The following is a 57243-nucleotide window of genomic DNA, read 5'->3' on the forward strand; positions in this document are numbered from 1 at the left end:
GTGGCGCCGCCGGAGATCAGCCTCAAGGACATCTTCGTGTCGCTGCTGCCGTTCATCGCCATCCAGTTGTGCGTGCTGTTTGCGCTGCTGTTCTGGCCCAACCTGGCCATGTGGCTCGTATAAAACCCATTCGAACCTACGGAGGTCGCCATGCGACTGATCCAATGTGAACACGAAGGCCGCCTACGGGTTGCCGTGGTCGAGAGTCCCGAGCAGGTACGCCTGGTCAACGCCGACGAAGGCGTGTATGGCCTGGCCAAGCGCGCCATCGCCGAGAAACGTTCGCTGTCCGATCTCGTCGAATCGGAACTGTCCGATACCCGTCTCGATTATGCCGAGCTGATCGAACAGCAGCGTCTGCGCGCACCGTTGACCCACCCCGACCCGGCGCACTGCCTGATCAGCGGCACCGGCCTGACCCACCTGGGCAGCGCCGATACTCGCTCGGCCATGCATGCCAAGGCCCAGGCCGCCGAGAGCGAGTTGACCGACTCCATGCGCATGTTCAAGATGGGTGTGGACGGCGGCAAGCCACAGGACGGCCAGCCCGGCGCCCAGCCGGAATGGTTCTACAAGGGTGACGGTAGTATCGTCGTCGATCCCGAGGCCGCCCTGCCCGTGCCTGGCTTTGCCGAAGATGCCGGCGAGGAACCCGAGCTGGCCGGACTTTATGTGGTGGGTGACGACGGCCAGCCCTGGCGTGTCGGCTACGCCGTCGGCAACGAGTTTTCCGACCACATTACCGAGCGCCATAACTACCTGTGGCTGGCGCACTCCAAGCTGCGCGCCTGCAGCTACGGGCCGGAACTGCTGGTCGGCGAACTGCCCGAGCATCTCGAAGGCACCAGTCGCATCGTGCGTGACGGCCAGGTGCTTTGGGAAAAGCCGTTTCTGACCGGTGAGGCCAACATGGCGCACAGCCTCGCCAACCTGGAATACCACCACTTCAAGTATCTGAATTTTCGTCGCCCAGGCGATGTGCACGTGCACTACTTCGGCACCGCCACCCTGAGTTTCGCCGACAACATCCGGACCCAGGATGGCGACCGTTTCGAGGTCGACCTGCCGGCCTTCGGTCGTCCTCTGCGTAACCCGCTACGCTTTAGCTCAACGGAAACGCCCGTCGCGATCAAGGCCCTGTAACTCATGCATTACGCACTCAGACACTGCTGGAACTTCAGACAGTGCTGAACCCAAGGAGGCATTCATGACCCTGGAAGGCAAATCACTCATCGGCCAGCAGGCCGTCGCCGGCAACAGCAGCGCCATCCACGCCGTCAACCCGGCCACCGGCGAGCAGCTCGACCCGGCCTACGCCGGCGGCAGCGCCGCCGAAGTCGACAAGGCCGCGCAGCTCGCCTGGGACGCTTTCGACGCCTACCGCGAGACCTCGCTCGAGGACCGTGCGGTGTTTCTAGAAACCGTGGCCAGCGAGATCGAGGCCATCGGCGATGACCTGATCCAGCGTGCCGTGGCCGAGACCGGCCTGCCCCAGGCGCGTATCGAGGGCGAGCGCGGGCGTACCTGCGGCCAGCTGCGCCTGTTCGCCAAGGTGGTGCGCGCCGGCGAATGGCTCGACGTGCGCGTCGACCCGGCGATGCCCGACCGCCAGCCAATGCCGCGCGCCGATCTGCGCCAGCGCCACATCGCGCTGGGTCCGGTGGCGGTGTTCGGCGCCAGCAACTTCCCGCTGGCCTTCTCCGTGGCCGGTGGCGATACCGCCTCGGCACTCGCCGCGGGCTGCCCGGTGATCGTCAAGGCGCACTCCGCCCACCCCGGCACCTCCGAACTGGTAGGCCGCGCGGTGCAGAAAGCAGTCGCCAAATGCGGCCTGCCGGAAGGCGTGTTCTCGGTGCTGTTCGGCTCCGGTCGTGAAGTCGGTGCCGGGCTGGTCGCCGACCAGCGCATCAAGGCGGTGGGCTTCACCGGCTCGCGCAGTGGCGGTACCGCGCTGATGAAGATCGCCCAGCAGCGCAAGGAGCCGATCCCGGTCTATGCCGAGATGAGCTCGATCAACCCGGTGTTCCCGCTGCCGGCCGCGCTCAAGGCACGTGGCGAGGCCATGGCCGAGGGCTTCGTGGCCTCGCTCAACATGGGCGCTGGCCAGTTCTGCACCAACCCGGGCCTGGTAATCGCCGAGAAGGGCGAGGCGCTGGACGCCTTCGTCGCCAAGGCCGGCGAGGTACTCAAGGGCAGCGCATCGCAGACCATGCTCACGCCGGGCATCTTTGATGCCTACCAGCAGGGCGTGGGCCGGCTTTCCAGCCACGACAAGGTCCGGGAAGTGGCACGTGGCCAGGTCGGCGAGACACCCAACCAGTGCCAGTCCGGCCTGTTCGTGACCGCTGCGGCCGACTTCCTGGCCGACGAGGCGCTGCAGGAAGAAGTCTTCGGCTCCACCTCGCTGGTCATCGAGTGTGCCGACGCCGCGGAAGTGAAGCAGGTCGCCGAGCACCTCGAAGGCCAGCTCACCGTCACGCTGCAGATGGACGACGCCGATCTCGACGCGGCGCGGGCACTGCTGCCGACGCTGGAGCGCAAGGCGGGTCGCGTGCTGGTCAACGGCTGGCCGACCGGGGTCGAGGTATGCCATGCCATGGTCCACGGCGGGCCGTACCCAGCGACGTCCGACAGCCGCACCACCTCGGTGGGCAGCGCAGCGATCTTCCGCTTCCTGCGCCCGGTATGCTACCAGGCGATGCCGGAGGGGCTGCTGCCCGAGGCGCTCAAGGAGAGCAACCCGCTGGGCCTCAAGCGGCTGGACGACGGTCAGCGCGAGAGCTGATCGACCGCACCGCCAAGTAAAGACCGAGCCGACATGGGGCAACCCATGTCGGCTTTTTCGTCAGGAGACACCCATGGACGAATACACCCCTTTTCTGGATGCCCTGACCGCCCTGCTCGGCTGCGAAGGCGTGCTGAATGATCCAGCCGATCATGAGCGCTACGTTCAGGACTGGGCCGGCGACCGGCTGGGCATGCCGCTGGCTGTGGCCCGTCCCAGTTCCACCGCACAGGTCGCGGACACCGTCAAGCTGTGCCGTGAGCACGGCGTGCGCATGGTGCCCCAAGGCGGCCATACCGGGCTGGTGCGCGGCGCCATGCCCGACCCTGAACATGCCGAACTGGTCATCAGTCTGGAGCGGATGGATCGCATCCGCCGTATCGACCCGCTCAATTTCAGCATTACCGTCGATGCCGGCTGCATACTGGAAAACGTCAAGCGCGCCGCCGAGGCCGAGGATTGCTATTTCCCGCTCTCGTTGGGCGCGCAGGGCAGTTGCCAGATCGGTGGCAATATCGCCACCAACGCCGGGGGGCTCAATGTGCTGCGCTACGGCATGATGCGCCAACTGGTGATGGGCCTGGAAGTCGTGTTGCCCGATGGGCGTATCTGGGATGGCATGCGCGCCCTGCACAAGGACAACCGCGGTTACAGCCTGGCGCAGTTGTTCATCGGCAGCGAGGGCACGCTGGGCATCGTGACCGGTGCAGTGCTCAAGCTGTCGCCCCGTCCCGAGAAATCGCAGACCGCCCTGCTCGCCGTCCCCTCGGTCAAGGCCGCGATGCAGCTCTATGCGCTGGCCCGGCGCCAATGCAGCGACCTGCTCTCGGCGTTCGAACTGATTCCCCGCGAATGCATCGAGCTGGCCCTGAAGGCAGCCCCCCAGCTCAGCGACCCGCTGGATGCCGCCTACCCTCACTATGTGCTGCTCGATCTGGCCGCCACCGGCCCAGTGGATCTCGGCGAAATGATCGAAGCACTGCTGACCCAGGGCATGGAGGATGGCCTGGTGCTCGATGGTGTGCTGGCGGCCAGCATGAGCCAGTCCCAGAGACTCTGGCAATTTCGCGAAAGCATGCTGGAAGGCCAGCAACAGCGCGGCGAACACCTGCGCACCGATATATCGGTCCCCATCTCGGCGCTGGCCGACTTCGCCGAGGCGGCCACCCAGGCCGTCGGCACGCATTCACCCGACGCAACGATCATTGCCTACGGCCATGTCGGCGACGGCAACCTGCACTTCAATGTCCTGCCCCCGGCGACGCTGGCCAAGGAAGAAACGACGAACTTGCTGCATGACATCGAGTTGCTGTTGTTCGATGTGGTCGACCGCTTCGACGGCAGCATCAGCGCCGAGCACGGCATCGGCCGCGTCAAGCAGGCCGCCTACCTTGCCCGTACCAGCGACGTGGAACGGGAGCTACTGACAGGACTCAAGCAGCTCTTCGATCCCGATCAGTTGATGGGCATGGGTCGTATCCTTGCCGACCCTTCCGCCTCTTAGCCAATGGTGGTACTGGCAATGCGCCTGCTCATCACTACACTGGAGCTAGCATCCTGTCATACAATCAACCATCAATAACAACTGTGAGCTCTGCTCACTGAACCAGAAGGAATTCGCTGACATGAAACTGCTGCGCGTCGGCCCACCGGGTCAGGAAAAGCCCGCCCTGCTGGACCGGGAAGGCAAGTATCGCGACCTGTCGGGCCATATCGACGACCTGGTGGGGAACCACCTCAATGCAAGCCAGTTGAAGTCCCTGGCAGCCATCGCGACCGACGAGCTTCCCGAGATCGATGGCGATACACGCATCGGGCCCTGTGTCGGCCATGTCGGCAAGTTCATCTGTATCGGGCTCAACTATTCCGACCATGCCGCGGAAACTGGCGCCGAGGTGCCCAGCGAACCAGTGATCTTCAACAAGTGGACCAGCGCCATCTGCGGTCCCAACGATGACGTGAAGATTCCTCGCGATTCGCAAAAGACCGACTGGGAGGTCGAACTCGGTGTGGTGATCGGCAAGGCCGGGCGCTATATCGACGAAGCCGATGCCATGGATCATGTCGCCGGATTTTGTGTGGTCAACGATGTGTCGGAGCGTGAATTCCAGCTCGAACGCTGCGGCAGCTGGGACAAGGGCAAGGGCTGCGATACCTTCGGCCCACTGGGCCCGTGGCTGGTGACGCCCGACGAGGTTGCCGACCCCCACGACCTGGGCATGTGGCTCGAGGTGGACGGCAAGCGCTACCAGGATGGCACCACGCGCACGATGGTCTATCAGGTACCGTTCCTGATCAGCTACCTGAGCCGCTTCATGAGCCTGCAGCCCGGCGACGTGATCTCCACCGGCACGCCCCCGGGCGTGGGCATGGGCCAGCAACCGCCGGTCTACCTCAAGCCGGGGCAGCAGATGCGCCTGGGCATCGACGGCCTCGGCGAGCAGCGTCAACGCGTCGTCGCCGACGAGTGAACCATGAGCCGGCCTGCCCGTCATACCGGGCAAGCCGGCAGGGAGCCAGCATGAGCCAGACCATCGCCAGCGATACCTTCCAGCGCCCCAGCCTGCGCGTGCATGCCGCCGATAACGTTCACGTCGCGCTCAAGGACCTTCCCGCCGGGAGCGAGATCGAGGACAACGGCCGTACCGTGCGCCTGACCGAGGCCATTCGTCACAAGCACAAGTTCGCCCTGCAGCCGTTGGCCGAGGGCGACCTGGTGATCATGTACGGTGTCACCGTCGGCCGGGTCACTCATCCCATCGCCGAGGGCGGGGCCATCACTACCGGCAATGTCGAGCATTCCACCGATAGCGATCAGGCCCAGGCCCGTCGCGAACACTGGAACGCGCCGGATGTCAGCCGCTTTCAGGGCATCACTTTCGAGGGCTATCACCGTCCCGATGGCCGGGTCGGCACCGCCAATGTCTGGGTCGTGGTGCCGCTGGTGTTCTGCGAGAACCGCAATATCGAGGTGCTGCGCCAGTGCGTCGCCGATGCGCTCGGCGAGGACCCCTATCGCGATTACAAGCGCATGGCGCGTGAGATGCTGCATGGCCAGGCAAGCGATTCGCCTGCAGAGCAGCCAAACGATGAACGTCTGTTTCCCAACGTCGACGGTGTGCGCTTTTTGACCCACACGCTGGGTTGCGGCGGCACCGACGACGATGCCCTGGCATTGTGCCGGCTGCTAGCCGGCTATATATGCCACCCTAACGTGGCCGGCGCGACCGTGCTCAGCCTGGGCTGCCAGAAAGCCCAGATCGACATGCTCAAGCAGGCCATGGCCGAGCGCGATCCCGAGGGGCTGCGCCCAGTGCATTACTTCGAGCAGCAGGCGTCACGCAGCGAGGACACCCTGATCCGCGAAGCGCTGACGACCATCTTCGATGGCCTAAAGGAAGCCAACCGGGTCACGCGCCAGCCGGCACCCTTGGCGGAACTGACGATCGGGGTGGAGTGCGGGGGCTCCGACGGCTTTTCGGGCCTGTCCGCCAATCCGACGGTCGGTGCTGCCATCGACCGCCTGGTGACACTAGGCGGCAGCGGCATCCTCAGCGAGTTTCCCGAACTGTGCGGCGTCGAGCACGAGCTGGTCTCACGCTGCCGTGACGAGCAGGTCGCCGAGCGCTTCCGCTCGTTGATGGACGCCTACCAGGCGCATGCCGCCGCCGTCGGCGCCCATTTCTCCATGAATCCCTCGCCGGGCAACATTCGCGATGGCCTGATCACCGACGCCATGAAATCCGCCGGTGCCGCCAAGAAAGGTGGCGACAGTCCGGTCGTCGACGTGCTCGACTACACCGAGCCCACCGTGCGCAAGGGTCTCAACCTGCTGTGCACACCGGGCAACGACGTGGAATCCACGACCGCCCTGGTCGGCTCCGGCGCCAATCTGGTGATCTTCACTACCGGGCTCGGCACGCCCACCGGCAATCCCGTCGCTCCCGTGCTGAAAGTCTCCAGCAACAGCGAGATGGCCCAGCGCCTGCCGGACATCATCGACTTCGATGCCGGTCCAATCATCCGTGGCGAGGCACAGATCGCCGAGTTGGCCGATGAGTTGCTGCAGCTATGCATCGATACCGCCTCGGGGCGCTATCGGCCCAAGGCGGTACAACTGGCCCAGTACGATTTCATTCCGTGGAAGCGCGGCGTGTCGCTGTAATTCGCTTTAAGCAAGCGATATACCGCGCAAAAGCAGAGAGAGCGTCCAGAAGACGCCCTCTCTTTTCTTTTGATCAAGGTAGCACCGTTTAACTCGGCGATTCGTCGGACAAGCGCTCCTTGAGTTGGCGATAGGTCCCGTAGTGCCGGTCGAGATGGCGACGCATCGCCGCTTCGGCGGCATCCGGATCGCCCGAGGCAATGGCATCGACGATCTCGATATGCGCCTGCATGGCAGCATGGTCCTCGCCGTCGCGCTGGAGCACCTGGGCCCGGCGATCATCGAGCCACTCCGAGAGCGCCTCGTGCACGGCATTGAAGATCGGGTTGCGGGCAATCGACGCCAGCACCCCATGGAAGTCATTGTCGCTGCGCTTGAAACGCGCCTCGTCACCCAGCGACTGGCGATTCTCCTCGAGCGCCTGATGCAGGTTGTCGATATCCTCGGGAGAGGCATTGGTGGCAGCATAGCGGGCCAACGAGATCTCGAACATGGCCCGGGCTTCCTGGAAATACTGCTGCCCTTCCGACTTGGCGAGCAGTTGTCGGGTCACGCCCGACAGACGCGCCATTACCGCCTCGGCGGTGGGCCGGATGACACGTGCGCGGGTACCGCTGTTGATGGCGATCAGCCCGAGGCGCTGCAGGTAGAACAACGCTTCGCGAACCGCCGGACGCCCCACGCCGAACTGCTCCATCAGTTCACGTTCGGCGGGCAACTGGTCGTCTTCCTTGAGACGCCCTTCGAGAATGTCCTTCTCGAGTTGCTCGGCTACCTGTTCGGAGAGCGTCTTGCGCTCCACCTTGTATCTCGTCATTCGCTGCGACTCCTCGCCAAACCCAAACTGCCGCCTATGGTACTGCATGCGACCTATACCAGCATCGGCGGTGCCAACTCGAGCGTTTCCGCCAATTGCCGGTACGCGGCCAGATTGGCCGTGTCCAGCGGAATCCCCTCGGCATCGCGCCGGGCCTGGCAGCGCCACTCCCGGTCTCCCGGGGCCAGCACCTGCCTGCCTTCCAGTGCGGGCTGGGCACGCAGGTCCTCGAGGTAGACCTGCATGGAACGCTCGTACGTTTCACGGTCACTGAACGCGCCCGGGTGCATGACCAGGAAGAAATGCCCTACCCCGCGTGGCGTCGACATGTCCTCGCCGGTCATCGGCAGCATGCGAAACCCGTGAATCATCCCCGTAAGCGTGGCACTGAGCACTTCGACCATGCCCGCCAGCCCGGCACCCTTGAAGCCGAAATCGGCCCCGCCCAACGGTAGCAGCGACGCCGCCTGTTGCGGATCGGTGGTCAGTTCGCCATGGGCATCGACCACCACGTTGGGAGGCAATGTCCTGTCGATGGCGCGATACTGCTTGACCCGGTTCCAGGGGATCGAGCTGGTGGCCATGTCGAGCAGGTAGGGCGGACTGTCCGGCACTGGCGCCGCAAAGGCGATGGGGTTGGTGCCATGAAACGGCGTCTGCCCCTGATGCAGGCTGACCAGCGCATCGGCGTTGCACAGCGACAGGCCGATATAACCCCGCCGCGCCGCGGCCAGCGCATAGCAGCCGGCCGCGCCGAAGTGCGAGGAATTGCCTACGGCCACCGCACCGATACCCGCCGTCTCGGCCATGTCGATGGCATGCTCGATGGCCCGATAACCGGCCAGGTGGCCGAAGCCGTCATCCGCATCCAGGTAGCCCGTAGCCGCCAGACGTTGGGTGAAGGCGAGTGTCGGCCGCCCGTTGATCCGCCCCCCTTTCAATGCCTGTACGTAATGCGGCAATAGCCGCAGTCCGTGGCTGTCCGTTCCCATGCGCGACGCCGTTACCAAGGCCCGGGTGACGGCGTCCGCCGAGGCTTCGTCGGTACCGCAGCGCAACAGCACACGGTGAATGAAATCTTCCAGTTCGCCAACGGCAATACACGCCGCAATATGTTCCGACATGGAATCCAGGTCTCCTCAGCGATAGATCAGTTCGGGCAGCCACATGGACAGGGCGGGGATGAAGGTCACCATCAGCAGGGCCAGCACCAACGGAACCAGGAACGGCAGCGTCCCGCGCATGCAACGCTCGAACGGGATATTCGAGACCCGCGACAGTACATAGATCACCATGCCCACCGGTGGGGTCAGCAGGCCGATCATCAGGTTGAGGACCATGATCACGCCGAAGTGGACCGGATCGACGCCCGCATTCACCGCCACCGGCAGAAGCACCGGCACCAGGATGGTGATCGCGGCGATGGTCTCCATGAAGCAGCCCACCAGGATCAGCACCAGGTTGATTAGCAGCAGCACCATCCATGGGTTATCGGCGAAGGGTCCGAACAGCGTCATGACGTGCTGCGTGACCTGGTTGCTGGTCAGTATCCAGGCGAAGATCGAGGCCCCGGCAACGATCAGCAGGATGATCGCGGTGGTCTCGATGGTCTCCATGCTGACCTGCATCAGACGGCGCCAGGTCAGCGTGCGATAGACCACGGTGCCCAGGAACAGCGCATAGACGACGGCGGCGATGGCCGCTTCCGTGGGGGTAAACATACCGGTAATGATGCCACCCACGATGATGATCGGCGTCATCAGCGACAGGAACGCCCGTGCAAAAGTCACGCGTAGCGTCTTGAGGGAAAACTCGGCGTCACGCTTGTAGCCGCGCCGGCGGGCCAGGATGGCGATCATGATCATCAGCACGACACCCATCAGCAGTCCCGGCACCAGTCCGGCCACGAACAGCTGACCGACCGAGGCTCCGGCCATGACGCCGTAGATGACCATGGGCAGGCTGGGTGGAATGATCGGTCCGATGGTCGACGAGGCAGCGGTAATGCCGACGGCGAATTCCTGGTCGTAGCCGGCATCGCGCATGGCCTTGATCTCGATGGTGCCCAGACCGCCGGCATCGGCCACCGCCGCGCCGGACATGCCGGAGAAGACGATGCTGGCCCCGACGTTGACGTGGCCGAGGCCACCCCGCATCCAGCCCATCAGCGCCAGCGCGAAGTCGAAGATACGCGTGGTGATGCCGCCGTTGTTCATCAGGTTGCCGGCCAGGATGAAGAACGGGATCGCCAGCAACGGGAAGCTGTCGACACCATTGATCATGCGATGCGCGACGACGATATCCGGCACCTGACCGCTGAGATAGACATAGATCAGGCAGGAGCCCGCCAGGCAGATGGCAATGGGGACTCCCATCACCAGCATGGTGAACAGCGAAGCGAACAGAAACGACATGTAGTGTCCCTGGAAGGCCAGGAACACGCAGAACAGGACAGCCAGGGCGGCGACGACCGGCGGTACGATCATGCGCCCGGGACTGAGGGTCATGGTATTGGGCATGGCACACTCTCGCTTGGGTTATTGGTCGTCGTCATCGGTCGCCAGCAGTTCGCTGGTCCCCTCGCGCCAATGCCGGATCGCGACCTGTACGGCGCGCAGCAGCATCAGCAGGAATCCCGCCATGACCGCGTAGTAGAGATAGCTCTTGGGAATATCCACCGAGACCATCATCGAATGCGTGCGTCCGGCGAGCCCGTAGGTGATCCAGGCAGCGGCGGCAAAGAACACGACCCGGGCAATATCGACCAGGGTCGACAGCAACCTGCCCATGACCGGCGGCATGTAGCGGTAGAAGAACTCGACCATGATGTGCGAGTTCTTGCGCACGGCCATCGCGCCACCAATGAAACACACCAGGATCAGCAGGTAACGTGCCATTTCCTCCGTCCAGGCGATCGAATCGCCCAACACGTAACGGCTGAAGAATTGCAGGAAGACATCGAGGGCCAGCAGCCAGAAGATGACCAGCGTGACATAGTCCTCGAAACGATAATTGCGAGGATCGAACTCCTCGTTGCCGATCTCGGCCAGCGCCTCGAGCGCCTCACTGTCGTGAGCCAGGCGTTCTTTCGTCATGATCGTCTCTCCTCGCTACCCACCCGAAGCGGGTGGGTAGCGGAGTGGTTGGCGTGGAATCGACAGGCTGACGATTACTGGCCGAGCGCCTGCAGGCGATCGTAGGTTTCCTTGTCCCAGGTGGCGGCGTCGCCGTTGTGATAGGGAATGACCGCTTCGCGGAACGGCTCGGTGTCCACCTTGTTGACGGTCACGCCCTGGTCCTCGAACCAGGCCACCAGGTCTTCCTCGGACTGGACGATATCGTTGGTGATCTTCTCGCCGGCCTCGGTGTAGACGTTACGGAAGACCTCCTTGTCCTCGTCGGACAGGCGGTTCCACAGCGGCCCACCAGCGATGGTGATCAGCGAGTCGGTGATGTGCCCGGTGAGGTTGATGTAATCCTGCACCTCGTAGAACTTCTTGGCCTGGATGGTCGGCAGCGGGTTCTCCTGGGCATCCACCACCCCCTGCTGCAGGGCCAGGTAGACCTCGGAGAAGGCAATGGGCGTCGGGTTGGCGCCGACCGCCTCGGGGAACATCATGTACATGGGCGCGTTGGGCACGCGAATCTTCAGGCCCTGCATGTCCTCCGGCGTACTGATCTCCTTGTTGGACGTGGTATGGCGCTTGCCGTAGTAGTTCATGGCCAGCGGCACGTTACCGGTGGCGTCCTGGTACCCCTGGGCGATCTCCTTGAACAAGTCGCTCTCGGCATAGGTCTTCCAGTGGTCGAAGTCGCGGAACATGTAGGGCGCCCCGGCAATGCCGATCGGCCCGTAGGAACGTCCGGCGAACTGGTTACCGGTATAGATCAGGTCGACGGTCCCCAGGGAGAGGCCCTCGTTGATGTCGGCTTCCTTGCCCAGCGACGAAGCGGGATGCACCTCGACGGTATAACGGCCGTCGGTGCGCTTCTCGATTTCGTCGGCCGCCCACAGGGCCCACTTGTGGTAGGGCTCGGACGTTTCGTAGACGTGAGCAAAGCGAAGCGTCTCTGCACTGGCCATGGTGGCGACACTGACGCCGGCCAATAACAGCGAGGTCGATATCCAGCGATTGAGCTTGGTAGAGCTGGCGCGCTTGTGACCCATTTGTTGTTCTCCTTCCGGATTCGGGGACAGGTATCGTTCCTGCCTCGGTGGGTGTCGGATGGCCAAATGTATACGTGTCATACCATCATAAGGAAACCTAGCCACTGCCGGGCCGGCATGCAATGCCTTGCCTATTATCCTCTGGTCGTAGATGCCTGCCCAAGGCGCGCCAGAAGCGCATCGTCACCAAAGCCGCCTGCCTTGGTCATCACCGGCCGGTCACGCTCGCCATCGAGCCAGCCCCAGGCCACGCCGGGCGCCCATTCGCCGGCCAACACGATCTGTCGGACGCCCACGCGCTCCAGGACGGCCATGGCCGTATCGCCGCCGGTCAGGAACAGCAACGGCGCGTGTCCCGACATCAACAGCAATTCGCCTATGCAACGCGCCATGCCCTGGGCGACCTGCTCGGCAGTAAAGCGTGCCGATGGCTGGCGCTCAGGCACGATCAACCGCAGTCGCGCCGGGTCTGGTCGCGCCATGTCGTCGTCCATGGCATGGATGACCGGTAAGCCCGGCACCGCGTCGCACAGGTGATCTACCTGGCGGCGCGCCTGATCACAGCGCGATCCGACGGCGAACAGCAGGCTATCCATGGGAGGCGTCAAGGGTACCGACTCGGCAGGTGTTGGAAACAAGCTGTCGGACAAGGCCTCGGTCAGCCCCGCCGCTCCGACAACCAGCCAGCGCCATGGTTCTTCGAGCAGACGCTGGGCCAGCGCCTTAAGATCGGTTTCACTCACGGCATCCACGATCGCGTCTGACTCATCCGGCACGGTGCCTGCCGGTATGACCGGGAAGGCCAACCCCTCGTGCCCGAACAGGGTCGGCAGCGGTTCGGCGGGCGGCGCCGAACGTGCGTCCCGGCCGTAATCCGATGACGCCAATGGCTCGCCATGCACGTAGACCTGACCGCCACGCAGCGTGCGCCCCTGCGCGGGGACGGCGGGACACACCAGCAACCCGCGACCGCTACTGCGCCGCGCTGCCAGACACTCTGCAACGACATTGCCGCGCAGCGTCGAATCGACTTTCTTGAAGAGGATCTGAGGCGCTAGCGGCAGCAGCCTTTCGATGGCTTCGGCGACCCGCCTCGCGGCTTGATCGGCAGGCAGGTGACGCGATTCGGTGTTGACCGCCAGTACCTCGGGCAGATCACCTTGTGCGATGACCTCAGCGAGACGCTCCAGTGCAATGACGACGCTGGTCCGCGCACCGCGACGGGCGAAGGGTGCCGCGGCATCCATCGCCCCGGTCAGGTCATCGGCGACGATCGCCACGGCAAGTTCAGTCAAGCTCGAGCCCTCTCGCCAGTTGCCGGGCATAGGCGATGGCGGCATTCATGTTGGTGGCATCCGCCCTGCCCTGCCAGGCAATATCGAAGGCCGTACCGTGATCCACCGAAGTGCGCTTGATCGGCAGCCCCAGGCTGACATTGACGGTAGTATCAAAGGCGATCAGCTTGACCGGGATATGCCCCTGGTCGTGATACTGCGCCACCACCAGGTCGAACTCGCCACGGCTGGCGCGGTAGAACACCGTGTCGGCAGAGATCGGCCCCTGCACCTCGTAGCCCGCCTCTCGCAGCTTCTCCACGGCCGGGCGAATGATGCGCTCGTCCTCGTCGCCGAAGATGCCACCCTCGCCGCAATGCGGATTGAGCCCCGCCACGGCGATGCGCGGCGTGGCCATGCCCAACTGGCGCAGGTGCTCATGCCCTGCCTCGACGGTCGCCTGGATACGCTCGACCGTGACCCGCTGGATCGCCTCCTTCAGCGAGACGTGAGTCGACACATGGATCGTCGACAGCGTTTCCGACGCTAGCAGCATGAACGATGCCGGCGCCCCGGTCAGCGACGCCAGCATGCCGGTATGACCGTCGTAATAGCGCTCGGCGGCATGCAGGGCGGCCTTGTTGAGTGGCGCGGTGACGATCACACCGGCCTGCCCGGCCTGGACCAGTGCCACGGCACGCTCGACGCAGCGAAAGGCCATTTCCCCGGCGGCGGCACTGATCTCGCCATCGGGTATCGGGGTACCGAGCGCATTGTCGACCTGGGAGACGACGACGGCCTCGGACGGTGCCGTTTCCGGTCCATCGAGTGTGCAAAAGGCCAGCTTGGCATCAATCGTGGCTGCCGCCCTGATAAAGGTATCGATATCGCCCACCAGCAGCGTACCGGCACGCTCTTCGTCGGACATGCCGACCAGGGCGCGGCAGATGATCTCCGGCCCGATCCCGGCCGGGTCGCCCATGGTGATGACAATCGCAAAGGGAGGCTGTTTCATCATGGCATCAACTGCCCGCCGTTGACCTCGATGACCTGACCGGTCACGTAGGCACTGAGCTCATCGCTGATCAGGAACACATAGGCACCCACGCAGTCCTCGGCGGTGCCCAGGCGCCCTTGGGGAATCGTGCCGCGGGCGGCCTCGAGTTGGGCGTCGTTGGAGTGGCGCTGATGGAAGTCCGTGGCAATGGTGCCCGGCGCCACGGCATTGACACGAATATTGTCCGCCGCGAGTTCCTTAGCCATGGAGCGAGTCAGCGTGCTGACGAAACCCTTGGCCGAGGCATACAGCCCGGCCCCCGCGCCCCCGCCGTTGCGCGCGGCGATTGAACTGGTATGGATGATATTGCCCGCCCCCTGCTCACGAAAATGCGGCAGTGCGGCCCGGCTGGCCATGACGACCGAACGCACGTTGAGGTTCATGACCTTGTCGTATTGCTCGTCGTCCATGGCCTCGAGGCTTACGCGGCCAAGCATGTCACCGGCATTGTTGATCAGCACGTCCAGCCCGCCCATGGCGGCGACGGCCTCGTCGACGACCTCGGCTGCCTTGGTCGACTGGCTGACATCGCCCTGGATCAGGAACGCCTGACCGCCCGCATCGCGGATCGCCTCGGCCACCTCGCGTGCCGGTGCCTCGCTGGAAAAAAAATGGACGCCGACATGCGCCCCGCATTCGCCCAGCTTGCGCGCAACCGCGGCACCGATTCCCCGGCTCGCCCCGGTGATCAGGATTCGCTTGCCCCGCAATTCCTCGAACATGCTGTTCTCCTTTTGTCATGAACGGCTGACAGGTGGCCTTGGCATACCTATCATACATCACGACAATAGTAGGCCTTGGTCCAGGCGTCATTGCGACGATCGTTCCAGACGGTCAGCATTGACCCTGCCTCCCCCACCCAAACCGGAGAATGTCATGTCACAGCAGTCCGCTTCCCGCTACCTGCCCGAGGATCTCGACCGCGCCCTGCTGGTCGGCCGGGCGTGGCGCGCCGCGCCCTACGAAGGACCGGCCATCGTCGCCATTCGCCAGGGTGAAATCATCGACCTGTCCCGCCATGTCGAGACCATGGCTGACCTGCTCGAGCATCCGGATGCGGCTACGCTGGTCGCCTCTGCCGATGGCGAGTCGCTGGGCCGGGTGGAAACCTTGATCGAGAACTCGCTGGCCGAACCGGCCAAGGCGCCCTATCTGCTCGCGCCTTGCGACGTGCAGGCGATCAAGGCCTGTGGTGTGACGTTTGCCGTATCGATGCTCGAGCGCGTCATCGAGGAACAGGCCGGCGGCGATGCAACACGCGCCAGCGAACTGCGCCAGGAACTGCAGGGCCTGATCGGCACCGACCTGTCGTTGATCAAGCCCGGTTCGGACGAAGCCATGACACTCAAGGCCGAACTTCAGGCTCGCGGTGGCTGGTCGCAGTACATGGAAGTGGGCATCGGTCCCGATGCCGAGGTATTCACCAAGTCGCAGCCGTTATCGGCGGTCGGCTTCGGTCAGCGCGTCGGGTTGCACCCCGCCTCCAGGTGGAACAATCCCGAACCGGAGATCGTGCTTGCCGTCGACGGCCAAGGCCAGGCACGCGGCGCGACGCTCGGCAATGACGTCAACTTGCGCGATATCGAGGGGCGTAGTGCCCTGTTGCTGGGCAAGGCGAAGGACAACAACGCCTCGTGTTCGGTGGGTCCGTTCATTCGCCTGTTCGACGAGCATTTCACCATCGATACGGTGCGTCAGGCGCATGTCACGCTGCGCATCGACGGTGAAGACGACGGGTTCCTGCTCGAGGATGGCAGCGACATGCGACAGATCAGCCGCGACCCGCTGGACCTGGTGGCCCAGACCCGCGGCGCCCATCACCAGTATCCGGATGGTTTCATGCTGTTCCTGGGCACCATGTTCTCGCCGATCCTCGACCGGGACGGCGAAGGCCAGGGGTTCACCCATCACATCGGCGATACCGTGACCATCGCCACTCCGGCGCTGGGTGCGCTGGTCAATCGGGTCGATCGCAGCGACCAGCTGCCACCGTGGACCTTCGGCATCCGTCAGCTCTACCGCCACCTGGCGCAGCGCAAGGCTGCCGAGTAATACGACAGACCGGGGCCGTGTCATCAGGCACGGCCCGTCTCTGCGTCAGCGATCCTCTCGAGCAACGCTGTCGGCAGCATGGGCACCGCGCTCGCCCATGGGCCGCTCCCCACCCGTGGTGGTATCACGTTGTGTCTGCCGCTCCATTTCGCTGTTCAATTCCGCACCCATGAGCACGATGAACGCGGACAGCCAGAACCACATGAGCAGGATCACCACGGCACCCAGCGACCCATAAGTTTCGTTGTAGCTGGCGAAGTTGCGGACGTAGATGGAAAAGGCGATCGACCCCAATATCCACAGCAGGACGGCAGCTGCGGAACCGACACTGACCCATTGCCAGCGCGGCTGTTCGCGATCCGGGCCATACCGATAAAGGATGGCAATTGCCAGCATGACGACGATCATCAACAGCGGCCAGCGCGCCAGGTTGATGAGCGTACCGATGAGATCGGGCAGGCCCAGTATATTGACGATGGCAGGGATCGCCGTGATCACGCCCAGCGTCACGAGGGTCATGACAATGGCGCCGAATGTCAGCACCAGCTTGATCGCCGTTTGCTTGAGAAACCCGCGGCTCTCTTCCTCGTCGTAGATGATGTTCAGCCCTTCCATGAAACCTGCGACACCACGCGACGAACTGTAGATTGCGAGCAATAGACCACCTATCGCGGCCAGGCTCATGCCCGCTCCTGCCCCCTGACTGGCCTGCTGGGCCTGTTGGCGAATGATGTTGGCTGCCTCTTCAGGCAGCAGATGGCTGATGCTGGAAATCTGCTGGGTAATCTGCTGAGGATCGAACATCAAGGCCCACAGGGAAATCGTCGCCACGATGGCCGGTACGATGGCCAACAATCCATAGAAGGCGATGCCGGCAGCGACCATCGACACATGATCGCGGGACATTTCCTCCTTGCTACGCTTGAGGACGGACTTCCAGCCGGGCTTGGGGATCTGGGTGGGCTTGTGGGCATGACGACCGTGGGAGGCCGTCGGCTGTCGTTTTGCCATGACGTTGAGCTTCCGTGCCGAAAAGAAAAATTTCCTGTACACCGTTTCCTGTACCTAGAGTAGGACGTCTGACAAGCCATACTGTCATTAAATGTAAGACCTGGTATCGGACGACAAACCGCGACAAGGACAGCTAGCTTCAGGCAGGCTGGGAGACGGTCAGCATGGCTGATCGTCATGACATCCATGGAAAGGACAAGGGAAGACAATCATGAAACACGCCTCACCTACCCTGCAGCAAGGCATCTCGGCTGCCGCCCGCTGGGGTTACCTGGCCAAGGGCGTCGTCTACGTGCTGATCGGCGGGCTGGCACTGATGGCTGCTGCCGGCCTGGGCGGCCAGCACGCCGGCTCCAAGGAGGCCATCCTGAAACTGGCAGGTCAGCCCTTCGGCAGTGTCATGCTGGGCCTATTGGGGGTTGGGCTCTTCGCCTACACGATATGGCGGCTGGTACAAGCCTGGTTCGATACCGAGGACGCAGGTAGCGACATCAAGGGCATCGCCACCCGTCTGGCTTTCGTGATCAGCGGCATCATATACGCGGGGTTGGGCGTGTACTGCTTCGACCTGTTGCGCCATGCTGCCTCGTCAGGCAGCTCGACCCAAAGCCGTACCGCTGAATTGATGAGCCAACCCGGTGGCATCTATCTGGTCTTCGCGGTGGGCGTCATCTTTTTCGGGGTCGGCGTGCGCCAGATCATGCGTGCGGTCAAGTGCTCCTTCCTGAAGAACTGGCACATGCGCGAGATGAACGAGAGTCAGCGCAACCTTGCCAAGTGGGCAACACGCATGGGCCTGACGGCTCGCGGGGTCGTGTTCATGATCATAGGCTTGTTTCTGTGCATCGCCGCCTGGCAGTCCGACCCCAGCGAAGCCGAAGGTTTAGGTGGCGCGCTGACAAAGCTGGCGCAACAGCCGTTTGGTCCCTGGCTACTGGGCATCGTCGCACTAGGCCTGGTGGCCTACGGTATCTACTGCTTCATCAACGCGCGTTTCCGTGACGTCAGTGCCTGACAACCCAAACGGCGCACGGGGTTCTCTTTCCCGTGCGCCGGAAGGCCCTGAGTTACGCTGTGCCTGAAATCGCTTAGCTCAGCGCAAATGCGCCCCCAATGGCAGCGATGGTCGCCCCCAGGGCACGCACCCAACGCGTTTCGCAACGTTGCAGCAAGGTACCGAGCCCTTTGCCGACGACAGCGATTGCCACTGTCGCCAGCGAGAAGCCGATCAGGTAGGTCAGTAGCGATGCACCCGCTGGCAGCTCGCTACCGTGGGCATGTCCATGGAACAGCATGAATGCCGCTACCAGGCTTCCCCCAAGCATGCCGGGCAGGCGTGTCAACGTGGCCACCAGCACGCCAGCCAGCAGCACCGAGAGCGCAATACCGGTTTCCACACCGGGCAGGGGCAGGCCGTTCCAGGCCAGTGCCGCGCCGCCCCACATGCCTGCTAGCATCAGCCCTGGCACGAAACGGCGCAGCCTGCCCTGTTGGCGCACGCTCCACAGGCCGATGGCCAACATGGCCAGCAGGTGATCGACTCCCAGCATGGGGTGCAACAGCCCGGCCAGGAAACCGCCGTGCCCGGCGCCGTCGTGACCTGGGTGAGCGGCGGCACTCATGGCGGCCAGCATGACGACCGGCGCGACAACCAGCGCACAGACGCGCGAGTTGAGGTACGAGAAGAAACGTGAAGGTGAAGAATGAATCATGGCGCTTTTCCTGGATAACGGTATAAAAACGATCAACTGGTGGCAAGAGCGTCGGGACGGCGCTCCGGCAACATGCCGCGATCGAGGATGAATTGAATGATGGTCTCGAGCCCCACCCCATCATGCAGGTTGGTGAACACAAATGGCCTGTCGCCACGCATCTTGCGTGCGTCACGATCCATGACGTCCAGGGAGGCATGAACGTACTCGGCGATATCGATCTTGTTGATGATCAGCAGATCGGACTTGGTGATACCCGGCCCGCCCTTGCGCGGGATCTTGTCACCGGCAGAAACGTCGATGACATACAGGGTCAGGTCGGAGAGTTCGGGACTGAAGGTCGCCGACAGGTTGTCGCCACCGGATTCCACCAGCACCAATTCCAGGTTGGGGTGACGGCTGTGCAGGTCGTCGATGGCGGCGAGGTTCATCGAGGCGTCCTCGCGAATTGCGGTATGCGGACAGCCGCCTGTCTCGACGCCAAGGATGCGGTCCGCCGGCAGTGCATCTTGCTTGAGCAGGAAGTCGGCATCCTCGCGGGTATAGATGTCATTGGTGACCACGGCGATATCGTAATGGTCACGCAGGGCCAGGCAGAGCTGCCGGAGCAGTGCCGTCTTGCCGGAGCCCACCGGGCCACCGACACCGACACGTAAGCAATGATTCATGGCGTTACTCCTTCTTGATACCGTTCAACTACGAAACAGGCGGGAATACTGGGTTTCATGGTGCGCACTGGCCAAGGCCAGCCCCGGCAATGCCGGGCCGAGGTCGTCGTCGCCCAGTGCCAGGGCTGTGTCGACTGCCGCCACCAGCTGCGGGCGCAAGCGCTCGATCAAGCGCTGGGCCGCCGTCTGCCCCAGTGGCAACGCCTTGCAGGCTACCGCCAACTGGTTTTCCAACCAGGCCCAGACAAAGCCGAGCAGGCAGTCGCGCCTTTGGATACCGCGGCGCTGACTGGCCAGGGCAAAGGTTACGGCGTAGGTAGGCGGTGACGGCAGCACAGGCGTGACCGGCAACAGGTCCAGCGAGCGCAGCAGGCGCACCATGGCCTCGCCGAGCCGGAAGTCCTCGGCAGCCAGCTCGGCGGTTTCTCGATTAGCCTGCAGCCAATCGTTCCACGCGGCGAGGGAGTCTGTGTCGGCGGCCTGCCAGGCGTCGTACATGCGCGCCAGCACCGGCAGATCGCAGCGCGTCTGGCCATCCTCGAGCACGCCTTCCAGCCATTCACCCAGGGTGGCCTCGTCGCCTACCCAGCCCAGCTCGAAAGCGCTTTCCAGGCCTTGGGACCAGGCGAACGCCCCGATCGGCAGCGCCGGACTGACCAGTTGCAGCAGCCCCAGCAGGGCCAGGTCGTCACTACCAGCCTGGCTGGACTCAGTGGGCATGGCTGTGCTCGTGATCGTGTCCGTGTGAATGGCTATGGCCATGTGCATGCCCATGCTCATGCGCATGACCGTGGCTGTGGCTATGACCTTCACCCTGCGAGTAGGCACCCGGCTCGGGATCGAATGGCGCCTGGTGATGTTCGAGCGTCGCCCCCAGGCGTTCGGCCAATTCCTCGAGGACATGGTCCGGCGGAAAGCGCACCCAACCCTGGCTTGTTGAAGGATCTTCATTGCCACCGATGGCCAGCGAGACATGCCGGTTGCCGAGGTGGTAGCACAGCTGTGCCAGGGCCAATGCCCCGTCGATGCGCGCGGTCACGACCGGTTCGTCGGCCGCCCTCACGCAAACTACATCGCCGCTTTCGGCGCGCAGTCCCTCGCCATCGCGCAGCACCGGGCCTCGGTCGAGAAACAGCCCCAACTCACGTCCAGAGTCACTCGTCGCCTTGAGGCGGCCTCGGCAACGCTGCTCGAACGGCAACGTTACGCTATCGCTGGCCTGTTCCGATGCGATCGGCCCCAGACGTTCAATCAGTTTCAACATGGTTCACCTCAAAAAAGATGATAGCGCTGCGCGAGTGGCAGCTCCGTCGCCGGCTCGCAGGTCAGCAGTTCGCCGTCGCAGCGCACTTCATAGGTCTGCGGATCGACCTCGAGTTGCGGACAGACATCGTTGAGCTTCATGTCGCGCTTGCGCACACCACGCACGTTCTTGCATGCAGCTAATGGACTGGCCAGCCCCAGCCGTTCACCAAGACCAGCATTGATGGCTGCCTGGCTGACAAAGCTCAGCCGGGTGGCACTGGCCGCCTTGCCGAAGGCGCCGAACATCGGCCGGTAATGCACCGGCTGTGGCGTGGGAATCGAGGCGTTGGGATCGCCCATGGGCGCGGCGGCAATCATGCCGCCCTTGAGAATCAGTGCCGGCTTGACGCCGAAGAAGGCCGGGCTCCACAGCGTCAGATCGGCCAGCTTTCCGACCTCCACCGAGCCAACCTCGTGAGCGATGCCGTGGGTGATCGCCGGGTTGATGGTGTACTTGGCGATGTAGCGTCGGGCGCGGAAATTGTCGGCGCCGCGCTCGGCGTCTTCCGGCAACAGGCCACGCTGCACCTTCATCTTGTGAGCGGTCTGCCAGGTCCGGCAGATCACCTCGCCGACGCGCCCCATGGCCTGGGAGTCGGAGGCAATCATCGAGATCACGCCCAGGTCGTGGAGGATATCCTCGGCAGCGATAGTCTCGCGGCGGATGCGCGAGTCAGCGAAGGCCACGTCCTCGGGAATGTTGGGGTCGAGGTGGTGGCAGACCATCAGCATATCGAGATGCTCATCGATGGTGTTGATCGTGTAGGGCCGCGTGGGATTGGTCGACGACGGCAGTACGTAGTCCTTGGAACAGGCGGTAATGATATCCGGCGCATGGCCGCCGCCAGCCCCTTCGGTGTGGTAAGTATGGATGCCACGTTCCTTGAACGCCGCCAGGGTATCCTCGACGAAACCCGACTCGTTCAGCGTGTCGGTATGGATGGCAATCTGCACATCGTACCTCTCGGCCACGCTCAGGCAGTTGTCGATGGACGCCGGCGTGGTCCCCCAGTCCTCGTGCAGCTTGAGCCCCATGGCGCCGGCCTCGATCTGGGCGGCCAGCGCCTCGGGCAGGCTGGCGTTACCCTTGCCGAGCAGGCCGATGTTCATCGGCAACTCGTCGACCGCCTGAAGCATCTTGCCGATATGCCACGCGCCCGGCGTGCAGGTGGTGGCATTGGAACCGGTAGCCGGGCCGGTGCCGCCACCGAGCATGGTGGTCACCCCGCTCATCAGCGCCTCTTCCACCTGCTGGGGGCAGATGAAATGAATGTGGGCGTCGATGCCGCCGGCGGTGAGGATCTTGCCTTCACCGGCGATGATCTCGGTGCCCGGTCCGATGACGATATCGACGTCCGGCTGGGTGTCGGGATTGCCGGCCTTGCCGATGGCTTTGATGCGCCCGCCCTGGATGCCCACATCGGCCTTGACGATGCCCCACCAGTCGAGGATCAGCGCATTGGTGATCACGGTGTCCATCACCGCATCGTCATGGCGCTGGCTCTGGCCCATGCCGTCACGGATGACCTTGCCGCCGCCGAACTTCACCTCGTCGCCGTAATGGGTGTGATCCTGCTCGACCTCGATCCACAGCTCGGTATCGCCAAGACGCACCCTGTCGCCCACGGTCGGCCCGTACATGTCGGCATAGGCCTGGCGAGTGATCTTCATGACTGTTCTCCCTTGCCATCAGGACCGGAAGTCGATGGGGTTCGCGCGGCAGCGGACGCTTTAGAGAGCGGGCCCATGACTTCGCCGCGGAATCCATAGATATGCCGCTTGCCGACGAAAGGTATCAGGGTTGCCTCTCGGCTCTGGCCAGGCTCGAAGCGAATCGCCGTGCCCGCCGCCACGTCGAGACGGTAGCCGCGCGCCTTGTCGCGATCGAAGATCAGTGCCGGGTTGGCCTCGGCAAAGTGATAGTGCGAGCCGATCTGGATCGGTCGGTCGCCGGTATTGGCGACCTCGACGGTGATCCGCTCGCGCCCCGCGCAGAGCTCGATCTCGCCGTCCTTCAATTGGTATTCACCGGGAATCATGGCGAACTCCTTACACGATTGGGCTATGTACGGTCACGAGCTTCGTGCCGTCAGGGAAGGTGGCCTCGACCTGCACCTCGTCGACCATTTCCGACACGCCTTCCATCACGTCATCACGGGTCAGGATCTCGCGACCGTAGCTCATCAGTTCGGCGACGCTTCTGCCGTCGCGGGCGCCTTCCATGATCTCGGCACTGATTAGCGCGACGGCCTCCGGGTAATTGAGCTTGAGGCCACGGGCCTTGCGGCGCTCGGCAAGCAGGGCGGCGGTGAACAGCAGCAGCTTGTCCTTGTCTCTGGGGGTCAGTTCCATGGCGGTTATCCCTTCTTCTGTGTTCTGTTGGAAACTGGCGTCTCGTGTTCTTAAGCAGGCGTCGATCAGGTGAGCCAGATGCGCGGCACGCATGCCTTGCGAGCGCACAGCGAGGGGCGCAGCACGTCCCAGGCGCGCTGACAAAGATCCCAGGCCTCGTTGCGGGAGTCACCGAGATAGCGCAGCAGCAGCACGTCATGGCGCAGCGTCACTGCCCAGCGTGGCGAGGCCGGTAAAGTCGCTCTCAACGCTTCGACGCACTCGGCAGGTGACGCGAGCCCCACCCCCCACAGCGTGGCCTGCACCGTCGCCCCGCCCTGCCCCCAGCGCCCGCGAAAGCGTGGATGCGTGGGGTCCAACGGCTGACGTTCCAGCCACAGCGGACGGCCCTCACGGGCCAGGCGAAAGCGCTGCTCGATCCGTCCGCTTTCGAACGGCAAGCGGCTGGCAGGGCGCCCCAGAGCCAGGACTTCCCAGCCCAGGCAGCGCGCGTCGCCGTCAAGTGAGATTTCGGTGGTCTGTACCCCACGCGAGCCGTCAAAGCACAGGGTTTCCTGGGGCAGCCACTCAAGACAGCCGCCACTGGCGACGTTGAGACGTACGTGTTGTCCCCAGGCCACGCCCTTGCTGTCAGCCCGGTAGAGCTTGGCCGCTGCCGGGGTGGTGAGTAGCGCATGTGCGCATGCTTCTACCGTGGCATCGATGCGCAGTTCGTCGCCGCTGACCAGTCCGCCGGGCGGATGCAGCAGGTAGACATGACACACATCGCCCTCGGGATAAAACGGGCGCTGCACTCGCAGCGGCCCACGGTGTCGGGCACGCACCAGCCGGGTGCGTTCGCTGTCGCCGCGCGTGTCTTGGGGCGTGTCTTTACGAAAGCCCAGATCGATCGAGGCGGCCCAGCGCCGCCCGGCGTCGAAGCGGTGTCCCGAGTCATTCGGTGCCGTCACGGGCCGTGGCAGTGTTTGCAGTATCGTCATACCGTCAGGTGCTGTTTGATCAGGTCATCGGACAGCTCGTCGACTCCGCCCTTGGCCACGGCGCGCCCGCGGTCGAGAATCACGAAACGGTCGGCGAACTTGCGCACGAAAGGCAGCTTCTGCTCGGCCAGCAGCACCGTCATGCCATCCTCGCGATTGAGCTTGCGAATCACCTCGCCGATCTCGGCGACGATATTGGGCTGGATGCCCTCGCCCGGCTCATCGAGGATCAACAGGCGCGGCTCGAGCACCAGGGCACGGCCGATCGCCAGTTGCTGCTGCTGGCCGCCGGACAGATCGCCACCGCGACGGTGGCGCATTTCCTTGAGCACCGGGAAAAGCTCATAGATGCGCTCGGGAATCTTGCGGCGGCCGTTGCCGCGCTGCTTGTCGCGCCGTGCCGCCAGGCCGGTGCACAGGTTCTCCTCCACCGTCAGCAGCGAGAAAATCTGCCGTCCCTGAGGCACATAGCCGATACCCAGCCGCGAGCGATCCTCGATGCGTTTGCGGGTCAGTTCGGTGTCGCCGTCATAGCGCAGCGACCCGCTCTTGACCGCGACCTCGCCCATCACGCACTTGAGCAGGGTCGTCTTGCCAACGCCGTTGCGCCCCATCACGCAGGTGCATTCGCCCTCGGGCACGTCCAGCGAGAGATCCCACAAGGTGTGGCTTTCCCCGTAGAACTGGTTGAGCTTGTCGACGTTCAGCATCAGGCCTCCTCCCCGAGATAGACTTCGACGACGCGGGGGTCACTGGAGACCTGATCCATGCTGCCCTCGGCGAGCACGCTGCCCTGGTGGAGCACCGTGACCTTGCGCGCGATGGAGCGCACGAACCCCATGTCGTGCTCGACCACCACCACCGACTGCTTGCCGGCCAGGCTGGTCAACAACTCGCCGGTGCGCTCCATTTCCTGTTCGGTCATGCCAGCCACCGGCTCGTCGACCAGCAGCAGGCGCGGACGCTGCATCAGCAGCATGCCGATCTCGAGCCACTGCTTCTGGCCATGGGAAAGAATGCCCGCGGGTCGGTCGCGCGCTGTTTGCAGGCCGATCATCTCGAGCACCTCGTCGATGCGATCACGGGCCTCGCCGGAAAGCCTTGCGACCAGGGTCGGCATGACGCGCTTGTCGGCGCTCATCGCCAGTTCCAGGTTCTCGAACACGCTCAGCGCCTCGAACACCGTGGGCTTCTGGAACTTGCGGCCGATGCCCAGGGTGGCGATCTCCGGCTCATTCATGGTCAGCAGGTTGTGGCGGCTGCCGTACCATACCTGGCCGCGATCGGGACGCGTCTTGCCGGTGATGATGTCCATCATGGTGGTCTTGCCGGCCCCGTTGGGGCCGATGATGCAGCGCAGCTCGCCATCGTCGATGGTCAGGTTGAGATCGTTGATCGCCTTGAAGCCGTCGAAGCTGACGCTGACATCCTCGAGGTAGAGAATCGGTCCGTGGCGCACGTCCACCGGCGAGGGGTCGGGAATCAGGAAATCGAACACCCGGTCCCGGTCCGCCAGCGATTGCAGAATGGTCATGCGGTAGCCTCCTTGACTTCCTTGGCCGATGCGGCGGGTCCTGTACGCTTGAACTTGGCAAGCAGCCCCGCCAGTCCTTGCGGTAACACTACCGTGGCGACCACGAACAGCCCGCCGAGCGCAAACAGCCACGCGTCGGGCATCACCCCGGTGAAGACGGTCTTGGCATAATTGACCAGAATCGCGCCGATCACGGCGCCGTAGAGCGTCGCCCGGCCGCCCAGCGCCACCCACACCACGATCTCGATGGAGAACAGCGGCGAGAATTCGCTGGGGTTGATGATGCCGACCTGGGGGACGTACAGCGCCCCGGCGACCCCGGCGATCATGGCCGAGATTACGAACACGAACAGTTGCACCCGGTCGACCCGATAGCCCAGGAAGCGGGTACGCGCCTCGGCGTCCCGCGAGGCTACGCAGACCCGGCCCAGCTTGCTGGAGACGATGGCCCGGCACAGCCAGTAGCCCAGCCCCAGCGCGACCCCGGAGGCCACGAACAGCCCTAGGCGTGTACTGTCCGCGCTCAATGGAAAGCCCAGCAGTTCCTTGAAATCGGTCAGCCCGTTATTGCCGCCAAAGCCCATCTCGTTGCGGAAGAAGGCCAGCATCAGCGCAAAGGTCAGCGCCTGGGTGATGATCGACAGGTAGACCCCAGTGACCCGCGACCGGAACGCCAGGAAGCCGAACACCAGCGCCAGCAACCCAGGCGCCAGCAGCACCATCAAAAAGGCGAACCACGCCATGTCGAAGCCATGCCAGTACCAAGGCAACGATTCCCAGTTGAGGAACACCATGAAATCCGGCAGTACCGGATGGCCATAAGTGCCGCGGTCGCCGATCTGGCGCATCAGATACATGCCCATGGCGTAGCCGCCGAGGGCGAAGAAGGCGCCATGCCCCAGGCTGAGGATGCCCAGGTAGCCCCACACCAAGTCCACCGCCACGGCAAGCAGTGCATAGCACAGGTACTTGCCGAGCAGGGTCACCATGTAGGTGGACACGTGCAGCGGATGCCCAGCGGGCAGCAGCAGGTTGAGCAGGCAGACGGCGACCAGTGCTGCGGTCAGCACGCCGATGAAGACTTGAGTACTGCGTTCGGTTGCCGGTTTGGCGAGCCAGTGCATGGATCAGCCCTCCGCCGCACGGCCCTTCTGCGGAAAGAGTCCGCGGGGGCGCTTCTGAATGAACAGGATGATGAAGACCAGCACGATGATCTTGGCGAGCACGGCACCCGCCCAAGGCTCGATGACCTGATTGATGACGCCCAGCGACATGCCGGCGACCAGCGTGCCCCACAGGTTGCCGACCCCGCCGAACACCACGACCATGAACGAGTCGATGATGTAGCTCTGGCCGAGGTTGGGGCCTACGTTGGTAAGCTGCGACAGCGCCACGCCGGCCAGGCCGGCGACGCCGGAGCCGAGAGCGAAGGTCATGATGTCGACACGCGTGGCACGGATGCCCATGGAGCGCGCCATGGCCCGGTTCTGGGTCACTGCACGCACTTCCAGGCCCAGGCGGGTCTTGCGCATCACCAGCATGATTCCGGCGAAGACCACCAGCGCGAAGCCCAGCACATACAGGCGGTTGAGGGTCAGCGACAGCGCCTCGTTGATGACCAGAGAGCCACTCATCCACTCCGGAGTGACCACCGTGCGGTTGAGCGGCGAGATCAGCGTGCGTACCAGCTGCTGCAGGATCAGGCTGACGCCGAAGGTGGCCAGCAGGGTCTCCAGCGGACGCCCCTTGAGAAAGCGAATTACGCTGCGCTCGATGATGATGCCGGCGAACACCGCGACCAGAAAGCCGGCGGGAATCGACAGGATCAGCGCCAGCCCGGGCTGGCCCGGCAGCAGTTGCTGCATCATCCAGGTGGTATAGGCGCCGAGCATGATCAGCTCGCCATGCGCCATGTTGATCACGCCCATGACGCCAAAGGTGATGGCCAGGCCGATGGCGGCCAACACCAGCACCGAGCCCAGGCTGAGCCCGAAGTACAGGGTCTCCGCGGCGCGATTGAGCTTGAGCTTCTGCTCGATGCTCGCCAGGGCCTGCTGCGCGGCCTCGGCGGCATCGCCCTCGCCGGCGGCAACGCCATTGAGCGCGGCGCGTACGGCGGGGTTCAGGCTGCCCGACAACGTGTCGATGGCATCACTGATGGCTTCGCTGTCGCCGCTTTGCAGGCGATGGATGGCCAGGGCCTGGGCGAGTTTTTCGCGCACCGCCGGGCTCTCCTCGGCCTCGAGACGCGCGGCCAAGGGTTCGGCCAGGTTGGCGTCGACCTCGCCGAGCAGGCGGTCAGCACTGGCCAGGCGTTCGCGCTCCGAGGGGGCGTCGAGATCCAGAATGGCCATGGCACTGCGCAGTTGGTTGCGCAGTGCATTGTTGATGGTGATGCGGTCGATGTTGCGCCGCGAGACCTCACCCAGAGGGGCATCGTCGACGGCATCGATGACCGTCCAGTCGCGGCCCCGGTTTTCGGTGACGATGACGAAGCGACCGCTGTCTTCCAGGCGCTGAAGCTTGCCATCGAGCAGCGCAGTCAGCCAGGTCCGCGTACGCGGATGCCCGCTGGCGACCAGGGCCTGGATGGCCTCGCCTTTCGCAGCATAGGAATCCGCGCCCAGGGCGGCCAGTTCGGGAGGGACTTCCTGCTCAGCACTGCCGGTCTGCTGCGCGAAGACGGATGGCGCCAACGTGACAAAGCACCAGAACAGGAGTATGAAGTTGATCGTCCGCAGAGGGTTCATGCGGGTGTCCTTTGAGTGGCGTGTAGTTGTGGTTCTCGGAAGCGATCCGGCCGCAAGCGACCGGATCGTGCATGCGTATTACTGGCTGGCCACCTGTGCCTCGCCACCGCCGCAGCTCTTCTCGACCACGTTGTAGTTGCCGCATTCCAGCGGCTTGCGCCAGTCGCTGATCAGATCGCGCGAACCGGGCAGGTAGTCGGACCAGGCATCGCCGGCCACGGTGGACGGTGTCTCCCAGACGACCGAGAACTGGCCGTTGTCCTGGATCTCGCCGATCAGTACCGGCTTGGTGATGTGATGGTTGGGCATCATCGCCGCATAGCCACCGGACAGGTTGGGCACGCTCACGCCGATGATCGCGTCCTTGACCGCATCGACATCGGTAGTCCCGGCTTTTTTGACCGCTTCCTTCCACAGGTTGAAGCCGATGTAGTGGGCTTCCATGGGGTCGTTGGTCACGGCGTTCTCGTCACCGGTGTACTCGATCCAGTTGTCGATGAAGTCGTAGTTGGCATCGGTATCGACGCTCATGAAGTAGTTCCAGGCCGCCAGGTGACCGACCAGCGGTGCAGTGTCGATGCCCGAGAGTTCCTGCTCACCCACCGAGAAGGCGATGACCGGGATGTCGGCGGCGTCGATGCCCTGGTTGCCCAGCTCACGGTAGAACGGCACATTGGCGTCGCCATTGATGGTCGAGACCACGGCGGTCTTCTTGCCGGCGCTGCCGAAACGCTTGATCTCGGAAACGATGTTCTGCCAGTCGGAGTGACCGAACGGGGTGTAGTTGATCATGATGTCTTCCTGCGCCACGCCGTGATCCTTGAGATAGGCTTCGAGGATCTTGTTGGTGGTGCGCGGATAGACGTAGTCGGTGCCGGCCAGAACCCAGCGCTCGACACCGACGTTGTTCATCAAGTAGTCGACGGCGGGAATCGCCTGCTGGTTGGGTGCGGCACCGGTATAGAAGACGTTTTCGGAAGACTCCTCGCCTTCATACTGCACCGGATAGAACAACAGGCCGTTGAGTTCCTCGACGACCGGCAATACCGACTTGCGCGACACGGAGGTCCAGTTGCCGAAGATCACGTCGACCTTGTCCTGCTCCAGCAGTTGACGCGCCTTCTCGGCGAACAGCGGCCAATCGGACGCCGGATCGACGACCACCGGCTCGAGTTGGCGGCCCAGCAGGCCACCCTGCGCGTTCTGCTGCTCGATCAGCATCAGCATGGTGTCTTTCAGCGTCGATTCACTGATCGCCATGGTGCCGGACAGCGAATGCAGGATACCCACCTTGATGGGATCGTCTTCCTGAGCCAATGCGGGAAAGGACATGCCCATGGCCACCAGAGAGGTCGCCAGCCAGCGAGAGGAAACTTGCCACTTCTTCACGATGGAACTCCTTGCGCTTGTGTTGTTATCGCTGCATGAGCGGCGTTTGCCGCGCCATTACCGATCTCTGTCGCAAGGGATGTGCCAATAACCTAAAACACCCTAAAAGTAGTTTTATATCAAAAAGTTATTCATAACCCACAGCAGTCGGCGCAAGGCGGCATGCACTTGAGCGGTGCGCCATTTGCACCATCGCAGGACTGATAAACCGCCACGAAAAAACACGTGCACTTAAACGGTGCACATGTATACGAAAAGTGGGAAGGAGAGAAACAGACTGCTCAGTACGCTGTAGAGTGGGGACGAAAATCGTCTGGTGCAGGCGCCACGAACCGGCTCGACATGGGTTGCCGAGCCGGAAACGCAGCTATTTCTACCTAGCCCTGGGTCAGGAAATCGTCTTCGCTCAGTGCCATCAACGGCTCGGCACCGGCTCGTAGCTGGCGCTCCAAGGCTTCCGTGCGTGGCAGCATGCGGCTGATGAAGTGTCGCCCGACCGCCAGCTTGCTGTGATAGAACGCCTCGCCGGCGGTGCCCTGCCCCTCGAGACCCGCCTGGGCGGCAGCCGCCATCTTCCACCACAGCCAGGCATACACGACATGGCCCGTCAGGTTGAGATAATCCGCCGCGGCAGCGCCCAGTTCCTCGGGATGGCCATCGGCGCGTGCAAGCAGCTCGGCGGTCACGCGTTCCAGTCGCTCGGCCTCAGCGAGAGCGGCCTGTGTGAAGTCGTCTATGGCCGCACTGCTTCCCGACGCCTCGATCTCATCGCGCAGGCGCGCCAGGAAGCGCGTCATATAGGCACCGCCGTTGCGGAACAGCTTGCGCCCCACCAGATCCATGGCCTGGATACCGTTGGTGCCTTCATAGATCATGGCAATCCGTGCATCGCGCACGTACTGCTCCGCACCCCATTCCACGCAATAGCCGTTGCCCCCGTAGATCTGCTGGGCCTCGACCGTGGCTTCGAAGCCGCGATCGGTCAGAAACGCCTTGGCGACGGGCGTCAGCAGCGCCACCAGATCCTGGGCTTCGGCACGAACAGTGTCGTCGGGATGGAACCTGACGCGGTCGAGCTGCTGCGCCACACAGGCCGCGAATGCGCGCCCACCTTCGTTCCAGGCACGCACGTTCAATGCCATGCGCCGCACATCGGGATGCACCAGAATGGGGTCGGCCGGTTTGCCGGGGGCCACCGGCCCGTTCGGCGCCCGGCTCTGCAGGCGTTCGCGGGCGAAGTCCATGGCGCTCTGGTAGGCCACTTCACCGAGCCCCAACCCCTGGATGCCGATCGACAGACGCTCGTAGTTCATCATCGTGAACATGGCGGCAAGCCCCTGGTGGGGTTCGCCGATCAGCACGCCCTCGGCCGCCTCGAAGTGCATGACACAGGTGGCGCTGCCCTTGATGCCCATCTTGTGTTCCAGACCACCGCAGACCACCCCGTTGGCTTCGCCCGCCTCACCGTCGGCGCCGACCTTGCGCTTGGGCACCAGGAACAGCGAGATGCCCCGCGTCCCCTCGGGTGCGTCGGGCAGCTTGGCGAGCACCAGGTGAACGATATTGTCGACCATGTCGTGCTCGCCACCGGTGATCCATATCTTGCTGCCGGTGATGGCGTAAGTCGCGGGGATACCGCTCTCGCCATCCGGGTTGGGCACGGCGCGCGTCTTGATCAGCCCCAGGTCGGTACCGCAGTGCGGCTCGGTCAGGCACATGCTGCCCAGCCATTCGCCGGCGTACATACGCGGCAGAAAGGTGCGCTTGACTGCCTCCGGCGCGTGATGGTCGAGCAGCAGCGCCGCGCCGGTATTGAGCGCCGGATAGAGCGCAAAGCTGGTGTTGGTGGCGTAGAGCATTTCCTCGAACGCCACGGTCAGCAGCTTGGGCATGCCCTGCCCGCCATGCTCGGGGTTACCGCCCAGACCGAACCAGCCACCTTCCGCCAGGGTGCGCTGTGCCGCCTTGAAACCCTTGGGCGTGGAGACCTGGCCAGCATCGAAGCGGCAGCCTTCGGCATCCCCGCTCTGGTTGAGGGGAAACAGCTCCGCCTGGGTGACGCGCGCGCCCTCCTCAAGGATGGCATCAGCCAGATCGGGCGTGACTTCCGCGGTGTCGGGCATGGCAGCCCACTCCTCGCCGGCACGGAAAACGTCGTTGAGGACGAAACGCATGTCGCGTAGCGGTGCCTGATAGCTGGCCATGGAGTTCTCCTGAAAAAAATTCAAACGATCGCTTGAAATACTAGACCAGCGCGGGTGTGGCCGTCACCTCGCCATTAGACCAACACCTGCTCGCGACAACGAAAAACGCCTCCCGGAGGAGGCGCAGCCAAGAGAAGCATCTGCCGAGGTCAATCCTGGCCAGCGCTTCGTGAGGGCCCAGGATACTTTCCCGTATCCCAGCCCTGACTGTGGGCTATCCCGGGTTCGAACCATGCCAGCCTTTCGTGCAGCGACACCACGCTACCGATGATGATCAGCGTAGGTGGCTGGATCAGCCCATGCGTCAGGCTGGCTGGCAATTCGGCCAGGGTGCCGATGTGAACGCGCTGCCGGGCGGTCGTGCCCTGCTCGATCAGGGCCAGCGGTGTGTCGCCCGGCAGCCCGTGGTTCTGCAGCTCCCGGCGGATCACCTCGAGGCTGCTCAGGCCCATGTAGAACACCAGCGTCTGTTGGCTGCGCGCCAGCGTCGGCCAATCCAGGTCGCTGCTGCCATTCTTGAGATGGCCGGTCACGAAGCGTACCGACTGGGCATGCTCGCGATGCGTCAACGGAATGCCTGCATAGGCCCCGCATCCTGCCGCTGCGGTAACGCCCGGGATCACTTCGAATGACACGCCGGCCTGCGCCAATGTCTCGAGTTCCTCCCCGCCTCGCCCAAAAATGAAGGGATCACCACCCTTGAGCCTGACAACACGCTTGCCCTGTCGGGCCCAGTCGACCAGGGCCTGGTTGATGTCTTCCTGCGGTAGGCTGTGCTGCGAGCGTGCCTTGCCAACATAGAAGGTCTGCGCCTCTGGGTTGGCCAATGCCAGGATTTCGCCACTCACCAGGCGGTCGTGAAGGATCACCTCGGCGACCTGAAGGCGCCTGAGTGCCTTGAGCGTCACGAGTTCAGGGTCGCCCGGGCCGGCACCCACAAGACACACATGCCCTTGCGGAAAGTCGCGAATGGCACTCGCGTCGGCCTGTTCCGGCAGTACGCCACGAGGGAACGTGTCGAGGGGCATTGCAGGGCCTATATAGCTAAAAGAATTAAGAAACCAAATTTTATGCAGAACATAAAGATATCCCAGACGAAATGCCAGTAACGTCTGGTTGGCTGCTTATAACGCTTTGACCATAAACGAGAACGCCCCCGGCAGGCGGGGGCGATACGTCGGGACCATCCTGGCCGATCAACCGGCAAGCTGGCGTCCCAGACGCGGACTGAGCAATTCACCGAGGATGACAAAGATGGCCAACGCCCCCAGCAACCAGGGCCACTGCGTGCCCATGTCGAGCGCCATGATGCCCAGCGCATCGATGAAGATCACCACGATGCCCAACGGGCTGACATAGCGGATCATGAACAGCCACAGGGCATGCTGGGCCTTGCTCAGGCCAAGCTCGGCCTTGAAGATCTCGTTACGCAGCACGAAACCGGCCAGCAGTGCCATGCCCAGGCCACCCAGCGGCATCATCCAGCGCGACGTCAGGTAGTCGAGCCAGTCGAAGAACGTCTTGCCAGCCAGGGTCCAGTCAGCACCGACATTAAACGACAGCATGGCCAACGTGCTGACAATCCACAACACGATACCGGTGCCCCAGGAGGCCTTGACCCGGGAGATGCCCTTGCTTTCGTTGAGCCAGGCCACGGTAGCCTCGATCATCGAGATCGCCGAGGTCAGCGCCGCCATGGTCAGCATCACGAAGAAGATGATTTCAAGCAATGTACCGAAGGGCATCTGCTGGAAGGCCAGCGGCAGGCTCATGAAGATCAGCCCCGGGCCGCTGGCCGGGTCCATGCCATTGGCGAAGATCACCGGGAAGATGGCGAGCCCGGCCATCAACGCGACCAGCGTGTCACAGACGGCCACGGTAAAGGTGGTACGCGCGATCGAACTGCCATCGGGCAGGTAGGAGCCATAGGTCAGGATGGCACCGGAAGCCAGAGACAGGGTGAAGAAGGCATGTCCCATCGCCGCCAGCAGCCCCTCGCCGGAGAGTTTGCCAAGCTCGAAACCGAACAGGAAATCCAGCGCCTGCCCGAAACCACCGGAGAACATGGCGTAGACGATCATGATCGCCAGCATGATCACCATGCCCGGCATCATCCAGCGCACGTTGCGCTCGATACCGTCCTGAACGCCCTTGCCGACGATCAGCATGGTGGTCACGGTGACCAACGTGCTCCAGAAGCCGAGATTGAGCGGGTTGGCATTATTGGCGCCGAAGATCGCTGCCATGCCGTCGACACTATCGGCATTCAGCCCACCGCTGATGGCTTTCCACAGGTAAGAGACCGACCAGCCGGCCACGACCACATAGAACGAGAGGATCATGAAGCCGCATAGCATGGCCATCCAGCCGAGCAGCGACCACCCCGAACTGCGGCCCGACTCCCTGGCAACCCGCCGAATTGCATCGATCGGGCTGCCTCGCCCACGGCGGCCATAGCCAATCTCTACCATCATTATCGGGATGCCGATGGCCAGGATGCAGGCCAGGTAGACCAGCACGAAAGCCCCACCGCCGAATTCACCGGTCATGTAGGGGAATTTCCAGATATTGCCCAACCCCACCGCGGAACCGGTGGCTGCCAGAATGAAACCCCAGCGGCTCACCCACAGATTGTTGGGTTTCTCTCTTGTCGTCATGAAGAACACCTTGGTTTTGTTGTTGGCCGAAGAGCTACCAGCCATCGCAACGCGCAGCGCCGTCATTGTAGCGATTTCCTGAGGCGTTTCATCGCTGAACGTTGACGTTTCGCCACGACGTGAACAGTCTGCAGCGAAAATTGCTGTATCGTTATTCTTATTCATGCAGCGACAGGCATGGCACTCCACCTTAGTTTCAAATGAAACGATAGGCCGGCGCACTTCACCGGTACAATAGGCAGGCAGCCTTTGTAAGCACTGGAATGCCGCAAATCCGTAACATCTTTCTTACACCCGATGCTTTCGTATGAAACGACCTTCCTCTCGACGTTATACTTTGTCCATCATGATGAGCACGAAGGAGGAAGGCGCTTGAACTTCGCCACGGATTCCAACGATGTCGGCGAACTTCGCCTGGAAGGGTTCCTGCCCTATCGCCTGGCAAACATTGCCGAGCGCATCAGCCAGGCCTTGTCGCTGATCTATGCCGAGCAGTTCGACCTGACCATCGCACAATGGCGAATCCTTGCCTGGCTGCAGCAGGAGCGGACGCTCAGCGCCAAGCGTATTTGCGAACTCACCGCCATGGACAAGGCCCGCGTGTCGCGCGCCGTCAACCAGTTGATTGAACGCGAACTGATCCAACGTCAACGTGACCACGAAGATCAGCGCACCCAATGGTTGTCCCTGGCCCCCGCCGGACTCACCCTGCTCAAGGACGTGATCCCACGCGCACTGGACTGGGAAGCCGAGATCGTCGCCACCCTGTCCGCCACGGAGTACCGGGACCTGCTACGCTTGCTTTCCAAGGTGGAAAAGGGCCTGGCGCGCCTGGAGTCGCCATCGCACGACACGGCATCGCCTTCCGAGCCCAACTAACATAAGGAGTGTTCGATGTCCCGTCAGTTCGCCATTCTGGGGCTTGGCTACTTCGGTATTACCGTCGCGGAAGAACTGCTGCGCAAGCACAACGAGGTTCTGGGCGTCGACCACAACGAAACCCGTGTCAACGAATTCTCCGATCTGTTCAGCCACGCCGTAGTGGCCGATATCACCGATGAGAAGGCATTGGCGGAACTCTCGCTGGGTGACTACGACGCCGTGGTCGTGGATGTCGACGACAACATCGAAGCCAGCATGGTCTGCACGATGCTCGCCAAGGAACAGGGCGCGCGCGAGGTTTGGGCCAAGGCGCATTCGGACACGCACTACCGCCTTCTCAAGCAGCTTGGTGCCGACCATATCGTCTACCCCGAGCGGGATATTGGCATGCGGGTCGCGGAGAGCCTGCATTACCATGCGCTGGTCGACTTCATTCGCCTCGGCGAACGCCAGTTCATCGTCGAATTGCAGACCACCGAGCGCCTGACCGAGCATTGCCGAACCGTCGGCGACCTGGAACTCGACGAGGCCAACCTTTCCCTGATTGCCATCAGGCGTGACGACAGCCTGGAAAAGGCCCCCGATAATGACGCGCCCCTGCAAGCGCACGATCACCTGGTGTTGATGGGCGACCTGGAGGACCTGCGCAATCTCGGCAAGAAGCTCTGGCCATGATGCGATTCCGCCAGCGCCTCGCCAAGCCATTCAAGCGTGTGCCCTACGGCCGCGTCATTCCCCTGTCGCCCCCGCAGGTCATTCTGCTGGGCTTCATCGCCCTGATCATCCTCGGCACCCTGCTGCTCTCGTCGAGTGCCGTCACCGGCATGCCAATGTCCTGGCACGAGGCCCTGTTCACTGCAACCTCAGCCGTCACGGTAACCGGATTGACGGTCGTCGATACCGCACAGATGAGCGCACTGGGTCAGATCGTCGTGCTGGGCCTGATCCAGGTTGGCGGGCTCGGCTTCATGACCTTCGCCGCATTGATGATGGCCCTGCTAGGCATGCGCCTGCCACTTCAGCAGCAGAACATGGTGCGGGAGACCCTGCACAATACCTCGTACAGTGGCGTGATGCGCCTGGTACGCCTGGTTATCCTATTCACGCTCACTGCCGAGCTCGCCGGTGCCCTGCTGCTGGCCCTGACCTGGGTACCTGAATTCGGCTGGGCTCAGGGCCTGTGGGTCAGTGCCTTCCATGCCGTTTCCGCCTTCAACAATGCCGGGTTCTCCATCCTGCCTCAGGGCTTGGTGCCCTGGGTGGCCGATCCTCTGGTCAATGGCGTGATGAGCCTGCTGTTCGTCATCGGTGGTCTCGGCTTCATCGTGATTGCCGAGCTGGTCGAGTGGCGTCGACAGCGCCGCCTGTCGCTACATGCACGCATCGTCCTGCATGCCACGCTGTGGCTGTCGCTGAGCGCCATGCTCCTGCTGCTGCTGCTCGAATGGAATAATCCCTACACCCTGGGCGGCCTGGAAAGCATCTTCGCACGCTTGCAGGCGGCCTGGTTCCAGGCCGTCACGCCGCGCTCGGCAGGCTTCAGCACCGTGAACATGGACCTGCTGACCGCCCCGGCCACCTTGCTGATCATGCTGTTGATGTTCATCGGTGCCGGCTCCGGATCGACGGCCAGCGGCATCAAGGTGAGCACCTTCGTGGTCGTGCTGCTGGTTGCTCGCTCTTTCCTGCGCGGCAGCACCCAGCCTGCCATCTTTCGCCGCGCCATTCCCGAGGAGACCGTGTTCAAGGCCATTGCCGTATCCTTGGCCGGCATGTTGCTGGTGTTCGCATCGCTTTTCATGCTGACGCTCACCGAAACCGGCAAGACCTTCATCGACCTGGCCTTCGAAGCCGTATCCGCTTTCGGGACAGTCGGCCTGTCACGAGGCATTACCGAAGCATTGAGCGTACCGGGCCAACTGACGCTTTGCGTGACGATGCTGCTGGGCCGGGTCGGCCCCATTTCCCTGGGCTATTTCATTACCACCCGCCAAGCCCCGGGCATACGTTACGCCGAGGGACACGTGCATATCGGCTGATGCCCTTCGAGAACGGGAAAGCCCCATGGCATCTGCCATGGGGCTACAAATGGTGAGTTGCCAGGGATTACTTGAGGACGCCGCGGCGAATCTGGTCCTCCTCGATGGACTCGAACAGGGCCTTGAAGTTGCCCTCGCCAAACCCGTCGTTGCCCTTGCGCTGGATGATCTCGAAGAAGATCGGACCGATCACCGTTTCAGTGAATATCTGCAACAGCACGCCCTGGTCCGGTGCACCGTCGACCAGCAGGTTCAGTTCCCGCAACTCCTCGAGATTTTCCTCGTGATTGGGCACGCGGGCGTCGACCTTTTCGTAATAGGTATCCGGTGTCGACATGAACTTGACGCCGTTGGCCTTGAGGGCACGCACGGTGGCGTAGATGTCATCCGTGGCCATGGCCAGGTGCTGGATACCCTCGCCGTTATACTCACGCAGGAATTCGGCAATCTGCGAATTGTCATCGGCAGACTCGTTGATGGGAATGTGCATCTTGCCGCAGGGCGCGGTCATTGCCCGCGAGTGCAGGCCGGTCTTCTTGCCGGCGATATCGAAATAGCGGATCTCGCGGAAGTTGGCGATATCGGTGTAGAAGTCTGCCCACTTATCCATCTGGCCGCGATCGACATTGTGCGTCAGGTGATCGAGCACCTTGAGGCCGACGCTGCGGTCGTTCTTCCCTGCCCCGGGAATCGGCTCGAAATCGATGTCATAGATGGTACGGCCCTGGTCATCGACACGCTGGTCGACGAAGTACAACAGCGATCCGCCGATGCCCTTGATGGCCGGAATCCCCACTTCGCCGGGTCCCACTGGATTGTCGGCCGGCTCGGCCCCATGGGCCAGCGCATGCTCGTAGGCCTGCCGGGCATCGGCCACCTTCCAGGCCATGGCACAGGCGCTGGGCCCATGGACCTTGGCAAAGGCCTCGGCATGACTGTCGGTTTCCCCGTTGAGCACGAAGTTGACGCCTTCCTGCTGGAACAGTGTGACGTTTTTTGAGCGGTGTCGACGGGTCTCGGTGAAGCCCATCTGCAGGAATAGCCGACGCAGTGCCTCGAGGCCTTCCGGCGTGGGCGCAGTGAACTCGACGAACTCGAACCCATTGGTTCCGATGGGATTCTGCTGAGATACGGTCGAAGCGGAAGTCGCGGGGGCGTTCATGGCCTGTCTCCCTGAGTGTCATTGTTGGTCGACCTCGCCAGGTGGCGAAGGATGCCACCAGACTAGGGCGACCCGGGGCTGACGGAAACGTCACTCAGGCTCCCCGACACCTGCCTTGGCGCCGCATATCAAGCGTTCTGCGTAAAGCCAGCGTGACAGAGGCAAATGGCATGATTCCGACTGTGCCAGGCCGGCTCGAAAGCCTGACACCCCGTCACGTTTTTCTTACAGCGCTGCCATGCCGGCCAGCAATCCCCAGGCCACACCGATCAGTACCAGCGCAATGGCAGCATCGATGACCCGCCACACCCAAGGACTGGCCAGGCGCGGCGCCAGCCAACCAGCGGCGGCCACCAGACCGAAGAACCAGGCAAAGGAGGCTATCGATGCCCCCAGGTAGAAGCCTAGCGGGCTGGCTTGGGCAGCGCCTATCGCTCCAAGCATTACCAAGGTATCGAGATACACCTGAGGATTGAGCAGTGTCACGGCCAGCGTCGCGACGATCACGCTACGCCGCGAGCCCGCCACTGCCGTATCCGCCTGGAGCCCCTTGGCGGTCATGGCCCGCCTGGCAGCCAGCCCGGCCTGCCAGAGCAGGAACGCCGCCCCACCCACGCGCGCCAGCAACATGAGCGTGTCCTGGCTGGCGATCAGTTGCCCCAGCCCCATCACGCCCAGGCCGATAAGCACCCAGTCGCAGACGGCACAAAGTGTCGCTACCAGCCAGGGATGCTCACGACGCAGCCCCTTGCCCAGCACAAACGCGTTCTGTGCGCCGATCGCCACGATCAACCCCGCCCCGATGCCCAACCCCTGGATCAAGGAAACGAACACTCTTGAATTCTCCTGTCAGCAAACGAATAGCGAATGGGTTGCAAGTCGCAGGCAGGTTAGGCTTGACTGTAAGATAAGTGAAATTAATTAAAGAAATATGTGATTACATAGGCTGATGCTCGATTACAAACTTCTGCAGGCTCTGTCAGCGGTGGTCGATCAATCCGGATTCGAACGCGGCGCCAAGCACCTGGGGCTGACGCAGTCGGCGGTCTCGCAGCGCATCAAATTGCTCGAGGCTCGCCTGGGTCAACCGGTCTTGGTTCGCGCTCCGAAACTTGCCCCGACACCGCTGGGGCGCCGCCTGCTCAATCATGTGCAACAGGTCCGCCTGCTCGAACACGACCTGCTGGACCAGATCCCGGCCCTCGGCGAACGCGAACAACGCCTGCGCCTGGCCATCAATGCCGATAGTCTTGCGACCTGGTGGTCGCCGGTCACCGGCGAGTTCTGCCGCCAACAGGGCCTTCTGCTGGACCTGGTCGTCGAGGATCAGGATGTGGCCTTGAAGCGCATGCGTGACGGTGAAGTCGCCGGCTGCATCTGTGCCACACCTCGCCCAGTCCAGGGAGCCCGCTCGCACCCCTTGGGCAGCATGCGCTATCGGGCGTTGGCCAGCCCAGGTTATGTCGAGCGTCATTTTCCACATGGCCTGACCCATGAAGCACTTCGTCGGGCCCCGGCAATCGTCTTTGGGCCGGATGACCGGCTGCAGCACCGTTATCTGGAAATGCGAGGGTATCTCGAACCCTTTCCGCACCACCTGTGCCCCTCGTCGGAGGGGTTCATTCACCTGGCACAGGCCGGCATGGGCTATGGCCTGATCCCCGAAGGACAGGTCAAGCGCGAACTCGAGGAAGGTGCCCTGGTGGATCTGGATACCAGCAGCTACATCGACGTGCCGCTGTACTGGCACTACTGGCGCCACGGTGGCAGCACGCTGGAAGCACTGACCGAGCACTTGCTGGCGACCTGTCACGATTGGCTGGCGCCACTCGATGGCGCGCTTGCGGCAACTCCCGACCCGGCATTGCCAGCCAGGCACTAGTCTTCCCGTGACAGTGCATGCTGGCCGAGCCGGCACAATCCTCGCTCGACATTCCGGGAACCACGGACAACGCTAGAAACAGGGAGTTCGAGAGTGATGTTTCATGCCGGGATTCAGAATCGCCCTGTGCCTGGTGGCGTTGTCGCTTGCAGGCGGGTGCAGCAATGGTCCGACGCCGCCTACGCCGACGACCCATGTCGTGAGCGCCTACGGTAATACGCTACCCAAGGCGCAAGAGCAGGCCATTCGCATGGCCCAGGTGCGCTGCGCAGACGACGAACCGATAGTTATCGCGCGACAGGCCTACCCCGCCAACCCGGCATTGGCCATCGCGTCCCTGCCGGCGGCACCGCCTCCGGGCGATGCGATCGGCTTGGCCGCAGCGACCCATGAAGGCGAAAGCCCAGCCATACGGCTGGGCTTTCGCTGTGTTCCTGCTCCCTGATCTCATGTATCGAGCAATTTCTCGACGACGCTGACCCGATCGGCCATGGTCTGCTCACGGTCAGTGCGCGTACCCAGTTTCAACGATGTATTGACGCGAGGCGCGCCCATGTCATGCAGCACTTCATGGCAGCGCTTGACCACGGCCGCGACCTCGTCCCATTCCCCTTCGATATTGGTGCCATAGGCATGCAGCCGGTGATTGAGGCCCGCTTCCTGAATCACCCGCTCGCATGCAGCCACATAGGAAGACACCGACACGCCTACCCCCAAGGGGATCACGTTCAAATCGGCAATTACGTGCATTACGTCCCCTCCCGACAGCCTGAATGGGCTGCTTCAGCCAAAGCATGGGTTCCTGATCTAGTCTAGGCTATCGGTCATATAGCTTAAAACTGTTGAACTTGGCTCATAGATATCAGCATGCTCATTAGCGTGCAATCAATTGGCAAGGACTGCCTTGCTCGAGACCTGTATCGCAACCATGACAAGATGCATACCGGAGTTCGGCATGACAAGTGAACAGCGCATCGGCTCCATCGCCTTGCCCGATACCCGGGCCCGACGAGTCGTGGAGGACCTGCTTGAAGGCTCGGGCATCACCCTCAACGGCACCCAGCCCTGGGACATTCAGGTGCTGCATCCCGACTTTTTCTCCCGCGTTCTGCACCAGGGCACCCTGGGTCTCGGTGAAGCCTACATGGATGGCTGGTGGGAGTGCGATCGCATTGACGAACTTGCCTACAAGCTACTGCTTCACGGGCTGGGTAAACGTGCCCATACGCCTTCCGAACGCCTGATGTACCGGCTCCAGGCCGGATTCTTCAATCTGCAGAGCAAGACGCGCGCCTACATGGTAGGCGAGGCGCACTACGATCTCGGCAACGATCTCTTCGAGCGCATGCTCGACCCGACCATGTGCTATTCGTGTGGCTACTGGAAGGACGCCGGCAACCTGCACGAGGCCCAAATCGCCAAGCTCGACCTGGCCGCCCGCAAGCTGCGGATCCAACCGGGCATGAAAGTGCTGGACATCGGTTGCGGCTGGGGCAGTTTCGCCGAGCATGCAGCCCGTCACTACGGTGCCGAGGTCACCGGCATCACTATTTCCAGGGAACAGGCCGCCCTGGCCAGGAAACGCTGCCAGGAGCTGCCTGTGAACATCCTGCTCGAGGACTACCGCGACCTCGAAGGCCGTTTCGATCGCATCGTATCGATCGGGATGTTCGAACACGTCGGACACCGTAACTACCGCACCTATTTCGACACGGTCACCCGCCTGCTCGATGACGATGGCTTATTCGTGCTGCACACCATCGGTTCCAATAGCTCCGAGATCAGCGCCGACCCCTGGATCAACAAGTACATCTTTCCCAATGGCGTCCTGCCCTCGGTCAAGCACATTGCCCAGGCCAGCGAAGGTCGCCTGCTAATGGAGGACTGGCAGAACTTCGGCGCTGACTACGACCGTACGCTGATGGCCTGGCTGAAAAATTTCGATGCCCATTGGCATCAAGTCGCAGCCAACTACAACGAGCGTACCCGGCGCATGTTCCGCTACTACCTCAGCGTCTGCGCCGGGGCCTTCCGGGCGCGCGACATCCAGCTATGGCAGGTGGTCTACTCCAAGAAACGAGCGGGCCGCTACGACGCACCTCGCTGAGAATGCTGTCACATTGCGTCCGTTGGCACTCACCGCCAAGGCACAATGGTAAAAACACCTACGACTCCTGGCCGATAACAACTCGGCCTGCCTGCCGGTATAGTGGCCGACTTGCCATGAGCCGCCGGTCTCCGTCATGCATGCAAGGCGACTCGACATGCGTCCTTGAATGCGGGGAGTCCGCGGATGCCCGACCCAACCATTGCGCTGAGCCAGGCATCGTGCCAACTTGGCTTCCTGATCTGGACAGCGACCTCGTCAGGAATCGATCGCCAGTTCATTGCCGGTGATCCAGGCCTGTTGCTGGGCGTTACCAGGGACAGCCTGAATCGTTTTTTCTTCGACGACGACTGGCCGACCCAGGCTGGCCCTACCCGGGGGCTGCGCCGACTGATGCTGCAGAAGGCTCGTGCGCACGGTGAAGCCCGCTGCCGTTATGCCGTGGCGGTCGGCGACGACGTAACCTGCTGGCTGGAAGAGCTTGTGCGATTCCAGGACGATGCCTGGAACGGCATGATTCACCGGCTGACTCTCGCGGAAAGCCCACTGGTCATGCCCCCTGCCTTGGCGCGCATGGTACGCCAGCTCTTCGATCCCCTGCCGGATGGCGTGTTCCTGGCTCGCCGCCCCTCCCCCGGGACCGCCCTGCATTTCGTCTATGGCAATCCCGCCCTGCTCGAGGCGCTTCACCGGGCGCCGGACACCTGGCAGGGGCAACGTCCCGAAGACCTCTTTTCCCGTGAGGATGGGCAACGCCTGCAACATCACCTGGCCGAATGCGAACAGTCGGGACAGGCGATAACCGTCGATGAGATCCTGCATCACGGCGAGCGCGAGTTTCACTGGCGCATGGTCCTGACGGTGCTCGAGAGCGACAACACGGCCACTCCCTTCGTGGTTGGCACGATACGTGACCACACAGAACTGGAAATCGCCCGGCGCAGCGCCGCCAATGCACACCGCCGGCTACGTCACCTGCTCGAAACCAGTCCTGCCGTCCTTTATGCCTGCCACCCCCAGCCGCCCTGGGAACTCAACCATATCAGCCGCAACCTGTCTCGGCTGCTGGGCCTGGATACCGATGCCGAGAAGGTCGGCTTGCTCGACCGCGTGCATCCTGACGATATCGATCGGTTATGTACCTGGCTGAAGGGATTCACCACGCAACATCGCGAACGGCGAACCCTGCGCTACCGCCTGCGCCACAGTCACGGCCATTACCTCACCATCCAGAACGAGGCACGCATTTCGCGACCCATCCGCGAAGGTGCCACCCCCGAACTGGTCGGTACCCTGCTCGATGTGAGTCGAGAGGCCGAACTGCTGGCTCGCCTGGAAATCATGACCGAGCGCATCCCGGGCCTGATATTCCAGTTCCGGCGCGACCCTCATGGCCGTTACAGCTTTCCCTACCTGGCCGGTAACGACCAGAGCCTGCAGACCATCGACCCGCGCCTGCTCGCCGAAGACGCGCGACTGGGCCTGGAGCGGATATGCCGCGACGACTTGCCCACTGTCATGGCAGCCATCGAGCATTCGGCCCGTCATGGCGGACCGCTGTCGATCCAGTTTCGGCTGCTCGGCACCAACGCGAAGCTGCGCTGGGTAACGGCACGAGCCCAGCCCGAGCAACAGGACCATACCGGCGCGACGCTGTGGCACGGTGTCCTCCTGGACATCAGCGACCAGATCGCCCAGGAGACGCGCCTGCGTGAACTCACCGGCACCGATGAGCTGACCGGCTTGGCCAATCGACGACGCCTGAACGAGCGCTTGAACGAAGAGATGTCACGTGCGCGGCGTCATCGGCATACCCTGACGCTGATCCTGCTTGATCTCGACCACTTCAAGCGCATCAACGACACCTGGGGCCATCTGGCGGGCGATCAGGTACTGCAGGGCATTGGCCGCCTGTGTCTTGACACGCTGCGGCAGGAAGACGTGATTGCCCGGCTGGGTGGCGAGGAATTCGCCATCCTGTTGCCTTTGACACGGCTCGACGCTGGCCAGCAACTCGCCGAACGGCTACGCCAATGCATCGAAGCACACGATTTTGGCCTGGGCGAGGCCACCATTACCGCCAGTCTCGGCGTCGCCGAATGCCGAGCCGACGATGACATCGAGACACTGCTCGACCGTGCCGACCGCAGCCTCTACACGGCCAAGCGTACAGGGCGCAACCGCGTCGTCATCGAGTGAGCGCCTCGACGAACACTGTGAGCCTTGTCGCTCAAGCCTCGGCCCGCGTCGGTGCCCAGGCATTCAGCCAGCGATGCAACAGCGCCATGACCACCAGTGTGGCAGCCAGCGCCACGCACATCGACGAGAAGCGGTACAGCGCGCTGTAGATCAGGTCCTGGCTAGGCGAGAGCGATTGCCCGAAAAGGATGCCCAGCGTCGTCAACCCGCCGAAGCCAATGCCTGAACCTCCCCCCTCTTTCACATGGGCGCGGGCAAACACCATCAGGCCCAGCCAGTAAAGCAACGCCACGAGCGTAAAATGCTGGGTCTGCGTATAGAGAAGTAACTGCATCGAAAGTGCCAGGTTGCATCCCAGCAGGGTGCCAACCGCCCGTTTGCCGGCCGACATACGTGCCCCGGGATAACCCAGCGCGAACAGAATCAGGATGGTGGCCATCTGCGCCGACAGAGAATCACGCAGATCGAACGCCTGGAACACCACGAACGATAAAGTTGCCGTAATGGCACCAATCAGCGTCTCGTGATTGATGCGTGCCATCGACTTTTCGGTTCGCGGCGGGGGCTTGCGCGGTTCCACATCCGGAAACACCACGTACATGAGCGCGGCAATGCCCACTGCGAGGACACTCGCCATCAGATTGCTTGCCAGCAGATCGGCAAGATCCAGCGTGGGGTAGCTGGCAAAATGAAACAAGATGCTCAATGTCAGCACGCCATTGGCCCCGAACAGGAACATCGGTCCACGCGCCATCAGCCGAAAGCGCGTGTAGAACAGGGCAAAGACCAGCCCCGTCATTACCAGCGGCATGTGCTGGGTCAGGCCGACGACCAGGCTGACCTCGGCGCAATTGACCAGCACGTTCCCCAGAAACTGGCGAACCACATGACCATTGAGCACCGGTACCAGCCCCACCAGGAACATGGGGAAAACGGTAAAGAAAACCCCGTAATTCCAGCCCATCAACTGACTGATCACGAACCCCAGCCATCCACCGAAGGCGATACGCAGGCACTGGCGCAGCCCGTTAGCGTCGATGCCTTTTGCCCTGGCTGGCTCAGTAGACATGATGCAACCAGCTCATCAGGCCAATCTGTGCCCGGGCGAACCAAGCCGACAGACCATGATCAGTGGGTGCCAGCTGCACCGTGGCTCGCGCACCGGTCGGTGGTAGTGTCGCCGGTGCCTCGTCGAAGGCCAGGTGAATCCGCATGCGCTGGGCATCGCGTACCCAGCGATCGGTGGTGGGGATATCGGCCAGGCTACCGTCGGCAATCACCTGACCACTCAGAACCCCGGCATCCTCGGACACGACATGCGCCGCGAACACCTCGCCGGGCAAGGCATCCAGCGCCACCCAGGCCGGTTCTTCGTCTCCCACATGACGCAGGCTCTTTTCACGGAAATCGGCCACGATATCCACGGCCTCGCCGACCCGGGCCAGGACTGGCGATCCCGCGGTGACGTAATCGCCCTTGGCAAGATGCAGGTTGCTGACCCAGCCAGGCTGTTCGGCACGTACCTCTGTACGCGCCAGATCCAGCCGGGCGACATCGAGGGCGTTACGTGCCTGGCGCAGGCGCAGATTGTCTTCTCCATTTTCGCCGCGCTGCACCTCGAGCGAATGCACCTGGGCCTCGGCAGCATCCACGGCGGCCTCGGCGGCACGTGCCTCTGCCACGACCTCGTCATAGCGCTGACGGGAAATGCTGCCGCCCTGAATCAGCCGCTCGACGCGCTGACGCTCGCGTCGGAGTTCCTCGGCATCGGCCCGCGCAGACGCCAGCCCGGCCCGAGCCTCGGCCAGGGAGGCATCCAATTCGGCATTGTCGCGTCGCGCCTGTTCCAGCGCCAGTTCGGCCTTTTCCACGGCAATGCGAAACGGTTCAGGGTCGATACGAAACAGGACATCCCCCGTTTCGACATGTTGGTTGTTGTCTACAGTCACGTCGATCACCTGGCCGCTCACTTCAGGCGCGACGCGGGTCACATCGCGCAGCACTCTGGCCTGGGGGGTGACCGGCATGTAGGCATCGGCGACCACGAAATAGGCGAACAGAATGACGAACATCACGATCGCCGCGCGTACCCAACGGGCGAAACGTTGCTCCGGTGACATAGGAACTCTCTGTGATTATCGGGAAGGTAGCCAGTGACAGGCGTTGCGCTCGATCCGACGCAGGGCACGGTGCAGCACCTCGCGCTCCGTGTCGGGAACCCCGTCGAGAAGCAGTGCCCTGGCCTCGCTGGCTCGTGCATCCAGCGCCTCGAGCAGACGACGCCCTTCAGGAGTGAACACGACTTCGCGGACTCGCCGATCGCCGGCGGGAATGCGCCGCAGGACCAGCCCCTGCTGTTCCAGTTGCCCCAGCGTACGTGTCAACGAAGGCAACTCGATACCCAGCGCTTCGGCAAGCTGCTTCTGTGTCGCCCCCTCTCCCAGGTGGCGCAGGATCACCAGCAGCGTCCAACGCGGCTGCGTCAGGCCCAGCGGGGCCACGGTATGGTCGACCACCATGCGCCACAGGCGATGGACGTGGCCCAGACGCAAGCCCAGTTCGGCATCTTCACATGGCTTTTTATTTAGCATGCGAAGTATTCTGCCATAAAATTAGCTAGCTAACAAACTATCGATTCAGTGGGAGCGACACATCTCGGCGGGATGCCGCAGCTGGGCGAGCAGGTAGGCCTTGAGTTCGGTATCGACGCCCATCTCGTCGAGTGCGGTACGCATGCACAACAACCACGCATCCCGCTCCTCGGGGCCGATCGACAGGTGGCGATGCGCGGCAGGAATGGCAATAGGCCCGAAACGTTCGCGATAGCGGCTAGGCCCGCCCATCCAGCCGATCAGGAACGTCGCCAACTTGTCTTGCGACAGGGCCAGATCGGCGGGATGCAATGCCAGGATGCCCTGGGCCTCGGGCAGGCGCTGCATGGCGGCATAGAAGCGTTCGGCCAGCTCGCGTACGGCAGCCTCACCACCCAGTGCCTGCAACGTGCTGTCACCCACGCCATAGATGGTCATTAATGCGCCTCCTCGTACGGGTCGGTTATTCGTGCCAGCCACTCCTCGGCCAGCGACTCGTCGAGCGCCTTGTCGCCCAATTCAGCCACCCGCGTATCGTCGAGCGCCTCTTGATCGAGACCTCGCATCCAACTGCCGGCCTGGCGCTGGCCGGCCTTGCCGGTCAGCCCATGCAGCGGATGGCCGGCGTCGTTCTCCAGGCGTTCGATCATCGGCGTGTAGAGCGCCGATAGCTGGATTCCCGGCACGCTCTGGCGCAGACGCAGGAAGATACGCAGCCCCTCGGGATCGAGATCGCCCCAGAACGTGACCTCAGGCAGGGCGAGCAACTCGGACAACGTGCATGACGAGGTGCGCTCGCCGATCAGCCGGACCTGCTCAGGTGCCCTTAGCGCTTCGCCCAGCGACAGGCCATAGCCGAAACTGCAGACCAGTGCCCAGCGCTCGTCGAGACAGACCCGGCAGGCCTGCTCGAAGCTCTGCGGATTTTCGATCAACAGCAATCCCTGGGGCTCGGCGGGGACCGACGCCAGCACCCAGGCCGATGTCCCGCGAAAGGCTGTGGTATCGATGCCGAAGCTGCGCACCAGTTCGCGGGGCAGCGCCATGAGCAGCTTGCTGCTACCCAGCAGGTACCGGGCACTGGCCTCGAAAGCGCTGTAGGCATAGGCGTGGGGCAGGTCGGCGGCCATGGCACGCAGGCCCTCGGCAAGGCGCTGCTGGTCGGTTACGGACCAATCCTGCAGCACGCCGTCCAGCGCATGCCGCCAGACCGCCGCCTGGGCAGCCTCCAGCCCCAGTGAGTCGTCGAGTTCGGCGAATTCCGACTCGAGGCGATGACGCAACGCTTCCGACAGGGTGACCTGCACGTTGAGCGTCTGACGGGCGGACACCGGAGAGACGGTCTCGATTACCCCCGCCCCGGCCAGTTCGCGCAGCGCCTCCCAGCCATCAAGCTCGGTCGCGCAGGCGCGGTCGCGCTTGAGACGCCGCACCAGGCTGGCACTGCGCCAGCCCTTGTTGCCCTGCTTGCGGTAGGCAAGTGTCCAGTCGCCTTCCAACCAAAGCTGGACCGCCTCGGCACGTTCGCTCAAGTGACTCATGACGTCGGCTCCGTGACGTGGATTCCGAACAGACTGGCTTCCCCGACGCTACGTGCCAAGTCCTGTGGATCGACGACGCGGCCATCGCGCACGATGACGTGCCCACCCTGCCCCTGGGCCCCGCCAATCACGCTGCCAACCAGGTAAGTGGGAAAGATCGTCGCGTCGTTCTCGTAGTTCGGGTTATGAATCAGCCCGATCATCTGGAAGCGGCCCCGGGTATTGCGCAGCGACTCCAGCGAATCCTGGATCAAGCGGCGATGCGATAGCTTCGAAAACAACCCATCGAGCAGGATCACGCTCTCGCGACCGGCCCGGGCGCGGCGCTTCTGATGCCCCGGCAACTCGCGCAGCTCGCGCTCGATGGCGAATTCCGAAAGCTTGACCAGCCACATCAGCGAGACCGCCTCGCGCTGTCCTTCCGACATATCCTCGTTGAGCGAGAACAGGCGACCGTGCGGGCGAATGGCGTCGTGCTTGAGGCGGATCGACACGTCACGGAACAGGCCGCGATAGATTCGCCGCCGGATCTGTCGGCCGAGCTCCTCGTCGCGCCGGCGCTGGTCGCTGGCCGCCATGCCGCCCTCCTGCTGCTGACGACGCCGCAAGGCCGCCTGATGCTCGTCGATGTCGGCCAGCAACTGCTGGATCAACTCGCGCACGGCCTCGTCACCGATCAGTGACGCCTTGACCTCGAAGTAGGCGCCGCCTTCGCCACTGCGACGCGCCACCCGGCGCAGGATGTCCAGGTTGCCAGCCGCATCGGTGATGATCGAGCCCAGGCGTTCGACCAGCGTGCCCTCGATGTGCTCGCGCGAGGCATGCAGCCGGGCGACCCGCTCACGGTGCTCGTCGAGCTGGCCGTTGAGCTGGGCATACAGCGCCTGAAGGTCGTCGAGCGCCGCTGGCTGGACGCCTTCCAGCGTGGCCAGCCGGGCCCGTTCGGTGTCGTTGAACAGACGGCTGTCGCGCGCGTCGTGCAAGGCAGCATCCAGCGCCTGGACCCGCTGCTCGACCTCGCGCGCCTGACGGTCGCGATTGCGTGATCGCTCGCCCAGGTTGAGCCCTTCCAGCGCATCGACCAGGGTCTGCTGGCAGCTTTCCAATGCCGCGAGGTCGACCTCGTCGCTCTCATTCTCGTTGCCCGTATCGCTGCCCGCCAGGCGACGCCAATCGTCGAGGGCGTCGTCCAGGCGCTCGGCCTGGGGATGATCGACAGGCCAACGGCTGGCTCCCGCCGGGTCGTCGAGTGCCATGATGCGACGCGACCAGTCCGCAGGCAGTTCGCGTACCACCGCCAGCCAGGCAATGCCCAACTGGTCGGTCAAAACCATTGCCTGCTGGTTGGCTTCGAGACGCCCTTCCACGACCTGCTGCTCGTGAGCCTTGCGCTTGCGCGCATCGCGGGTCTCGCCGAGTTCACGCTTGAGCCGGGCAATTTCGCGCTCCAGCTTCTGGCTGCCGCCCTTCTCATCACGCACATCGAGATAGGCACGAATACGCGCGAAATCGAAGTCAGCACGTCGAATGGCCGTGGCCAGGGTCTGCTCCAAGTCGGCCTGCACCGTCTCGGCACAGGCCATGAAGGCCTCGCCGCCCTCGTCCTCGAAGGCAGCGAGTCGCTTGAGCCGGTCGCGTTCGCCGTCGGCGAACAGCTCACGCAGCCGGGCCGCCAGATCATCGCGACGCAAGCGCAGCGATGCGACCTGCTCGGCGGCGTCACCCTCGCGTTCGGCAACGATGGCTGCCTGCTCACGCAGCGCTTCCAGTCGTGACTCCAACGCCGACAGGCGCTCGACGCCACCGGCATCGGCGAACTTCTCCGCAGCCAGCCAGGTCGGGCCATGGGCCTCCAATGCCTGCTCGGCCTCATGCACCTTCGGCGTCAGCTCGGCCAGCCGGGTTTCGGCCTCGAGTAGATCTTCTGCCGCTGCTTCCAGCGCCCGGTCGCCCCCTTCGAGCAGGTAACGCTGGTAATCGTCGATCGCGGCCAGGGCGGCATCGGTCAGGCGCGGAGCCAATCGTTCGCGCTGTTCGGCCAGGCGTGCCTGTTCGGCTTGCAGCGACTCCAGGGCATCATCGACCTTTTCGTCAGCGGCCACCTGGGCCCGAAGCGCCAGGGCGAAACGCTCGCCATGCGGATCGAGGCGCTCGATCTCCTCGCCAAGCGCGACCCGCCGTTGGCGTTCGATGTCCAGTCGCTGCTGGGTCTCCTCGCGCAGGGCCGTCAGGAACTGCGGATCGAGCGCAGCCTTGACCGCCAGGGTTTCCTTGCCCTGCACCGCACCCAGCGGGGGCTGGCCTTGCGACAGGCAGGCAGCGAGCCGGCCGGCTTCGAGTACCGGCACGCCCAGGCCCCGCTCGATCAACAAGCCAGCCGCGTCACCGGCGGCCGCCTCGCCCTCGATGACCGGGGCAAAAAGCTGCCCGGCGGCTTGCGCCAGCCAGTCGCGCCGCGAGACTTCGTCGGCCTCGAACCTCGTCAGCGCCTCGTGCAGTGGCACGAAGGCGATACCCGCCTCGTCGAGCAGGCGCTGCGCCTCGCTTTCGGCGACCTGGCGGGCCAGCGGATCACCGGCCAGGCTCTCCAGGTAACGCTTGCGGGCCTGGATCTTCTCGTCCAGACCTTCCGCCTCGCGCAGCAGCCGCGGATAGCGGGACTTGGCATCCTTGAGCCACTGAGCCGGCGACTGCTCGCTGAGCTCAGCGAAGCGCAGCCAGGCCTGGTGCAGCTCGCGCAGGCGCTGCTCCTCCCGGGCCAGGCGATGGCTTTCATCGTCCAGTGCCCGGGATTCGCGATAGAGGCAGTCACGCAGATGAACCGGCTCGTCGTCACCGTGAATGTCCGCGTAGTGCCGCGCTGCCTCGGCCAGTGGCGTCAGGCGGGCACGCAGCGCTCTGGCATCGTCCTGACGCTGACGTTGCCCACGCAGCGCCTGCTGCCACTCGGAAAGCTCGGTCTTGCGCCGCGACCAGAATTCGTGAACGTCTGCCTCCGGCCAGCCCTCGATGAAGGCCTGCCAGGCCTCGCGCCCCTGACGCAGCGGCCCCTGCTCACCCTCCAAACGCTGGCGCTCTCCGTCCAGGCGATGACGCTCGTCGCGCGCTGCCGCCTGCCGGGCATCGGCGTCGCCAAGTTCGCTCTCGATCCGCTCGCGTTCCTCATCGAGGGCTTCCTGCTGCTCGATCTTGAGCGCCAGCAGTTCACCCGGCGAGGTCCGGGGGTGGGCGGCCTTGAACTCGGCATGCCACTGCGCGGGCTGGCGCAGTTCACCGACCCGGCCGAGGTGCTCGTTCAGTGCGCGACGCGTCTCGTCGGCCTGGGCCACGGCCGCCTCGCGAGTGGCTTCGGGCGCTTCCAGTTCGTCTTCACTGAACAGCCCCTGTGCGAGCGCCTGGGTATAGAAGCTCTGGTTGTCAGTGAACTCGCGCTGACGTGATTCGAGCTGTTCGCGCTCACCGTCGAGACGCTCCCACTGGACGTCCAGCCGGTTGATGTCGGTCTTGAGTTCCTTGACGTATTCGCGATCGGCGATGACTTCCTCGCGGAAGCGGTTGCCATCGAGCCCCTCGAACGCTTCCGCAGCGTCCTCCAGGCGTGACAGCGCCCGATAGCGCGCCGAGTCGTCGGCAAAGACGTGGCTGTCCTCGAGCCAGTCGCGGGCTGAGGCAAACGTGACATGATGCACATCGCGAGCCTGTGGCCACGCTGACTCGGACAGGTGCACCAGGCGACGGTGCGCGTCGACCCGCGCGCCGCGCTCGGACAGTGCCTGGCGCACGGCACGCTCGGCCTGGCCGGTCAGCCGTGCCAGCAGCCAGGTGGACACACGGGGCCGCTCGGTATCGCCGAGCGCCCAGGCAAAGCCGGCAACCAAGTCGGCCTCGCCCGACTCATCGTCGGGGGCATCGGGGCGTCGCGGCAGTCCCGGCAGACCGAGTAGCGCCTGCCCACCCAACAGCCGTTCGCTGGCCGCCAGTCCCTCGTCGAGATCGGCGAGCTGGCGGCGCGCCTCGAGCAACGCCTCGCCCTGGGTATTGAGATCGGCCAGCCGCGTCACCTTGTCCTCGGCACGCCGCTGGTCGTTCTCGGCTTCGCTCAGGCGCTGGCGCAGTTCGGTGACCTTGGTTCCCGAGTTGAGGATCACGTCCTCGATCAGGTCCTCGCCCTCGTCGGTCTCGCCACGGGTCGCCCCGGAAAGAATCTGCGGTGCCAGCACCTCGAAGAAGAACGCCTGATCGGCTTTCTCGCCGGCGCGCGGCTTGATGGCGTTGAATATCTGGCTTTTGTCGGCGCCGCCCTCCTTCTGGAAGGCGGCCAACTGGGCCAGTTCGCGCCGCGAGATATGCGCACCGACGGCATCCAGCCACTCCTCGCGATTGGCGCTGCGCGTCACCTTGTGCTGGCGCATGGCCGTCTGTACGTCGCTGTTGGCGTACAGCGCCAGCTTGGCATCGCGAGTGACGTGATAGACCGGCACGTCCTCGAGCCGGCCGGCATAGTGGTAGAAGGACAGCCCGCTACCGTCGCTGTAGCCGTACATGCCGAACACGAACGTCTCGCCGGCCACTTCCTCGCCGGCCGCGGCGAGCATGTCGCTCTGGCCGCCACTCTCACCGGCGCGGAACTCGACGCGCAGGTGCGACCAGCTGCGTCCCTGGCCCGCCACGCTGGACGGCGAGCACTTGCGCCGGGTACGTGCCAGCAGGGTGCGATCGCGCGACAGCAGGCCGATCAGCGCCTCGGCGAGGGTGGTCTTGCCGAAGCCGTTCTCCATGCTGATGGCACTGGACTGGCCGCGCAGATCAAGCAGCAGGTGACGCATCTTGGCGTCCCAGGGCGACGCGATATCGCCGTGCTTGTTGAGCAGGTTGGCGACTTCGATGCGATTGATGACACTCATGCCCGCTCCTCCGCTGCACGCTCGTCGACCGACGCTGCGTCACTATCTCCATCCATGCCAAGCAAGTCGTCCTGTGCCTCGTCCGCCTCGGGCGCGATACCGGACGTATCCCTGTCTTCCTCTGCCACGGAAACCGACTCATCGTCGACTTCCTGGGCTGACGGTCGTGGTTCACCCGAGAGCAGGTCGACCAGGTGCGACAGGTGGTGGACGCCCACCTGCTCGGCCTCCAGCGCACCCAGCAACGTCTGCTGCCAGATCTCGCTCTCGGCACCGTCACGTGCCTCGCGCACCGTCTCGAGCTGCCCGGCCCGTACCTGCAGGTCGATGAACGCCTTGACGCGGCGGGCAATGTCCTCGCCCCGCTCCTCGAGCAACGCACGGCTGGTTTCGGGCACGCCCTCGCCCTGGGCGCGCAGGGTCTCGAGCTGCTCGCGCAGCAGGCCGATCAGTTCGGACGTGGCGAACGTGGCTTCCTGATAGCGACTGACGTCGGACAGGGCACGATTGAGACGGGTATAGAGCAAGGTCTGCATCAGCAGCCACAGCTGCAGATACCACTGGGCGAGTTCGGCGCGGCTCTCCTGGCGCAGGCGCAGGGCGTCGAACACCGGCTCGCGGGTATACAGCGGCGGCTGTTCCAGCTCCGGGTCGGGCAGCAACGCGTAGAGCCGCGAGCCGGGAGCGATGCCGGGATAGTCACCGGACTCGAACACCTTGAGGCGCAGCCCCTGCCCGGCCAGAAAGTCACGCAATGCCTCGCGTTCGGTATCCAGCGCATCGTCGATCAGTGCGCAGACGTCGCGCTCGGCCAACTGGCCTTCGCGTGCCGCACGACGCTTGCGACCGTTGCCGGGCTGACGCTCGGCAGTGCGATAGCGCAACAGGTAGGCGACGACCTCGCCCATCTCGGTCATGTTCATAGGGTTTCGTCCTGCTCGGCGACGCGCTGCGCCACCCTTGATGGTTCGTTACGCGGGGATAGACCGGCCTCGTCGCCCTGAAAGAACCCCAGCGATGGGGTGACCGGCCCGTCGATACGCCGGCCGTCCGCCAGGGTGACCACGAAGGGCCGGGCCTCGACGCCCACCGACAGGCGGCAGTCCACGAGCTGGGTGTCAACGAAGGTATTAAGTAGCTGGGCCAGGCAATCCTGCGCCTCGAAGTGATGCCAGCCCTCTTCCAGCGCCTCGGGCAACGACAACGGCGCTTTTTCCAGACGCTGACGCAACGCCGGGCCACGCGCTTCGAGATAGCGCGCCAGCAACGGGTCCTCTGGCCGGGCATCGGCCTGCTCGTCAAAGACCAGCGCGGCGTCGCTCTTCTCGGCCCGTCGCGTCTCGAGCAGCGGCACCAGGGTCGAGTTTCGTGGCATGGCCACCTTGAGCCCGAACGGCATCATGCGCGCGACCAGCGTATCGCGCAGCGCCTCCGGCAAGGGCGCGTGCAGCACCCGCCGCGCCAGGTCGGCGAAGTCGACCACGCCCATCGACTGGATGCGTCCCTCGGCAATGTCCGAGAGCAGTTCCGAGAGCCGGCGCGACAGGTTCTCGATGGCGTTGAGCACGCGTCCGATCGCGCCGGAGAGCATGCGCAGGTCCCACTCCTCATCCTGGGACTCACGCCAGGCCTCGAAACGCTGCATGGCATCCGGCGTGGCCAGTTGCGAGCGGGCGCTGAGCAGCGTGTTCTGGATCGTCGACAGGGCGTTGTGATAATGCCGCTCGTTGTCGAGAAACGCGGCCAGCTTGCCCTCGCGCGTCGGGTTCTCGCGAATCCGGCGCAATTCCTGGGTCAGCGCGCGGATCGCCATCAGTATCTGATTGGTGATGTCGGGAATACGCGCGAAGTCGCTACGTGCCAGCGCGGCCAGCACCTTGGCGGCGTCATATTCGGAATACAGCAGGTCCTCGACCTGGCTGGCCAGGGTCACCGCCTGCCGACCGCTGGGCGTCAGGCGCACCTGGCCGGTCTGGCCCTGCTTCTCGATCAGCGCGGTGCGCTTGGTACTGGCCATGCCCCGCGCTTCATTACTCTCCAGCGTGGGCGGCGCACTGCGGAAATGAATCTCGCTGGGCGTGGCCAGCAGGTTGACGACGAAGCTCAGGTCATCGGCGGGCAGGCCGGGATAATGCTCGCGCAAATGCATCAGGCAGCGCGTCTGCGAAACGAAGGCGCTGTTGGTGGCGAAATCGACGTCGAGTAGAAAATCGAGCAGCAGGCAGCCGAGATCCAGCCAGTAGCCGTCACGCAGTCCGCGACGCTGCTCCTGGCTGACCTGCACGAACGCCGAACCCGGCTCATGGGCGCTGTCATGCAGGTCTATGAGTCGCGTGGTGGCGACGAGAAGCTTGCTCCAGGCGGTCATGCGTCATCCCTAGGAGGCAAAAATGAAAGGGCGCATTATGCCAAGGGACTCGGCGAGGGTCATGAACGATGTCAGTCAACGCTCAGGTAATGCTTGAACCAGCGACTCGCCAGGGCCTGGACTTCCTCGAGCGTTCCCGGTTCCTCGAACAGGTGAGTCGCGCCGGGGATAAGGGTCAGCTCGCAGTGCGCCTGCATGCGCTCACGCGCCTGCTCATTCAGGCCAATCACCGCCACATCGTCACCCCCGACCAGCAACAGTGTCGGCGCTTCGACTGCGGGCAGAGCATCACCTGCCAGATCGGGCCTGCCGCCACGCGAGACCACGGCCCGCACCTGCGCCGGCCGGTTTGCGGCAGCGATCAAGGCCGCGGCCGCACCGGTGCTCGCGCCGAACAGGCCGATGGCCAACCCGCGGGTCGCCTCGGCCCGGGCAACCCAGTCGACGGCACCGGTCATGCGCCGCCCGATCAGGCCAATGTCGAAGCGCAGCTCCCGAGTGCGCTCGTCGATGACGTTCTCTTCCGGCGTAAGCAGGTCGAACAGCAGCGTCGCCAGCCCCTGCTCGCTGAGATAATGCGCCACCTGCCGATTGCGCGAACTGAAGCGACTGCTGCCACTGCCATGCGCAAAGACGACGATACCCGTCGCTCCCTCGGGCACGATCAGGTCGCCCTCCAGCACGATGC

Annotated in this window: 51 protein-coding genes (1 of these 51 only partly in view); 14 read left to right on the forward strand and 37 right to left on the reverse strand. The window is 63.6% G+C overall.

The genetic code is table 11. From position 1 onward, the window contains the following. Nucleotides 1–150: 150 nt before the first annotated feature. The 5 genes from araD1 (at nt 151) to BM194_RS00065 (ending at nt 6950) form a co-directional block, all read left to right on the forward strand. Nucleotides 151–1143, forward strand: a complete 993-nt coding sequence (gene araD1, locus BM194_RS00045) for an AraD1 family protein (RefSeq protein ID WP_092842605.1) — start codon at nt 151–153, stop codon at nt 1141–1143. 64 nt (nt 1144–1207) lie between these two features. Next, the gene (locus tag BM194_RS00050; protein ID WP_092842606.1) at nt 1208–2785 is read left to right on the forward strand and encodes an aldehyde dehydrogenase (NADP(+)); all 1578 of its coding nucleotides are present in this window, start codon (nt 1208–1210) and stop codon (nt 2783–2785) included. A gap of 73 nt (nt 2786–2858) precedes the next feature. Beyond that, nucleotides 2859–4289, forward strand: coding sequence for an FAD-binding oxidoreductase (locus BM194_RS00055; protein ID WP_092842607.1), 1431 nt, complete (start codon nt 2859–2861; stop codon nt 4287–4289). 121 nt (nt 4290–4410) lie between these two features. After that, nucleotides 4411–5256 carry a fumarylacetoacetate hydrolase family protein gene (locus BM194_RS00060; RefSeq protein WP_092842608.1) on the forward strand — a complete coding sequence of 282 codons (846 nt, stop codon included), beginning with the start codon at nt 4411–4413 and terminating at the stop codon, nt 5254–5256. A gap of 50 nt (nt 5257–5306) precedes the next feature. Then, entirely contained in the window at nt 5307–6950 is a 1644-nt protein-coding gene (locus BM194_RS00065) for a UxaA family hydrolase (RefSeq protein WP_092842609.1), read from the forward strand. Nucleotides 6951–7038: 88 nt separating this feature from the next. Here the strand turns inward: BM194_RS00065 and nanR are convergent, their stop codons facing one another. The 8 genes from nanR to BM194_RS00105 form a co-directional block, all read right to left on the reverse strand. Beyond that, nucleotides 7039–7767, reverse strand: coding sequence for a transcriptional regulator NanR (gene nanR / locus BM194_RS00070; RefSeq protein WP_092842610.1), 729 nt, complete (start codon nt 7765–7767; stop codon nt 7039–7041). Between the two features lie 53 nt (nt 7768–7820). After that, entirely contained in the window at nt 7821–8891 is a 1071-nt protein-coding gene (locus BM194_RS00075; RefSeq protein WP_092842611.1) for an Ldh family oxidoreductase, read from the reverse strand. Nucleotides 8892–8906: 15 nt separating this feature from the next. Beyond that, nucleotides 8907–10286 (reverse strand): TRAP transporter large permease, encoded by a 1380-nt coding sequence (locus BM194_RS00080; RefSeq protein ID WP_092842612.1) that lies wholly within the window; start codon nt 10284–10286, stop codon nt 8907–8909. Between the two features lie 18 nt (nt 10287–10304). Further along, a complete protein-coding gene (locus tag BM194_RS00085; RefSeq protein WP_092842613.1) occupies nt 10305–10862 on the reverse strand; it encodes a TRAP transporter small permease in 558 nt (185 codons plus the stop codon). A gap of 74 nt (nt 10863–10936) precedes the next feature. Continuing rightward, the gene (locus BM194_RS00090) at nt 10937–11935 is read right to left on the reverse strand and encodes a sialic acid TRAP transporter substrate-binding protein SiaP (protein WP_092842614.1); all 999 of its coding nucleotides are present in this window, start codon (nt 11933–11935) and stop codon (nt 10937–10939) included. A 134-nt stretch (nt 11936–12069) separates the two neighbouring features. Then, a complete protein-coding gene (locus BM194_RS00095; RefSeq protein ID WP_177223295.1) occupies nt 12070–13230 on the reverse strand; it encodes a four-carbon acid sugar kinase family protein in 1161 nt (386 codons plus the stop codon). After that, on the reverse strand, nt 13223–14227 hold the full coding sequence (pdxA, locus tag BM194_RS00100) for a 4-hydroxythreonine-4-phosphate dehydrogenase PdxA (RefSeq protein WP_244890822.1): 1005 nt from the start codon (nt 14225–14227) through the stop codon (nt 13223–13225). Before pdxA ends, BM194_RS00095 begins: the two co-directional genes overlap by 8 nt. Next, on the reverse strand, nt 14224–14988 hold the full coding sequence (locus tag BM194_RS00105; RefSeq protein WP_092842616.1) for an SDR family NAD(P)-dependent oxidoreductase: 765 nt from the start codon (nt 14986–14988) through the stop codon (nt 14224–14226). The genes pdxA and BM194_RS00105 overlap by 4 nt, the downstream gene beginning before the upstream one ends. Before the next feature lie 154 nt (nt 14989–15142). Here BM194_RS00105 and BM194_RS00110 point away from each other — a divergent pair, with 154 nt between their 5' ends. After that, entirely contained in the window at nt 15143–16318 is a 1176-nt protein-coding gene (locus BM194_RS00110) for a fumarylacetoacetate hydrolase family protein (RefSeq protein WP_092842617.1), read from the forward strand. Nucleotides 16319–16363: 45 nt separating this feature from the next. On the opposite strand, the gene BM194_RS00115 is transcribed toward BM194_RS00110, so the two are convergent. Further along, nucleotides 16364–17329, reverse strand: coding sequence for a YihY/virulence factor BrkB family protein (locus tag BM194_RS00115; protein WP_092842618.1), 966 nt, complete (start codon nt 17327–17329; stop codon nt 16364–16366). A 211-nt stretch (nt 17330–17540) separates the two neighbouring features. On the opposite strand from BM194_RS00115, the gene BM194_RS00120 reads away from it, so the two are divergent. Beyond that, nucleotides 17541–18344, forward strand: coding sequence for a DUF1206 domain-containing protein (locus BM194_RS00120; protein WP_092842619.1), 804 nt, complete (start codon nt 17541–17543; stop codon nt 18342–18344). Between the two features lie 73 nt (nt 18345–18417). Here BM194_RS00120 and BM194_RS00125 read toward each other — a convergent pair whose 3' ends face one another. From BM194_RS00125 to BM194_RS00200, 16 genes are all read right to left on the reverse strand, one after another. Next, the gene (locus BM194_RS00125) at nt 18418–19041 is read right to left on the reverse strand and encodes a HupE/UreJ family protein (RefSeq protein ID WP_092842620.1); all 624 of its coding nucleotides are present in this window, start codon (nt 19039–19041) and stop codon (nt 18418–18420) included. A 32-nt stretch (nt 19042–19073) separates the two neighbouring features. Next, entirely contained in the window at nt 19074–19709 is a 636-nt protein-coding gene (ureG, locus tag BM194_RS00130; protein ID WP_092842621.1) for an urease accessory protein UreG, read from the reverse strand. A gap of 24 nt (nt 19710–19733) precedes the next feature. Then, nucleotides 19734–20429, reverse strand: a complete 696-nt coding sequence (locus BM194_RS00135; protein ID WP_092842622.1) for an urease accessory protein UreF — start codon at nt 20427–20429, stop codon at nt 19734–19736. Next, nucleotides 20419–20973: an urease accessory protein UreE gene (ureE, locus tag BM194_RS00140; protein WP_092842623.1), complete on the reverse strand. Its 555-nt coding sequence runs from the start codon at nt 20971–20973 to the stop codon at nt 20419–20421. The genes BM194_RS00135 and ureE overlap by 11 nt, the downstream gene beginning before the upstream one ends. An 8-nt stretch (nt 20974–20981) precedes the next feature. Then, complete coding sequence (gene ureC, locus BM194_RS00145) at nt 20982–22685, reverse strand: urease subunit alpha (protein WP_092842624.1); 1704 nt, start codon at nt 22683–22685, stop codon at nt 20982–20984. After that, nucleotides 22682–23053 carry an urease subunit beta gene (locus BM194_RS00150; protein WP_092842625.1) on the reverse strand — a complete coding sequence of 124 codons (372 nt, stop codon included), beginning with the start codon at nt 23051–23053 and terminating at the stop codon, nt 22682–22684. Before BM194_RS00150 ends, ureC begins: the two co-directional genes overlap by 4 nt. Before the next feature lie 10 nt (nt 23054–23063). After that, nucleotides 23064–23366, reverse strand: coding sequence for an urease subunit gamma (gene ureA / locus BM194_RS00155; RefSeq protein ID WP_092842626.1), 303 nt, complete (start codon nt 23364–23366; stop codon nt 23064–23066). 65 nt (nt 23367–23431) lie between these two features. Further along, the gene (locus BM194_RS00160) at nt 23432–24346 is read right to left on the reverse strand and encodes an urease accessory protein UreD (RefSeq protein WP_092842627.1); all 915 of its coding nucleotides are present in this window, start codon (nt 24344–24346) and stop codon (nt 23432–23434) included. Further along, complete coding sequence (gene urtE / locus BM194_RS00165; protein ID WP_092842628.1) at nt 24343–25056, reverse strand: urea ABC transporter ATP-binding subunit UrtE; 714 nt, start codon at nt 25054–25056, stop codon at nt 24343–24345. Before urtE ends, BM194_RS00160 begins: the two co-directional genes overlap by 4 nt. Then, the gene (gene urtD, locus BM194_RS00170; RefSeq protein ID WP_092842629.1) at nt 25056–25880 is read right to left on the reverse strand and encodes an urea ABC transporter ATP-binding protein UrtD; all 825 of its coding nucleotides are present in this window, start codon (nt 25878–25880) and stop codon (nt 25056–25058) included. The genes urtE and urtD overlap by 1 nt, the downstream gene beginning before the upstream one ends. After that, complete coding sequence (gene urtC / locus BM194_RS00175) at nt 25877–27004, reverse strand: urea ABC transporter permease subunit UrtC (protein ID WP_092842630.1); 1128 nt, start codon at nt 27002–27004, stop codon at nt 25877–25879. Before urtC ends, urtD begins: the two co-directional genes overlap by 4 nt. 3 nt (nt 27005–27007) lie before the next feature. Beyond that, the gene (urtB, locus tag BM194_RS00180; RefSeq protein WP_092842631.1) at nt 27008–28630 is read right to left on the reverse strand and encodes an urea ABC transporter permease subunit UrtB; all 1623 of its coding nucleotides are present in this window, start codon (nt 28628–28630) and stop codon (nt 27008–27010) included. 78 nt (nt 28631–28708) lie between these two features. After that, the gene (gene urtA, locus BM194_RS00185) at nt 28709–29968 is read right to left on the reverse strand and encodes an urea ABC transporter substrate-binding protein (RefSeq protein ID WP_092843001.1); all 1260 of its coding nucleotides are present in this window, start codon (nt 29966–29968) and stop codon (nt 28709–28711) included. 428 nt (nt 29969–30396) lie between these two features. Further along, the gene (locus tag BM194_RS00190; RefSeq protein ID WP_092842632.1) at nt 30397–32223 is read right to left on the reverse strand and encodes an acyl-CoA dehydrogenase C-terminal domain-containing protein; all 1827 of its coding nucleotides are present in this window, start codon (nt 32221–32223) and stop codon (nt 30397–30399) included. Nucleotides 32224–32372: 149 nt separating this feature from the next. Then, nucleotides 32373–33251 carry a uroporphyrinogen-III C-methyltransferase gene (gene cobA, locus BM194_RS00195; protein ID WP_244890823.1) on the reverse strand — a complete coding sequence of 293 codons (879 nt, stop codon included), beginning with the start codon at nt 33249–33251 and terminating at the stop codon, nt 32373–32375. Nucleotides 33252–33419: 168 nt separating this feature from the next. Beyond that, the gene (locus BM194_RS00200; protein WP_092843004.1) at nt 33420–34880 is read right to left on the reverse strand and encodes a sodium-dependent transporter; all 1461 of its coding nucleotides are present in this window, start codon (nt 34878–34880) and stop codon (nt 33420–33422) included. A 372-nt stretch (nt 34881–35252) separates the two neighbouring features. On the opposite strand from BM194_RS00200, the gene BM194_RS00205 reads away from it, so the two are divergent. From BM194_RS00205 to BM194_RS00215, 3 genes are read left to right on the forward strand one after another with little or no spacing between them, the layout of a single operon-like run. Further along, the gene (locus BM194_RS00205; RefSeq protein ID WP_244890824.1) at nt 35253–35759 is read left to right on the forward strand and encodes a MarR family winged helix-turn-helix transcriptional regulator; all 507 of its coding nucleotides are present in this window, start codon (nt 35253–35255) and stop codon (nt 35757–35759) included. Nucleotides 35760–35774: 15 nt separating this feature from the next. Further along, complete coding sequence (locus BM194_RS00210) at nt 35775–36437, forward strand: potassium channel family protein (RefSeq protein ID WP_092842634.1); 663 nt, start codon at nt 35775–35777, stop codon at nt 36435–36437. After that, nucleotides 36434–37801 (forward strand): TrkH family potassium uptake protein, encoded by a 1368-nt coding sequence (locus BM194_RS00215; protein WP_244890825.1) that lies wholly within the window; start codon nt 36434–36436, stop codon nt 37799–37801. The genes BM194_RS00210 and BM194_RS00215 overlap by 4 nt, the downstream gene beginning before the upstream one ends. 67 nt (nt 37802–37868) lie before the next feature. Here BM194_RS00215 and hppD read toward each other — a convergent pair whose 3' ends face one another. Further along, nucleotides 37869–38963, reverse strand: coding sequence for a 4-hydroxyphenylpyruvate dioxygenase (hppD, locus tag BM194_RS00220; RefSeq protein WP_092842635.1), 1095 nt, complete (start codon nt 38961–38963; stop codon nt 37869–37871). Between the two features lie 225 nt (nt 38964–39188). Next, entirely contained in the window at nt 39189–39797 is a 609-nt protein-coding gene (locus BM194_RS00225) for a LysE/ArgO family amino acid transporter (RefSeq protein WP_092842636.1), read from the reverse strand. Between the two features lie 115 nt (nt 39798–39912). Here BM194_RS00225 and BM194_RS00230 point away from each other — a divergent pair, with 115 nt between their 5' ends. Continuing rightward, nucleotides 39913–40845: a LysR family transcriptional regulator ArgP gene (locus BM194_RS00230; RefSeq protein ID WP_092842637.1), complete on the forward strand. Its 933-nt coding sequence runs from the start codon at nt 39913–39915 to the stop codon at nt 40843–40845. 103 nt (nt 40846–40948) lie between these two features. Beyond that, nucleotides 40949–41290 (forward strand): hypothetical protein, encoded by a 342-nt coding sequence (locus BM194_RS00235; protein WP_092842638.1) that lies wholly within the window; start codon nt 40949–40951, stop codon nt 41288–41290. 2 nt (nt 41291–41292) lie between these two features. Here BM194_RS00235 and BM194_RS00240 read toward each other — a convergent pair whose 3' ends face one another. Continuing rightward, on the reverse strand, nt 41293–41595 hold the full coding sequence (locus BM194_RS00240; protein WP_092842639.1) for an MTH1187 family thiamine-binding protein: 303 nt from the start codon (nt 41593–41595) through the stop codon (nt 41293–41295). Between the two features lie 205 nt (nt 41596–41800). Here BM194_RS00240 and cfa point away from each other — a divergent pair, with 205 nt between their 5' ends. Both cfa and BM194_RS00250 read left to right on the forward strand, forming a co-directional pair. Then, on the forward strand, nt 41801–42952 hold the full coding sequence (gene cfa, locus BM194_RS00245; RefSeq protein WP_092842640.1) for a cyclopropane fatty acyl phospholipid synthase: 1152 nt from the start codon (nt 41801–41803) through the stop codon (nt 42950–42952). 186 nt (nt 42953–43138) lie between these two features. After that, complete coding sequence (locus tag BM194_RS00250; protein ID WP_092842641.1) at nt 43139–45151, forward strand: sensor domain-containing diguanylate cyclase; 2013 nt, start codon at nt 43139–43141, stop codon at nt 45149–45151. Nucleotides 45152–45182: 31 nt separating this feature from the next. On the opposite strand, the gene BM194_RS00255 is transcribed toward BM194_RS00250, so the two are convergent. From BM194_RS00255 to BM194_RS00295, 9 genes are all read right to left on the reverse strand, one after another. Next, on the reverse strand, nt 45183–46220 hold the full coding sequence (locus BM194_RS00255; RefSeq protein ID WP_092842642.1) for a DUF2955 domain-containing protein: 1038 nt from the start codon (nt 46218–46220) through the stop codon (nt 45183–45185). Next, nucleotides 46210–47271 (reverse strand): HlyD family secretion protein, encoded by a 1062-nt coding sequence (locus tag BM194_RS00260; RefSeq protein WP_092842643.1) that lies wholly within the window; start codon nt 47269–47271, stop codon nt 46210–46212. Before BM194_RS00260 ends, BM194_RS00255 begins: the two co-directional genes overlap by 11 nt. A gap of 15 nt (nt 47272–47286) precedes the next feature. After that, nucleotides 47287–47742, reverse strand: a complete 456-nt coding sequence (locus BM194_RS00265; protein WP_092842644.1) for a MarR family transcriptional regulator — start codon at nt 47740–47742, stop codon at nt 47287–47289. A gap of 45 nt (nt 47743–47787) precedes the next feature. Next, nucleotides 47788–48180, reverse strand: coding sequence for a group II truncated hemoglobin (locus BM194_RS00270; protein ID WP_177223296.1), 393 nt, complete (start codon nt 48178–48180; stop codon nt 47788–47790). Next, nucleotides 48180–49283 (reverse strand): Wadjet anti-phage system protein JetD domain-containing protein, encoded by a 1104-nt coding sequence (locus tag BM194_RS00275; RefSeq protein ID WP_177223297.1) that lies wholly within the window; start codon nt 49281–49283, stop codon nt 48180–48182. The genes BM194_RS00270 and BM194_RS00275 overlap by 1 nt, the downstream gene beginning before the upstream one ends. Then, complete coding sequence (locus tag BM194_RS00280; protein WP_092842645.1) at nt 49280–54187, reverse strand: coiled-coil domain-containing protein; 4908 nt, start codon at nt 54185–54187, stop codon at nt 49280–49282. Before BM194_RS00280 ends, BM194_RS00275 begins: the two co-directional genes overlap by 4 nt. Further along, on the reverse strand, nt 54184–55110 hold the full coding sequence (locus tag BM194_RS00285) for a hypothetical protein (protein WP_092842646.1): 927 nt from the start codon (nt 55108–55110) through the stop codon (nt 54184–54186). The genes BM194_RS00280 and BM194_RS00285 overlap by 4 nt, the downstream gene beginning before the upstream one ends. Continuing rightward, nucleotides 55107–56555, reverse strand: coding sequence for a hypothetical protein (locus tag BM194_RS00290; protein ID WP_092842647.1), 1449 nt, complete (start codon nt 56553–56555; stop codon nt 55107–55109). Before BM194_RS00290 ends, BM194_RS00285 begins: the two co-directional genes overlap by 4 nt. Nucleotides 56556–56626: 71 nt before the next feature. Next, a protein-coding gene (locus BM194_RS00295) for a dienelactone hydrolase family protein (protein WP_092842648.1) crosses the window boundary here: on the reverse strand, nt 56627–57243 show its 3' portion. The gene runs 34 nt beyond the window's last position; the window shows 617 of its 651 coding nt (coding positions 35–651); its start codon lies off the right edge, out of view — the gene reads right to left on this strand; its stop codon occupies nt 56627–56629.

Origin of the sequence: Modicisalibacter xianhensis (assembly GCF_900113605.1) — a bacterium.
GTDB lineage: Bacteria > Pseudomonadota > Gammaproteobacteria > Pseudomonadales > Halomonadaceae > Modicisalibacter > Modicisalibacter xianhensis.

Excerpts from the sequence above, each read along its gene's own strand:
- araD1 (WP_092842605.1), top strand. The coding sequence starts at position 151 with ATGCGACTGATCCAATGTGAACACGAAGGCCGCCTACGGGTTGCCGTG.
- BM194_RS00050 (WP_092842606.1), top strand. The coding sequence starts at position 1,208 with ATGACCCTGGAAGGCAAATCACTCATCGGCCAGCAGGCCGTCGCCGGC.
- BM194_RS00055 (WP_092842607.1), top strand. The coding sequence starts at position 2,859 with ATGGACGAATACACCCCTTTTCTGGATGCCCTGACCGCCCTGCTCGGC.
- BM194_RS00060 (WP_092842608.1), top strand. The coding sequence starts at position 4,411 with ATGAAACTGCTGCGCGTCGGCCCACCGGGTCAGGAAAAGCCCGCCCTG.
- BM194_RS00065 (WP_092842609.1), top strand. The coding sequence starts at position 5,307 with ATGAGCCAGACCATCGCCAGCGATACCTTCCAGCGCCCCAGCCTGCGC.
- nanR (WP_092842610.1), bottom strand. The coding sequence starts at position 7,767 with ATGACGAGATACAAGGTGGAGCGCAAGACGCTCTCCGAACAGGTAGCC.
- BM194_RS00075 (WP_092842611.1), bottom strand. The coding sequence starts at position 8,891 with ATGTCGGAACATATTGCGGCGTGTATTGCCGTTGGCGAACTGGAAGAT.
- BM194_RS00080 (WP_092842612.1), bottom strand. The coding sequence starts at position 10,286 with ATGCCCAATACCATGACCCTCAGTCCCGGGCGCATGATCGTACCGCCG.
- BM194_RS00085 (WP_092842613.1), bottom strand. The coding sequence starts at position 10,862 with ATGACGAAAGAACGCCTGGCTCACGACAGTGAGGCGCTCGAGGCGCTG.
- BM194_RS00090 (WP_092842614.1), bottom strand. The coding sequence starts at position 11,935 with ATGGGTCACAAGCGCGCCAGCTCTACCAAGCTCAATCGCTGGATATCG.
- pdxA (WP_244890822.1), bottom strand. The coding sequence starts at position 14,227 with ATGATGAAACAGCCTCCCTTTGCGATTGTCATCACCATGGGCGACCCG.
- BM194_RS00105 (WP_092842616.1), bottom strand. The coding sequence starts at position 14,988 with ATGTTCGAGGAATTGCGGGGCAAGCGAATCCTGATCACCGGGGCGAGC.
- BM194_RS00110 (WP_092842617.1), top strand. The coding sequence starts at position 15,143 with ATGTCACAGCAGTCCGCTTCCCGCTACCTGCCCGAGGATCTCGACCGC.
- BM194_RS00115 (WP_092842618.1), bottom strand. The coding sequence starts at position 17,329 with ATGGCAAAACGACAGCCGACGGCCTCCCACGGTCGTCATGCCCACAAG.
- BM194_RS00120 (WP_092842619.1), top strand. The coding sequence starts at position 17,541 with ATGAAACACGCCTCACCTACCCTGCAGCAAGGCATCTCGGCTGCCGCC.
- BM194_RS00125 (WP_092842620.1), bottom strand. The coding sequence starts at position 19,041 with ATGATTCATTCTTCACCTTCACGTTTCTTCTCGTACCTCAACTCGCGC.
- ureG (WP_092842621.1), bottom strand. The coding sequence starts at position 19,709 with ATGAATCATTGCTTACGTGTCGGTGTCGGTGGCCCGGTGGGCTCCGGC.
- BM194_RS00135 (WP_092842622.1), bottom strand. The coding sequence starts at position 20,429 with ATGCCCACTGAGTCCAGCCAGGCTGGTAGTGACGACCTGGCCCTGCTG.
- ureE (WP_092842623.1), bottom strand. The coding sequence starts at position 20,973 with ATGTTGAAACTGATTGAACGTCTGGGGCCGATCGCATCGGAACAGGCC.
- ureC (WP_092842624.1), bottom strand. The coding sequence starts at position 22,685 with ATGAAGATCACTCGCCAGGCCTATGCCGACATGTACGGGCCGACCGTG.
- BM194_RS00150 (WP_092842625.1), bottom strand. The coding sequence starts at position 23,053 with ATGATTCCCGGTGAATACCAATTGAAGGACGGCGAGATCGAGCTCTGC.
- ureA (WP_092842626.1), bottom strand. The coding sequence starts at position 23,366 with ATGGAACTGACCCCCAGAGACAAGGACAAGCTGCTGCTGTTCACCGCC.
- BM194_RS00160 (WP_092842627.1), bottom strand. The coding sequence starts at position 24,346 with ATGACGATACTGCAAACACTGCCACGGCCCGTGACGGCACCGAATGAC.
- urtE (WP_092842628.1), bottom strand. The coding sequence starts at position 25,056 with ATGCTGAACGTCGACAAGCTCAACCAGTTCTACGGGGAAAGCCACACC.
- urtD (WP_092842629.1), bottom strand. The coding sequence starts at position 25,880 with ATGACCATTCTGCAATCGCTGGCGGACCGGGACCGGGTGTTCGATTTC.
- urtC (WP_092842630.1), bottom strand. The coding sequence starts at position 27,004 with ATGCACTGGCTCGCCAAACCGGCAACCGAACGCAGTACTCAAGTCTTC.
- urtB (WP_092842631.1), bottom strand. The coding sequence starts at position 28,630 with ATGAACCCTCTGCGGACGATCAACTTCATACTCCTGTTCTGGTGCTTT.
- urtA (WP_092843001.1), bottom strand. The coding sequence starts at position 29,968 with ATGGGCATGTCCTTTCCCGCATTGGCTCAGGAAGACGATCCCATCAAG.
- BM194_RS00190 (WP_092842632.1), bottom strand. The coding sequence starts at position 32,223 with ATGGCCAGCTATCAGGCACCGCTACGCGACATGCGTTTCGTCCTCAAC.
- cobA (WP_244890823.1), bottom strand. The coding sequence starts at position 33,251 with ATGCCCCTCGACACGTTCCCTCGTGGCGTACTGCCGGAACAGGCCGAC.
- BM194_RS00200 (WP_092843004.1), bottom strand. The coding sequence starts at position 34,880 with ATGACGACAAGAGAGAAACCCAACAATCTGTGGGTGAGCCGCTGGGGT.
- BM194_RS00210 (WP_092842634.1), top strand. The coding sequence starts at position 35,775 with ATGTCCCGTCAGTTCGCCATTCTGGGGCTTGGCTACTTCGGTATTACC.
- BM194_RS00215 (WP_244890825.1), top strand. The coding sequence starts at position 36,434 with ATGATGCGATTCCGCCAGCGCCTCGCCAAGCCATTCAAGCGTGTGCCC.
- hppD (WP_092842635.1), bottom strand. The coding sequence starts at position 38,963 with ATGAACGCCCCCGCGACTTCCGCTTCGACCGTATCTCAGCAGAATCCC.
- BM194_RS00230 (WP_092842637.1), top strand. The coding sequence starts at position 39,913 with ATGCTCGATTACAAACTTCTGCAGGCTCTGTCAGCGGTGGTCGATCAA.
- BM194_RS00235 (WP_092842638.1), top strand. The coding sequence starts at position 40,949 with ATGCCGGGATTCAGAATCGCCCTGTGCCTGGTGGCGTTGTCGCTTGCA.
- BM194_RS00240 (WP_092842639.1), bottom strand. The coding sequence starts at position 41,595 with ATGCACGTAATTGCCGATTTGAACGTGATCCCCTTGGGGGTAGGCGTG.
- cfa (WP_092842640.1), top strand. The coding sequence starts at position 41,801 with ATGACAAGTGAACAGCGCATCGGCTCCATCGCCTTGCCCGATACCCGG.
- BM194_RS00250 (WP_092842641.1), top strand. The coding sequence starts at position 43,139 with ATGCCCGACCCAACCATTGCGCTGAGCCAGGCATCGTGCCAACTTGGC.
- BM194_RS00255 (WP_092842642.1), bottom strand. The coding sequence starts at position 46,220 with ATGTCTACTGAGCCAGCCAGGGCAAAAGGCATCGACGCTAACGGGCTG.
- BM194_RS00260 (WP_092842643.1), bottom strand. The coding sequence starts at position 47,271 with ATGTCACCGGAGCAACGTTTCGCCCGTTGGGTACGCGCGGCGATCGTG.
- BM194_RS00265 (WP_092842644.1), bottom strand. The coding sequence starts at position 47,742 with ATGCTAAATAAAAAGCCATGTGAAGATGCCGAACTGGGCTTGCGTCTG.
- BM194_RS00270 (WP_177223296.1), bottom strand. The coding sequence starts at position 48,180 with ATGACCATCTATGGCGTGGGTGACAGCACGTTGCAGGCACTGGGTGGT.
- BM194_RS00275 (WP_177223297.1), bottom strand. The coding sequence starts at position 49,283 with ATGAGTCACTTGAGCGAACGTGCCGAGGCGGTCCAGCTTTGGTTGGAA.
- BM194_RS00280 (WP_092842645.1), bottom strand. The coding sequence starts at position 54,187 with ATGAGTGTCATCAATCGCATCGAAGTCGCCAACCTGCTCAACAAGCAC.
- BM194_RS00285 (WP_092842646.1), bottom strand. The coding sequence starts at position 55,110 with ATGAACATGACCGAGATGGGCGAGGTCGTCGCCTACCTGTTGCGCTAT.
- BM194_RS00290 (WP_092842647.1), bottom strand. The coding sequence starts at position 56,555 with ATGACCGCCTGGAGCAAGCTTCTCGTCGCCACCACGCGACTCATAGAC.